The sequence below is a fragment of the Streptomyces capparidis genome, from assembly GCF_054782095.1.
Map to the genome: position 1 here is coordinate 1 of NZ_BAAGTD010000032.1, position 57,671 is coordinate 57,671.

The 57,671-nt window shown below is 76.1% G+C and carries 40 protein-coding genes and 2 pseudogenes (1 of these 42 running past the window's edge); 23 read left to right on the forward strand and 19 right to left on the reverse strand.

The genetic code is table 11. The annotated features are described in order from the left end of the window. The coding region (locus tag ACYVO2_RS23950) for a beta-ketoacyl synthase N-terminal-like domain-containing protein (RefSeq protein WP_461010018.1) at positions 1 to 2,943 on the reverse strand (2,943 nt) is incomplete at its 3' end. A gap of 389 nt (positions 2,944 to 3,332) precedes the next feature. Here ACYVO2_RS23950 and ACYVO2_RS23955 point away from each other — a divergent pair. Beyond that, positions 3,333 to 4,142 (forward strand): AfsR/SARP family transcriptional regulator, encoded by an 810-nt coding sequence (locus ACYVO2_RS23955; RefSeq protein ID WP_461010019.1) that lies wholly within the window; start codon positions 3,333 to 3,335, stop codon positions 4,140 to 4,142. A 37-nt stretch (positions 4,143 to 4,179) separates the two neighbouring features. Here the strand turns inward: ACYVO2_RS23955 and ACYVO2_RS23960 are convergent, their stop codons facing one another. Further along, on the reverse strand, positions 4,180 to 5,193 hold the full coding sequence (locus ACYVO2_RS23960; RefSeq protein WP_461010020.1) for an RluA family pseudouridine synthase: 1,014 nt from the start codon (positions 5,191 to 5,193) through the stop codon (positions 4,180 to 4,182). A 224-nt stretch (positions 5,194 to 5,417) separates the two neighbouring features. Here ACYVO2_RS23960 and ACYVO2_RS23965 point away from each other — a divergent pair, with 224 nt between their 5' ends. Continuing rightward, positions 5,418 to 7,316 carry a CASTOR/POLLUX-related putative ion channel gene (locus tag ACYVO2_RS23965; RefSeq protein ID WP_461010021.1) on the forward strand — a complete coding sequence of 633 codons (1,899 nt, stop codon included), beginning with the start codon at positions 5,418 to 5,420 and terminating at the stop codon, positions 7,314 to 7,316. 77 nt (positions 7,317 to 7,393) lie between these two features. Here the strand turns inward: ACYVO2_RS23965 and ACYVO2_RS23970 are convergent, their stop codons facing one another. After that, the gene (locus tag ACYVO2_RS23970) at positions 7,394 to 9,190 is read right to left on the reverse strand and encodes a flavin monoamine oxidase family protein (RefSeq protein WP_461010022.1); all 1,797 of its coding nucleotides are present in this window, start codon (positions 9,188 to 9,190) and stop codon (positions 7,394 to 7,396) included. Positions 9,191 to 9,409: 219 nt separating this feature from the next. Continuing rightward, the gene (locus ACYVO2_RS23975; RefSeq protein ID WP_461010023.1) at positions 9,410 to 10,063 is read right to left on the reverse strand and encodes a pentapeptide repeat-containing protein; all 654 of its coding nucleotides are present in this window, start codon (positions 10,061 to 10,063) and stop codon (positions 9,410 to 9,412) included. Positions 10,064 to 10,257: 194 nt separating this feature from the next. Between ACYVO2_RS23975 and ACYVO2_RS23980 the strand changes: the two genes are divergently transcribed. Further along, positions 10,258 to 10,878 carry a VanZ family protein gene (locus tag ACYVO2_RS23980; RefSeq protein WP_461010024.1) on the forward strand — a complete coding sequence of 207 codons (621 nt, stop codon included), beginning with the start codon at positions 10,258 to 10,260 and terminating at the stop codon, positions 10,876 to 10,878. A 121-nt stretch (positions 10,879 to 10,999) separates the two neighbouring features. Then, the gene (locus ACYVO2_RS23985) at positions 11,000 to 11,254 is read left to right on the forward strand and encodes a hypothetical protein (protein WP_461010025.1); all 255 of its coding nucleotides are present in this window, start codon (positions 11,000 to 11,002) and stop codon (positions 11,252 to 11,254) included. 13 nt (positions 11,255 to 11,267) lie between these two features. On the opposite strand, the gene ACYVO2_RS23990 is transcribed toward ACYVO2_RS23985, so the two are convergent. Beyond that, positions 11,268 to 12,176 (reverse strand): NAD(P)-dependent oxidoreductase, encoded by a 909-nt coding sequence (locus ACYVO2_RS23990; RefSeq protein ID WP_461010026.1) that lies wholly within the window; start codon positions 12,174 to 12,176, stop codon positions 11,268 to 11,270. 70 nt (positions 12,177 to 12,246) lie between these two features. Between ACYVO2_RS23990 and ACYVO2_RS23995 the strand changes: the two genes are divergently transcribed. The 5 genes from ACYVO2_RS23995 to ACYVO2_RS24015 all read left to right on the forward strand — a co-directional run bounded on the left by ACYVO2_RS23995 (position 12,247) and on the right by ACYVO2_RS24015 (position 18,829). Next, positions 12,247 to 12,618, forward strand: coding sequence for a MerR family transcriptional regulator (locus ACYVO2_RS23995; RefSeq protein ID WP_461010027.1), 372 nt, complete (start codon positions 12,247 to 12,249; stop codon positions 12,616 to 12,618). A gap of 463 nt (positions 12,619 to 13,081) precedes the next feature. Beyond that, positions 13,082 to 13,195, forward strand: coding sequence for a putative leader peptide (locus ACYVO2_RS24000; RefSeq protein ID WP_461010028.1), 114 nt, complete (start codon positions 13,082 to 13,084; stop codon positions 13,193 to 13,195). A gap of 113 nt (positions 13,196 to 13,308) precedes the next feature. Continuing rightward, entirely contained in the window at positions 13,309 to 14,193 is an 885-nt protein-coding gene (locus tag ACYVO2_RS24005; protein WP_461010029.1) for a glutathione S-transferase C-terminal domain-containing protein, read from the forward strand. 418 nt (positions 14,194 to 14,611) lie between these two features. After that, entirely contained in the window at positions 14,612 to 16,765 is a 2,154-nt protein-coding gene (locus tag ACYVO2_RS24010) for a glycosyltransferase family 4 protein (protein WP_461010030.1), read from the forward strand. A gap of 354 nt (positions 16,766 to 17,119) precedes the next feature. Next, complete coding sequence (locus tag ACYVO2_RS24015; RefSeq protein ID WP_461010031.1) at positions 17,120 to 18,829, forward strand: hypothetical protein; 1,710 nt, start codon at positions 17,120 to 17,122, stop codon at positions 18,827 to 18,829. A 97-nt stretch (positions 18,830 to 18,926) separates the two neighbouring features. On the opposite strand, the gene ACYVO2_RS24020 is transcribed toward ACYVO2_RS24015, so the two are convergent. From ACYVO2_RS24020 to ACYVO2_RS24050, 7 genes are all read right to left on the reverse strand, one after another. Beyond that, positions 18,927 to 20,195: a pyroglutamyl-peptidase I gene (locus tag ACYVO2_RS24020; protein WP_461010032.1), complete on the reverse strand. Its 1,269-nt coding sequence runs from the start codon at positions 20,193 to 20,195 to the stop codon at positions 18,927 to 18,929. Positions 20,196 to 20,366: 171 nt separating this feature from the next. Continuing rightward, positions 20,367 to 20,801 (reverse strand): hypothetical protein, encoded by a 435-nt coding sequence (locus ACYVO2_RS24025; protein ID WP_461010033.1) that lies wholly within the window; start codon positions 20,799 to 20,801, stop codon positions 20,367 to 20,369. 63 nt (positions 20,802 to 20,864) lie between these two features. Continuing rightward, positions 20,865 to 21,566, reverse strand: coding sequence for a restriction endonuclease (locus ACYVO2_RS24030; protein ID WP_461010034.1), 702 nt, complete (start codon positions 21,564 to 21,566; stop codon positions 20,865 to 20,867). Positions 21,567 to 21,702: 136 nt separating this feature from the next. After that, positions 21,703 to 22,470 carry a thioesterase II family protein gene (locus tag ACYVO2_RS24035; RefSeq protein ID WP_461010035.1) on the reverse strand — a complete coding sequence of 256 codons (768 nt, stop codon included), beginning with the start codon at positions 22,468 to 22,470 and terminating at the stop codon, positions 21,703 to 21,705. After that, positions 22,467 to 29,975 carry an SDR family NAD(P)-dependent oxidoreductase gene (locus ACYVO2_RS24040; RefSeq protein WP_461010036.1) on the reverse strand — a complete coding sequence of 2,503 codons (7,509 nt, stop codon included), beginning with the start codon at positions 29,973 to 29,975 and terminating at the stop codon, positions 22,467 to 22,469. Before ACYVO2_RS24040 ends, ACYVO2_RS24035 begins: the two co-directional genes overlap by 4 nt. A 732-nt stretch (positions 29,976 to 30,707) precedes the next feature. Continuing rightward, positions 30,708 to 31,970 (reverse strand): YncE family protein, encoded by a 1,263-nt coding sequence (locus ACYVO2_RS24045; RefSeq protein WP_461010037.1) that lies wholly within the window; start codon positions 31,968 to 31,970, stop codon positions 30,708 to 30,710. Between the two features lie 238 nt (positions 31,971 to 32,208). Next, complete coding sequence (locus tag ACYVO2_RS24050) at positions 32,209 to 32,568, reverse strand: hypothetical protein (protein ID WP_461010038.1); 360 nt, start codon at positions 32,566 to 32,568, stop codon at positions 32,209 to 32,211. A gap of 233 nt (positions 32,569 to 32,801) precedes the next feature. On the opposite strand from ACYVO2_RS24050, the gene ACYVO2_RS24055 reads away from it, so the two are divergent. Both ACYVO2_RS24055 and ACYVO2_RS24060 read left to right on the forward strand, forming a co-directional pair. Further along, positions 32,802 to 34,277 carry a DUF6882 domain-containing protein gene (locus tag ACYVO2_RS24055; protein ID WP_461010039.1) on the forward strand — a complete coding sequence of 492 codons (1,476 nt, stop codon included), beginning with the start codon at positions 32,802 to 32,804 and terminating at the stop codon, positions 34,275 to 34,277. 98 nt (positions 34,278 to 34,375) lie between these two features. Then, the gene (locus ACYVO2_RS24060; protein WP_461010040.1) at positions 34,376 to 35,236 is read left to right on the forward strand and encodes an SDR family NAD(P)-dependent oxidoreductase; all 861 of its coding nucleotides are present in this window, start codon (positions 34,376 to 34,378) and stop codon (positions 35,234 to 35,236) included. A 169-nt stretch (positions 35,237 to 35,405) separates the two neighbouring features. Here ACYVO2_RS24060 and ACYVO2_RS24065 read toward each other — a convergent pair. Continuing rightward, positions 35,406 to 36,044 (reverse strand): annotated as a pseudogene (locus tag ACYVO2_RS24065) (lytic polysaccharide monooxygenase auxiliary activity family 9 protein); the annotation flags it as partial. A 500-nt stretch (positions 36,045 to 36,544) separates the two neighbouring features. On the opposite strand from ACYVO2_RS24065, the gene ACYVO2_RS24070 reads away from it, so the two are divergent. The 5 genes from ACYVO2_RS24070 (at position 36,545) to ACYVO2_RS24090 (ending at position 40,720) form a co-directional block, all read left to right on the forward strand. Then, positions 36,545 to 37,087, forward strand: coding sequence for an SRPBCC family protein (locus ACYVO2_RS24070; protein WP_461010041.1), 543 nt, complete (start codon positions 36,545 to 36,547; stop codon positions 37,085 to 37,087). Further along, positions 37,084 to 37,407 carry a YciI family protein gene (locus ACYVO2_RS24075; protein ID WP_461010042.1) on the forward strand — a complete coding sequence of 108 codons (324 nt, stop codon included), beginning with the start codon at positions 37,084 to 37,086 and terminating at the stop codon, positions 37,405 to 37,407. The genes ACYVO2_RS24070 and ACYVO2_RS24075 overlap by 4 nt, the downstream gene beginning before the upstream one ends. Positions 37,408 to 37,418: 11 nt before the next feature. Then, positions 37,419 to 38,702: an RNA polymerase sigma factor gene (locus tag ACYVO2_RS24080; RefSeq protein WP_461010043.1), complete on the forward strand. Its 1,284-nt coding sequence runs from the start codon at positions 37,419 to 37,421 to the stop codon at positions 38,700 to 38,702. Between the two features lie 171 nt (positions 38,703 to 38,873). Continuing rightward, the gene (locus ACYVO2_RS24085; protein WP_461010044.1) at positions 38,874 to 40,340 is read left to right on the forward strand and encodes a PP2C family protein-serine/threonine phosphatase; all 1,467 of its coding nucleotides are present in this window, start codon (positions 38,874 to 38,876) and stop codon (positions 40,338 to 40,340) included. A 5-nt stretch (positions 40,341 to 40,345) separates the two neighbouring features. Next, complete coding sequence (locus ACYVO2_RS24090) at positions 40,346 to 40,720, forward strand: STAS domain-containing protein (RefSeq protein ID WP_461010045.1); 375 nt, start codon at positions 40,346 to 40,348, stop codon at positions 40,718 to 40,720. 40 nt (positions 40,721 to 40,760) lie between these two features. Here the strand turns inward: ACYVO2_RS24090 and ACYVO2_RS24095 are convergent. Further along, a pseudogene (locus ACYVO2_RS24095) lies at positions 40,761 to 41,456 on the reverse strand (ThuA domain-containing protein); the annotation flags it as partial. Between the two features lie 1,289 nt (positions 41,457 to 42,745). Here ACYVO2_RS24095 and ACYVO2_RS24100 point away from each other — a divergent pair. From ACYVO2_RS24100 to ACYVO2_RS24115, 4 genes are all read left to right on the forward strand, one after another. Then, positions 42,746 to 44,707, forward strand: coding sequence for a glycoside hydrolase family 6 protein (locus ACYVO2_RS24100; RefSeq protein ID WP_461010046.1), 1,962 nt, complete (start codon positions 42,746 to 42,748; stop codon positions 44,705 to 44,707). A 93-nt stretch (positions 44,708 to 44,800) separates the two neighbouring features. After that, positions 44,801 to 47,434 (forward strand): glycoside hydrolase family 48 protein, encoded by a 2,634-nt coding sequence (locus tag ACYVO2_RS24105; protein ID WP_461010047.1) that lies wholly within the window; start codon positions 44,801 to 44,803, stop codon positions 47,432 to 47,434. Between the two features lie 118 nt (positions 47,435 to 47,552). Further along, entirely contained in the window at positions 47,553 to 48,290 is a 738-nt protein-coding gene (locus ACYVO2_RS24110) for a nucleoside/nucleotide kinase family protein (RefSeq protein WP_461010048.1), read from the forward strand. Positions 48,291 to 48,352: 62 nt separating this feature from the next. Further along, a complete protein-coding gene (locus ACYVO2_RS24115) occupies positions 48,353 to 48,733 on the forward strand; it encodes a VOC family protein (RefSeq protein ID WP_461010049.1) in 381 nt (126 codons plus the stop codon). Here ACYVO2_RS24115 and ACYVO2_RS24120 read toward each other — a convergent pair. Continuing rightward, positions 48,711 to 49,016, reverse strand: coding sequence for a DUF1330 domain-containing protein (locus ACYVO2_RS24120; protein WP_461010050.1), 306 nt, complete (start codon positions 49,014 to 49,016; stop codon positions 48,711 to 48,713). The two genes, ACYVO2_RS24115 and ACYVO2_RS24120, sit on opposite strands and share 23 nt — an antisense overlap. A 1,222-nt stretch (positions 49,017 to 50,238) precedes the next feature. Between ACYVO2_RS24120 and ACYVO2_RS24125 the strand changes: the two genes are divergently transcribed. The 3 genes from ACYVO2_RS24125 to ACYVO2_RS24135 all read left to right on the forward strand — a co-directional run bounded on the left by ACYVO2_RS24125 (position 50,239) and on the right by ACYVO2_RS24135 (position 53,885). After that, positions 50,239 to 51,348: a pectate lyase family protein gene (locus ACYVO2_RS24125; RefSeq protein WP_461010051.1), complete on the forward strand. Its 1,110-nt coding sequence runs from the start codon at positions 50,239 to 50,241 to the stop codon at positions 51,346 to 51,348. Positions 51,349 to 51,350: 2 nt separating this feature from the next. Continuing rightward, positions 51,351 to 52,442: a pectate lyase family protein gene (locus ACYVO2_RS24130; RefSeq protein ID WP_461010052.1), complete on the forward strand. Its 1,092-nt coding sequence runs from the start codon at positions 51,351 to 51,353 to the stop codon at positions 52,440 to 52,442. A gap of 306 nt (positions 52,443 to 52,748) precedes the next feature. Further along, positions 52,749 to 53,885 (forward strand): site-2 protease family protein, encoded by a 1,137-nt coding sequence (locus ACYVO2_RS24135; RefSeq protein WP_461010053.1) that lies wholly within the window; start codon positions 52,749 to 52,751, stop codon positions 53,883 to 53,885. Positions 53,886 to 53,937: 52 nt separating this feature from the next. Here the strand turns inward: ACYVO2_RS24135 and ACYVO2_RS24140 are convergent, their stop codons facing one another. From ACYVO2_RS24140 to ACYVO2_RS24155, 4 genes are all read right to left on the reverse strand, one after another. Further along, the gene (locus ACYVO2_RS24140; protein WP_461010054.1) at positions 53,938 to 55,209 is read right to left on the reverse strand and encodes a cation:proton antiporter; all 1,272 of its coding nucleotides are present in this window, start codon (positions 55,207 to 55,209) and stop codon (positions 53,938 to 53,940) included. 4 nt (positions 55,210 to 55,213) lie between these two features. Beyond that, entirely contained in the window at positions 55,214 to 55,699 is a 486-nt protein-coding gene (locus tag ACYVO2_RS24145; RefSeq protein ID WP_461010055.1) for a cation:proton antiporter regulatory subunit, read from the reverse strand. Between the two features lie 206 nt (positions 55,700 to 55,905). Then, a complete protein-coding gene (locus ACYVO2_RS24150) occupies positions 55,906 to 56,712 on the reverse strand; it encodes an inositol monophosphatase family protein (RefSeq protein ID WP_461010056.1) in 807 nt (268 codons plus the stop codon). Next, positions 56,709 to 57,671 carry the 3' portion of a glycosyltransferase family 2 protein gene (locus ACYVO2_RS24155; protein WP_461010057.1) on the reverse strand. The gene runs 198 nt beyond the window's last position, so the window shows 963 of its 1,161 coding nt (coding positions 199–1,161); its start codon lies off the right edge, out of view; its stop codon occupies positions 56,709 to 56,711. Before ACYVO2_RS24155 ends, ACYVO2_RS24150 begins: the two co-directional genes overlap by 4 nt.

Genomic DNA, 57,671 nt, shown 5'->3' on the forward strand with positions numbered 1-57,671 from the left:
CTTGATCACACCCGCCACACCCGCAGCGGCCTGCGCATGACCGATGTTCGACTTCAACGACCCCAACCACAAAGGACCGCCGTCCCCACGCCCCCGCCCATACGTGGCCAACAACGCCTGCGCCTCGATCGGATCACCCAGCCTCGTCCCCGTCCCATGCGCCTCCACCGCATCCACATCCCCCGGCCCCAACCCCGCACTCGCCAACGCCTGCCGGATCAGCCGGCGTTGGGAGGGTCCGCTGGGCGCGGTGAGGCCGTTGCTCGCGCCGTCCTGGTTCACGGCGGAGCCGCGGACGACGGCGAGGACCGGGTGGCCGTTCCTGCGGGCGTCGGACAGCCGCTCCAGCAGCAGCACGCCCACGCCCTCGCTCCACGCCGTGCCGTCCGCGGACGCCGAGAACGCCTTGCACCGCCCGTCCGGCGCCAGCCCCCGCTGGCGGCTGAACTCGATGAACATGCCGGGGGTGGCCAGCACCGCGACCCCGCAGGCGAGCGCGAGCGCGCACTCGCCCTGCCGGAGCGACTGGCCGGCCAGGTGCAGGGCCGTCAGCGAAGAGGAGCAGGCGGTGTCCACCGTCACCGCGGGGCCTTCGAGGCCGTACACGTAGGACAGCCGCCCGGAGAGCACGCTGACCGTGCTGCCGGTGAGGACGTGGCCCTCCACGCCCGGGGCGGGTTCGTGCATGCGCGGGCCGTAGTCCTGGGCCATCGCGCCGACGAACACGCCGGTCCTGGTGCCGCGCAGTGCCGCCGGGTCGATGCCGGCGCGTTCGAACGCCTCCCAGGAGGTCTCCAGCAGCAGCCGCTGCTGCGGGTCCATCGCCAGGGCCTCGCGGGGGCTGATGCCGAAGAACGCGGCGTCGAACCCGGCCGCGTCGTCGAGGAACCCGCCCTCGCGGACATAGCTCTTCCCCGGCGCCTCCGGGTCGGGGTCGTGGACGGCGGCCAGGTCCCAGCCGCGGTCGGCCGGGAAACCGGTGATGGCGTCGCGGCCTTCGGCGACCAGTTGCCACAGGTCCTCGGGTGAGCGGACGCCGCCGGGATAGCGGCAGGCCATGCCGACGACGGCGAGGGGTTCGCCGTCGTCGGCGGGGATGTGGGGCGCGGCGGTGTCCTCCTCGTCGAGTCCGAGCAGCGCCGCCCTGAGGTGCCCGGCGACCGCGCCCGGGGTGGGGTGGTCGTACACCAGGGTGGCGGGCAGGGCGAGGCCGGTGGCCCTGGCGAGCCGGTCGCGCAGCTCCACCGCGGTCACGGAGTCGAAGCCCAGGTCCTTGAACGGCCGGTCGGCGGCGAGCACGGCCGGGGCGGCGGGGCCGAGCAGGTGCCCGAGGTGGCGCGCGGTCAGGTCGAGCAGGACGCGGCGCTGTTCTGGCTCGGGCATGCCCGGGGTGATCAACGGGTCCGCCGGGCGGGCGTGGTCGGCGTGGAGCTCCGCCAGGCCGGCCAGGAAGCGGTCGGCGCCGCCCTGGTCGCGCCGCAGCGAGCCCACGACGACGGCCCCGTCGCCCGCGCCCGCGTCGTCGAGGGTCTCGCGCACCCCGACGGTCAGCAGGGGGTGCGGGCTGATCTCCACGAAGGCGCGGTGCCCGCGGGCGGCGAGGGCGCGGACGGCGTCCTCGAATCGGACTTCACTGGTGATGTTGCGGCACCAGTAGTCCGCGTCGAGCCCCGTGGTGTCGAACAGGCCACCGGTGAGGGAGGAGTAGAAGGGGATGCCCGAGGGTCGGGGCTCGATGTCGGCGAGTCCGGTGTGCAGCGCCTCGCGGTCGATGGCCAGATCCGGGGAGTGCGCGGCCAGGCCGTTGCTGAGCTTCCTGGCCCGCACCCCGCGCGCCGCCAGGTCCGCGAGGAGTTCACCGACCGCCTCCCGGTCGCCGGCGGCCAGCACCCAGCGGGGCCCGTTGGACCCGGCGAAGTGCAGGCGGCCCGGCCACCGGGCGAGCAGCGGCTCGGCCTCGCGCCGCGACAGCACCAGGGACGCCAGGTCACCGCGGCCCGCCTGCTCGGCCTGGGCCGCGCTCCACAGCGCCACCGCCTTGGCGGCGTCCCGCAGCGAAAGCGCTCCGGCGACGTGGGCGGCGGCCAGCTCGCCCATGCTGTGGCCGACCACGGCGGCGGGTTCCACCCCGCAGGAACGCCAAAGGGCGGACAGCGACACCATCACCGCGAAAAGCGCGGGTTGCACCACGTCCGCGGACTCCAGCGGCGGCGCCCCGGGAACGCCGCGCAGGACGTCCTGCAATTCCCATCCAGTAAACGCTTTCAGTGCCTCGGAACACTCGTGCAGGCTCTCGCGGAACACGGCCGAGGATTCCATGAGATCCAGCGCCATGCCGGGCCACTGGGAGCCCTGTCCGGAAAACACGAAGACGATCCCCGCATCGGCCGGGGCGCATTCCAGGGAGATTCCCCGGCGGCCGCGGCGCAGCAGCCCCGGGATTCGGTTTCCGGAACGCAGGGCGTCGTGTGTCCGGCGGAGCAGGAAAAAGCAGCCGGGATGGGAATCCGCGGGTGCGGTGCCGGTGAGCGCGATATCGCACTCGCCGGCGAGCAGGCTGTCCACGGCCCGTTCCACCGCGGTGAGCGGCGCGGAGTCCGCGGGGGCGAAGGTTGCGGCGGGGCCGCTCAGCCCCAGGGCCTCGGCCAGCTTCTCGGCGGTCCCCGACGGCCCTTCGGCCTGGACGAAGACCCCTGTTCGCCGGTGGCTGACCTGCCCGGAGGCAATTCCCCCGCTTTCCAGGGCCGCCCGTCCGAGTTCCGCGGGCGGGCGGCCCCGGCCGGACGCCTGGGCAATATCGCCGGCGGACGCGCCTTCCGACAGCAGCCGCCACAGCTCCTCGGCAGTGGCCGCCCACGGCAGCCAACAGGCCGTCCCGACGATCGCGACGGAGTCGTTCGTGTTTTCCTGCCGATCGGATGCAATGCATTCGAATTTGCTCAACGAGTGCTCCTTGCACGACTTCCGGAACCGTAGCACGAAGATCTTGGTGAGGGCTTGGAGGCAACTTGGAGGTAACTTGGCGGAGGCGTGGTAAAAATTCACGGAAAGAAATCCGGGGGTTCGCGGGCATTGACGGTGCCCGACCTAAGCGCGGCGGACGCGAAAGCCGTGGCGGGGAGCGTGCGGGCCCGCGCCGAGGCGGGCGCACGCGTACGCCGGGGCGGCGGAACCGCCGAGTGACTCGGCGGGCCCCCTCGGGGCACACTGGCCGTCTTGGCCGGGTAACCGATTCGCGCTTTGATCGGTGCGATGCAGTGCGCCGGCGATGGGTGGTGCGAAATTTCGTGCGCCCATGATCGTCACGTCTTGTGACGGAAGGGTGGCTATCGGTGACTCTCTTCTTCGGTTTACACGTCAGCGTCCTCGGCCCGTTGCAGGTGTGGTCACGGGAGCACCCGGTGAACCTGGGTCCGGCCCGTCAGCGGGCCGTGTTGGCGGCACTGCTGCTGACACCGGGGCGGGCGATGGAACCGGACCGGCTGAAGGAAGCCGTGTGGCCGCGCAAGCCACCACAGGCGGCGATGGCGAACCTCCAGAGCTATGTCTCCAACCTCCGGCGCACCCTGGAGCCCAACAGCCCACCCTGGTACCGCAACCGGATACTGCGGCGGGACCCGGCCGGCTATGTGCTGGACGTGGAGGCGGAGGTGGTCGACGCCTACCGCTTCGAGCGGCTGCTGCGTGAGGGGCGGGGCCTGCTGCATCAGGGGCAGCACCAGTTGGCGAGCCGCACCCTGGGCGAGGCGCTGGCGCTGTGGCGCGGCTCCCCGTACCCGGAGGTGCGCGAGTGCGAGGCGGGCGCCCAGGCGGTGACCCGGCTGGAGGAGCTGCGCCTGCTGGCCCTGGAGAGCCGCTGGGAGGCCGAGCTGGTGCTGGGCAGGGACGCCTCGGTGATCGCCGCGGACGTGGCCAGCCTCAGGCAGCGGTTCCCCACCAGGGAGCGGCTGAGCTGGCTGCTGATGCAGGCCCTGTACCGGGCCGGGCGGCAGGCGGAGGCGCTGCGGGTCTACCACCAGACCCGGACGATGCTGGCCGACGAGTACGGCGTGGACCCCGGGCCCGAGCTCCAGGAGCTGTTCGGCTCGATACTGCGCGGATGCGCGCGGCTGAGCAGCCCCCCGCCGGGGCTGGCCGGGTAGGGCGGGCGGCCGGGCCCCGGAGACGCCGGGGTCCGGTTCAGCCCGCCGGTGCCGCGGCCGCTCCGGGGGTGCCGGACGCGGGGGTGCCGGACGCCGCGGAGGCGCCGTCGCCGGCGCCGTCCTCGTGGCTGCCGTCGGGCCAGGCGGACAGGGTTCTGCGGCTGGTGAAGCGGCGCGGGCGGCCGGTGACCGGGTCGGTGAAGGCCAGCACCCGGGACAGCAGTTGCAGCGGGCGGCTGAAGTCGTCCGGGGCGGGGTCGGTCACACGCGGGTAGACGGGGTCGTTCAGCACGGGCACGCCAAGCCGGTTCATGTGCACCCGCAGTTGGTGGGTGCGCCCGGTGGCGGGCAGCAGCCGGTAGCGGCCGAGCCCGCCGCGCCGTTCGACGAGCTCGACACGGCTGGCGCTGTTGGGCGGTCCCGGCACCTCCCGGGCGGCGATGACCCCGCGCTCCTTGACGATGCGGCTGCGCACCGTGCACGGCAGGGCGAGGTCCGGGTCGTAGGGGGCGACGGCCTCGTACTCCTTGTGCACCGAGCGCTCCTGGAAGAGCGTCTGGTAGGCCCTGCGGTGCTCGGGCCGCACCACGAACATGGCGAGCCCCGCGGTGAGCCGGTCCAGGCGGTGGGCGGGGCTGAGGGCGGGCAGGCCCAGGTCGCGGCGGAGCCGGGCGAGCGCGGTCTCGGTGACGTGCCTGCCGCGCGGCGTGGTGGCCAGGAAGTGCGGCTTGTCCACCACCACGAGCAGCTCGTCGTGGTGGAGGACGTCGAGGCGGAACGGGACCGGCACCTCGTCGGGCGGGTCGCGGTGGAACCACACGAACGCGCCGGGAGTGAACGGGGCGTCGGGGGCGAGCGGCCCGCCGGTGCCGAACACGGCGCCGTCGCGCAGCATGGCGTCGATCCGCGCCGGATCCACCGCGGGGAGCCTGGCCACCAGGTAGTCCCGCAGCGACGTCCACGGGCCGCGGGCGGGCAGCCTCAGCCGGACGGGGTCGATCCCGTCGCGCTGCGGCAGGGGCGCCGGCGGCACCACGGGCTTGCGTCTCACCGGACCAGAGTAGACGGCGGCGCGGCGGCCCCGGCCGGCGGCGCGGGGCCGGTCCGCGGGCGGCGCGGGGGGCGGATCGTGGCGGGGCGGGGGTGCGCGGTGGGGCGGCGGGTGTGCGGGGCCGCGCGGGTGGGCAGGGCTGAGCGTGGCCCGCGGCGGCGAGGCGGTTCCCGGGGTGGGTGCCGCCGCGGGGCGGTGACCGGTTCCATGGGGGGAGCTTCACCATGGCGCAGCGCACGAGCCCGGCCTGGCCGCGGGCGCGGTACTGGTTCGACAAGGCGGTGGCCCGCGGCACCCCGGCGCTGCTCGGCTGGCTGACCCTGGTCTGCCTGGCCGTGGTGACCCCGGCGAGCGTGGTCCTGGTGTGGGCCGACGAGCAGACTCCGGCCTCGCTCTCCGGGCGCGCCGCCGCGGTGTGGCGGAGCGTCGGCGGGACGCTGCGCATCGGCGGCGCGGTCGGCACTCCGGTGTACGTGGCGATGTCGGTGCTGCTCGCCCTGGTGGCGCTGATCTTCGTCTCGACGCTGGTCAGCCTGATCACCACGGGCATCGGCGAGCGTCTGGTGGCGCTGCGGCTGGGCCGCTCGATGGTGCTCGAGGAGCGGCACACCGTGCTGCTGGGCTGGTCCGAGCAGGTCCTGCCGATCGTGTCCGAGCTGGTGGCGGCCAACGCCAACCGGCGCGGTGCGGCCGTCGCGGTCCTGGCGCCGAAGGACAAGGTGGAGATGGAGGACGAGATCGGCACCGCCGTCGGCGACACCGGCGGCACCCGGGTGATCTGCCGCACGGGCTCCACCACCGACCCGGCCGTGCTGACCCGGGTGAGCCCGCGCACCGCCGACGCCGTGCTGGTCCTGCCGCACCCGGGCGAGGACGGGGACACCCAGGTGATCAAGACGCTGCTGGCGCTGGACGCCGCCGTGCCCGACCGCGGCGGGACCGTGGTGGTCGCGGCGGTGCGCGACGCGCGCCACCACGAGGCGGCCGCGCTGGCGGCGGGGCCGGGCGGCCGGGTCCTGAACGTGGACGACATCACCGCCCGGCTGATCGTGCAGACCTCGCGCCAGCCCGGCCTGTCCCTGGTCTACCAGGAGCTGCTCGACTTCGCGGGCGACGAGTTCTACGTCGTCCCGGCGCCGTCCCTGGCCGGCCGCACCTTCGGCGAGGCCCTGCTGGGCTACGCCACCTCCTCGGTGGTGGGCCTGGTGCGCGGGGGCGGCGCCGTCGTCCTCAACCCGCCGCCGTGGACGGTGATCGCGGCGGACGACCTGCTGGTGGTGATCTCCCGGGACGACGACACGGCGGTGCCCGCCGGGCGGCCGCTGCCGGTGGACCACGGTGCCGTCGTCACCGGCGCCCCGCGGACCCCCGGCGCCGAGCGGATCCTGCTGCTCGGCTGGAACCGCCGCGCGCCGCTGATCATCGAGCAGCTCGACCAGTACGTGCGGCACGGATCCACCCTGGACGTCGTGGCCGACGGCGACGACGCCGCGGTCCGGCGCACCGTCGCCGCGGCGGGCGCGGCGGCGGACCGGCTCGCCGTGGCGTTCCACGGCGGGGACACCACGCAGCCGAGGGTGCTGGCCGCCCTGGACGTCCCGTCGTACGACAGCGTGATCGTCCTGGGGGACGACGGCCCGGACGGCGCGGACCCGTCCCGAGCCGACGACCGGACGCTGGTGACGCTGCTGCACCTGCGGGCCCTCCAGACGGCCACGGGCCGGGAGCTGCCGGTGGTCACCGAGCTGCGCGACGACCGCAACCGGCTGCTGGCCCCGGTGCGGGAGGGCGCCGACTTCATCGTCAGCGGGCGGCTGGTCAGCCTGCTGATGACGCAGATCTCCCAGAACCGGCACCTGGCCGACCTGTTCGCGCAGCTCTTCGACGCGGCGGGCAGCGAGATCCACCTCAAGCCCGCCGCCGACTACGTGCCGGTGGGACGGGACGTCGCCTTCGCGACGGTGGTGGAGTCCGCCCGCCGCCGCGGGCAGTGCGCCATCGGCTACCGGCTGCACGCCGCGGCGGGGACCGGCCCGGCGTTCGGGGTGCGGCTCAACCCGGACAAGCGGAGGACGGTGCGGTTCGCGGCCGGGGACAGCGTGATCGTGGTGGCGCCGCAGTAGCGCACGCGCGGGCCGCCGGCCGTGCGCCCGTTCCGCACACGGCCGGCGGCCCGCCGGTCGGCCCCGCCCCGCGGGCGCTACGGCTGCCGGACGACCTCCAGGCAGGTGCGCACCGCGCTCTCCAGCGCCCCCTCGATCCAGGCGGGCTTCAGGCTGGTGTGCTCCCCGGCGAAGTGCACCCGGCCCTCCACGGTCCTGGTCGCCTGGTGGTGCTCGTGCAACTGCCCGGGCGTGAAGATCACCGCCTCGCCCAGCGCGTAGCGGGCGCGGGTCCACGACTGGGTGGCGCCCACGCCCGTGTACTGCTCGTACACCTGGTCGCCGAACATCCGGGCCATGTTGTCCAGCGCGAACGCGTACCGCTCCCCCGGGGTGAGCGAGTCCCAGCGCATCGCGTCGTCCGACCAGGTGTAGGACGCCAGCACCACGCCGCCGTCCGACCCCGGCACGTGGGAGGGGAAGTAGGTGAACCGGTTGGGGCTGTCGGACACGCAGCCGCCGCCGGTGAAGCCGCCGTCGCCCTTCTCCCAGAAGCGGGTCCTGAACTCCAGCAGCACCTTGGTGGCCGAGTCGTAGTGCAGCTCGGTGACGGCCCGCCGCTTCGGGTAGGACAGCAGCGGCTCGAACTCGCAGAACCGCAGCGCGCTGAACGGCACGGTGACGATGGCGCAGTCCCCGTGGAAGGTCTCCTCGGGCGCGGTGGGGGCGCCGTCGCAGGACTCCTCGGTGCCCGACTCGGCGGTGGTGTCGATCCGCACGCCCCGTGCGGTCTGCACCAGCCGGGTCATCCGCCGGCCCATCCTGATGACGTCCTTCAGCGGGGCGGCCAGGGCGTCGGTCATGGCGGCCGTGCCGCCCTCCAGCTCCCAGTAGCGGGAGCCGGGGTTGATCAGGGAGTGGTCCATGAGGGTGGGGAACAGCGAGTAGTGCAGCCGCGAGGTCATGTTCTCCAGCGTCCCGGCCGCCTGGATGCGGGCCAGGTCCCATCCGGCGTGCTCCACCAGGAACCGGTGCGTGGACCAGTCGTCGAAGTCGCGGATGAGCTTCGCCCAGGCTTCGACGCGGCGGGCGACCGGGTCGCCGGCCGGGACGGTGACGTCCGCCAGGGCGCGGTCCACGGCCTGGGCCATCGTGGTGTCCACGGCGGCGCCGAACGTGCGGTTGACCGGGCCGGGGTTGGCCGCGTACTGGGCCCTGGTGACGCGCTTGCCGTTGACCTGGACCAAGGTGCGCCGGACCGCCTGCGGGGCCTGGAAGTCGGTGCCGGGCCCGTTGCGCCAGGTCTCCCCGGTGAACGCCTTGTACACGACCGGGGGCCGCTTGCCGCTGGGGCCGTCGCCGGGCTTGATGTCGGCGTTGTAGAACAGCCGCCGCTTCAGGCCGAGTTTGTCGGTGAGGGCGAGCACCATGGGGTGGACGTCGGGCAGGCGCATCGCGCCGGCCTCCGCGTACAGGCTCCGGTCCTCGAAGACGCCGCGGAAGGTCTTGATCCGTCCGCCGACCCGGTTGCCGTTGGCCTCGATGACGGTGACGTGGTGCCCGGCCCGGCGCAGCAGCGTGGCGGCGACGAGCCCGGCGACGCCCGCGCCGACCACGAGGACCTTCTTGGGGCTGGTGGTCTTCGGCAGGCCCTCGTCGATGAGGACGCGCAGGTACTCCAGGGTGAGGTCCTGGTCCTTGTCCCCGACCATGCAGATCTCGCGGGCCAGCTCGCGGCTGTTGTCGGCGGCGCGGGCCCCGGCGGCCAGGTTGACCTGGGGGGCGACGGGCGCGGCGGCGGACCTGCCGGCGGGCAGCAGGGCTCCGGTGGCGGTGAGGGCGGTGGCGCCCAGGAACCCGCGACGCCCGATGGCGTGAGAGGAGTGCGATGTCATGCCGCAGGACGCTAGGAACCACCCAACCGGGGCAATGATCGTAATAGCGTATGGATCGTTGGATAAGGGCCCCGGAAAGTCCCCCGGACGAGTTAACAGTGATGCGGCCAAACCCACTCATCAGAGTGAAAACGTCGGGTGAAGGGCGCTGGCGCCGCGCCGTTCAGGGGGTTCGTGGTTCAACGCGCCGCGCCGCGGCTTGCGGGGGCATCGCCGGGTTCAGCGGTCCGACACCGTGATGCCGAGGGCGCGGGCCAGCTCAGGGGCGAGGCCGATCAGTTGGGCGCCGGTGATCGTCGCGCCCTTCAGGGCGTCGTGGCCCGAGGTGAGGGCGAGCCGGGTGGCGTCGCGCAGATCGACGTCCTTCAGGCGCGCCCGGTCCAGCCGCACCCCGTCCAGGGCGGAGCCGGGGAACGCCACGCCGGTGAGGGCGGCCCCGCCGAGGTCCACGTCGCGCAGCAGGCAGTCCACGAAGGTGACGTCCCTCAGCTCGGCGCCCCGGGCGTTGACCGACTGGAACTTGCACTGGTGGAAGACCACGCGGCGCATGGTGGCGCCGAAGACCTCCGTCCCGGCGAACGCCCCCGCGGCGACCTCGGCGTCCAGCCAGTCGGTCTCGGCCAGGTCCGTGCCCACCCAGCGCACCCCGTGCTGCCACACGTCGTTGAACCGGGCCCGCCGCAGGCGCCCGCCGGAGAACAGCACCGAGGAGAACGCGCACTCAAGGAAGCGGGCGCTGCCGCCGTCGGCCTCCTCGAACACGGCTCCTTCGACATGCACGGCGTCGTAGCTCCCCTCCCGCTCCAGCGGGCCGCGCAGCGGCCTCAGATGACGGGCGTACGGCAGGTCGGCGAGGTCACGGGGCGTCGGCACGGCGGCTCTTCCTGACGGGGACGGCTTCCGTGCGCACTGTAGGGGCGGCCACCGACATTCGCCGGGCGGAGCCAGGGGTGCCGGGCCGGGCGCCGGGTAGCCGCGTCAGTGACCGGCCGGGGCGGCGGCGCGGCGAGGGCCGGCACCCGCCCCGCGAACCGCCGGCGGCACCGGAACACCGGAAGGAGGGGCGCGTGGTGTCCTACGGATCCGCCCGCGCATGGCCGTACCGCTCCCGAGGACGACACGCCGCCGATCCCGCGGCGAAGGCGGGACCCGACGGCGGGCCCGGCACCGAGGAGGCGGCCGGGCCGCCCCGGTTGCAGCGCGCCACCCTCGGCTCCCGGGTGGCGCGGGCGCTGGTGATGCTGGTGGCGTTCGTGTCCATGGTGGCCTTCGCGGTGGTGCTCGCCCGGGCCACCCTGGTGCCCTCGCCCGGCTCCTCGGACCTGGTGCACACCAACCTGCACCCCGGCGCGTCGCTGCGCGCCTATCTGGACCAGCCCGACCGGGCCGACACCGTCAAGCAGGTCGGCGGCAACATCCTGCTCGGCGTGCCGTTCGGGATCCTGCTGCCGGTGCTCATGCCCAGGGCGCGCGGCGCGCTGCGGGTGGTGGCGGTCGTCGCGCTGGTGATGGTGTGCGTGGAGCTGGCGCAGGGGCTGCTCGTCGAGGGCCGCGCGTTCGACATCGACGACGTCATCCTCAACACCACCGGCGCCCTCCTCGGCTACGTCCTGGCCGGCCGCCGCCTCGGCCGGGCGGTGCACCCGCGCCGCCGGCACTGGTGGCACCGTCTGCGGCGTCCGGCATGATGGCGCCATGACGCCCGCAAACGCCGAGTGGATCACCATCGCCTCCTACGAGAACCTGCCGGGCCGCCCGGACCCCCTGGCGGCGGCGCGCGCTTGACTGCGTGACCGCGGCGTCGACTGGATGCCGTTCCGCGACGACGAGCTGCGCTGGGACCTGGCCTGCGGGATCGGGCCCGACGGGCACTGGCACGGCTGGTTCGGCGTCCGGGTGCGCGCCGACGCGCTGCGGCGGCTCGGGCTGCACCCCGCCCAGCCGTCCTCCCGGGTCGCCGGGCCCCCGCCGCCCGGCTGGTGGCACGCCGCGGCGGAGCTGCGGTTCCGGCGGGGCGGCCGGGCCGGGCCGGGTGGTGCGGGCCACGGGCACGGCGCCGGCTGACGGGCGCCCGGGCTCAGCGGGCGCCGGCCTCCCGGCCCAGGACCTCCGTCAGGCGGGCGAGCCCGTCGTCGCCGTGCCCGGCGTCGATCGCCCGCCGGGCCATGGCCAGGGCGGCGTCGAGCGTGCCGGTGTCCAGGCCGCGCGCCCGCGCGGTGTGCACGATGTGCTCCATGCCCGCCGCGGCCGACCGCAGGTTGGCCTCGTCGCCCGGGTACCGCCCGGCGTCGAGGTCCCCGGCGATCTCGGTGATGGTGTCGGGCAGCAGGTCGCCGATGCCCCGGGCGAACGCGGCGAACTCCTTCGCCCCGATGCCCTCGGCCGCGGCCAGCGCGTAGCCGTGCGCGATGCCCGCGACGGCGGTCCACCAGATGTCGAGCAGCGCCACGTCGTGGGCGGCGGCGCGGCCCGGGTCGGCGCCCAGGTGGGTGGCCGTGCCGCCGAGGCTCGCCAGGGTCGGCCGGTGCGCCTCGTAGACGTCCTCCGGGCCGCTGTAGAGGAAGACCGCGGAGGGCCCGCCGATGGTGGTGGTCGGCGTCATGATCGATCCGTCGAGGTAGTCGACGCCGTGCCCGGCGGCCCACTCCGCCATCGCCCGGGCCCGGTCCGGGGAGTCCGCGGTGAGGTTCACCAGCGTCCGCCCTTTCAGCGCCGCGGCGGCGGGCGAGACGATCGCCTCGACCGCGGTGTAGTCCATGACGCACACCACGGTCAGCGGCGAGGCCGCGACCGCGGCGGCCGCGGAGTCCGCCAGGACAGCGCCCCGTTCGACCAGGGCGGCGGCCTTGGACGCCGTGCGGTTCCACACGGTCGTGGGGTGGCCGCTGCTCAGGAAGGCGCGGGCGAGCGCCTGCCCCATCGGGCCGAGGCCGAGGACCGTCACCGGGGCAGCGTTCGTGCTCGTGTTCGAAGTAGGGGTCGTCATGCGGGTTAAGCTAAAGCCTCACGTCGACGTGAGAGTCAAGCCGACTCGGCCTGGTGGGACGGGGGTTGGAGTGCGGATCGGGGAACTGGCGCGGCGGACGGGCGTAAGCGTGCGGGCCCTGCGCTACTACGAGGAGCAGGGGCTGCTGCGGCCGCGGCGCGGGCCCAGCGGATACCGCGAGTACACCGAGGCGGACGTGCGCACCGTGCGGCATGTGCGCATCCTGCTCGCCGCCGGGCTTGGCACCGCCGTCATCGCCGATGTGCTGCCCTGCATGGTGGAGGACGGCGGCATCCTGGCGCCCGCCTGCGCGGAGCTGACGCCGGCCCTGGAGAAGGAGCGGGACCGCATCGCCGGCGCCATCGCGGAGCTGGAGTCCGCCCGCGCCCTGCTGGAGACCATCATCGCCGCCCCGCCCGCCACCGCCGCCTGCGCGGGTTAGGGCGCGCCCGGGGCCCTCGCGTGCGCCGGTCCCCTGCGGGCGCCGCCGGGCGGCCGGGGTCCGCCGGGTGCGGCCGGGCCAGGGCGTGTGACTGCCGCAGCCGGAACCCGGGCGGGCCCGAGGCGAGGCGGGCCGTCCGCCACGGCCGTGGACACCTCCGGCCTGCCGCTGCCCGAGCAGATCGAGCAGTTGCGCCGCTTCGCCGAGGGAGGTCGCCCCCGTCCTCCGCCGGGAGGCGCCCACCACGCTGTGGGCGCCGCCGGGGACCGCGTCCTGACGGCGGGGCCGGGCGCGCACCGGCCGGCGTGCGCCGCGGGTCGGCGGCGCCGTTCCCGGTCGCCGCCCGGGGCCGGACTCCCCCGCACCGCCCACCATGCGAGAACACCCGCCAGCCGCCCTTGACTGGGTGTCGGGCCCGCTCGACACTCCGAGGTGGGGAACCCTCGCGAACAGGTGGGACGTCATGGCGCGCAACGCACTCGGCACCGGCCGTGCGGCTCGTTCCCCGCTGCTGCTGACCTCCCGCCGGCACATCGACCTGCTGCGCGTGTGCAGCGCGGGCAGCCGCGCCCGCTGACAGCCGCGGCCCCGTCCGCCGCCCCGCGGGCAGCCTCCGCCCGCACCCGCGCCCTTCGCGCGCCCGCGCCCTCGCGCCTTCAGTGACCAGCCGCCCAGGTCCCAGGGAGACACATGTCCGCCACACCCTCCGCCGTGCCGTCCACGCCGTGTCCGCCGCCGTTCCGGGGGCGGATCGGGCCGGACGCGCGCAGCGGCCACTACGCCGTGCCGCGCCGCTACCGCCTCCACCTGTCCCCGTCGGGCCCCGACTGCCTGCGGATCGCCGTCACCCACGACCTGCTCGGGCTCGACGGCGCGGTCCCGGTGACGACGCTGCCCGCCGTGCCCGACGCGCCCGGGGGCGGGTACCTGGCGCTGCGCCCGCTGTACGAGGCCAGCGCCCACCGCTACCAGGGGCCGACCGCCGCGCCCGTGCTCGCCGACGACTGGACCGGCCGGATCGTCAGCACCTGCGCCCCCGACATCCTGCGCGACCTCGCCCGCAGGTTCGCCGCACCCGGCGCCCCCGAGCTGCACCCGCACGACGACGAGCCGCGGATCCGGGCGGTCGAGCTGCTGTGCGCGCAGGGCGTCAACGAGGCCGCGCAGCAGGCCGGGCGGCCCGGCGCGGACCCCGAGGCGCGCGAGGCCGCCCTGGGCACCGTCCTGCACTCCCTGGACGTGCTGAACCGCGCGCTCGCCCAGCGGGAGTACGTCCTCGGGGACCGGCTGACCGCCGCCGACGTGGCGGTGTGGGTGGCCCTGGTGCGGCTGGACACCGTGCACCGCTGGCACCTGGACGCCGCCGCCGTGCACCACCTCGCCGCGTACTCCCACGTGTGGGCCCATGCCCGGCGGCTGGCCGCCCGTCCGGCCTTCGGCGCCCATCTCGACCTGGACGGCATCGCCCGCAGGCACCACGCCCACTGCCGCGGCCTGGAGGCGGCCGGCGCCGCGGTGCGCATCGTCGAGTGGCCCGAGCCCGCCCCGCCCCGGGTGGCGGCCGGGACGGGGTGAGCCGCCGGCCCGGCCCCGGGCGCCCTCCCCCGGCCGACGGCGGCCACGGGGGCGGGCGGCACCCGTTCGGGCTCGGCCGGACGGGCGATTTTCGGCCGACCTTTTCCGACGGCGGGCGGCGGCCGCCCGGGTGAGCCGCCGTCAGCCCGCGGGTCCGCGCCTCCTCCGCCGGTGGGCACGGGCCCGCCACCGCGTCGGGTGCGGCGGATCCGCGCCCCGCCGCACCCGACATGCCGGACCGATGGAAGTCGGCCAGACTTCACACGACGGCAACCTCTTCGCCGCCTGGCCGTCTTACCTGCCGGGACGACCGGCCCGCCACGGCGCCGTCGCAGCTCCCCGAGCACAGCCACCCGACACCCGGAACACCCGAGGGGAGGCCGTCGCGGCAGGCAGCGGACGCCGCGCGCGGACCGCCATGAAGATTTCCTTCCTTCTGCACAACGCCTACGGCATCGGCGGCACCATACGGTCGACGTTCAACGTCGCCGGCGCCCTGGCCGCGCACCACTCGGTGCGGATCGTGACGCTGATGCGCACCGCGGACGCTCCCGCGCTGCCGCTGGACCCGGCCGTCCGGCTGACACCGCTGATCGACCTGCGCGCGGGCGCCAAGCCGAACGACGTCGGCGACCCGCTGCTCGACCAGCCGTCCGCCCTCGTCCCCGCGGCCGAGAGCAACGGCACCAAGACCTTCAACGCCCTCACCGACCAGCGGCTCGCCGCGCACCTCGCCGCCAGCGACGCCGACGTGGTGATCGCCACCCGCCCCGGCCTGGTGCTCTGCCTGGCCGAGTACGGGCAGGGCCGCGGCTACCTGCGCATCGGCCAGGAGCACCGGCTCTACACCACCCACGCCCCCGAGCTGCGCGCCGCCTGCGACGCGGCCATCGCCCGCCTGGACGCCCACACCGCCGTCTCGGAGGCCGACGCGGCCACGCACCGCGCCCACCTGCCCGGCCTCACCACCCGTCTGGCCGCGCTGCCCAACGCCGTCCCGGCCACCGACGTCGAACCCTCCGACGGCTCCGCCAAGCTCGTGGTGGCCGCGGGCCGGCTGATCCCCGTCAAGCGGTACGACCTGCTGGTCGGCGCGTGGGCCACCGTCGCGGCCAAGCACCCCGACTGGCGCCTGCGCATCTACGGCCGCGGCCCCCAGCAGTCCGTGCTGCGGGCCCGCATCGACGAGCTGGGGCTCGCCGACCACATCACCCTCATGGGCGCCCACGCCCCCATCGAGACCGAGTGGGCCAAGGGGTCGATCGCCGCCGTGACCTCCAACGAGGAGTCGTTCGGCATGACGATCGTGGAGGCCATGCACTGCGGCGTCCCCGTGGTCGCCACCGACTGCCCGCACGGGCCCGGCGAGATCATCACCGACGGCAAGGACGGCCTGCTCGTCCCCGTCGGCGACCCGGACGGCATCGCGGCGGGGCTGCTGTCGCTCATCGAGGACCCGCAGTTGCGCCGCTCCATGGGCGCCGCCGCCCGGGTGTCGGCCCAGCGGTACGCGCCGCGGCGGGTGGCCGCCGCCTACGAGCGGCTCATCGGCGAACTGCGGCCCGAACTGCTCCGGCAGGAGCCGTCCGCCCCGCCCGAGCAGGGCGGACAGGGCGGACGGAGCGACCGGGGGGCGAGCGGCGGCCACGGGCCGCGCGGGCTGCGCGCGGCCTCCCGGGGCGCCCTCGAGGCGCTGCTGCGCGGCCCGCTGGGGCGGCGCGGCCCGGCGAAGGCACCGGCCCCGGCGCGCCCGGCGAGGAAGCCGTCCGCGCGTCCCGCCGCCTCCTGCCGCGTCGACGCCGACGGCCGCCTGCTGGTCCTGGTGGACCCGGCGGGCCCGCACGGCGAGGAGCCCGCCCTGATCCTCACCCGCCGTCACCACGACGACGCCGTGCGGCTGCCGCTGCACCCCCCGGGCGAAGCGGACGGGCGGACGCCGTGGCGGGCAGTGCTGGACCGCGACACCCTCACCCTCGCCGAGGGCCGCTGGGACCTGCACGTCACCGGCCCGCGCGACACCCGCCGCCGCCTGGTGTGCCGCTACGCCGAGGGCCGGGGGCTGCTCGGCCGCACACCGGCGCACCAAGCGCCCTTCTCCTGGTGGATCCCCTACCCGACGGTGCACGGCCACCTGTCGCTGCGCACCTGGCACCGCCCGGCCCACGCCGAGGCCGAGCGCATCCACACCGACACCGTCGCGCTCAGCGTGGCGGGCACCGTGTACGGCGCCGCGCTCGACCCCGCGGTCCCCGCCACCGTCCGGGCCACGCCGCGGCTGGCGGCGGACCGCCCCTTCGAGGCCGCCGTCTCCGCGCTCGGGGACAACCGGTTCCGCTTCACGGTCCCCCTGGAGCTGGTGCGCGCCGCGCGCGGCGAGGGCGGGTCCGACGAGGCCCCGGTGTGGGACCTGGCGCTCGACCTGGGCGGGCGCGCGCCGGTGCGGGTCGGCCGGATCCTCGGCGACGTCGTGGACCGCAACAAGACCGACCTCCACCCCGCCGTCGCCGGGGTGCGCCCGTATCTGACGAAGGCCGCCAACCTGGCCGTCACCCTCCCGGTCGGCTCCGCCTGACCCGGTCACCTGGGCGCGGCCCGCGGCGCCCGCCGCGGGCCGCGCGCACGGTGCCGGTGGGCGCCGCCCGGAGGGCGAACCGGGTGCGTGACCGCGCCGCGGCGCCGATGTCGCCGCGATCACCGGTGATCCGGTCCGCTACTATCCGCACCCGGAAGCGGTGACCGCACCGCCTCCTCGACCTGACGCTCGACGGCGTACGCGCCCGGTGAGCGAAGCCCCATATCGTGTGCGTTCGCGCGGCACGGTGAAGTCCGCCGGGGCGCTCCGTTCGGCGGGGCCGTCCGGCGGCGGCCCGGCCGTCGCGCGCGTCCAGTCGCCGCAGTAGCCGTCCCCGCAGGAACTGAGCCTGATATGACCGCACCTTCATCACCGCCCATCACCGCCGACGTCCCGTCCCCCTCCTCCGAGCCCACGCCCGCCGACGGCGCCCGCCCGGACGTCCGGGAGGATCTGCGCAGCTACGCGGACCTCGGCGGTTTCACCCTGACGGCACAGAGCCACGCCTGGCACGCCGCCGTCGAGACCATCGGCACCCCCGAGGAGGCCCGATCCGCCGCGACCGTCCTCGCCGAGTCCCGCGCCGCCCTGCCCGCCGTCCGGGAGGAGGCCGCCCGCCTGGCCGAGGGGACGCCGCTGACCGCGCCCGGCACCGTCGAGCGGACCCGTTCGGCCGTGGCGCTGCTGCGCAGCGTGCGCGACACGCTGGCCGTGCTGAAACCCGAGGTGTACGACGAGGAGGACCTCGACACGCTCACCGCGGCGACCGCGGACCGCGCCTGGCGGCGTGAGCACGCCGTGGAGCTGTCCTGGGGCCGCCGGTTCTCGCTGCGCCTGCGCGCCCGGCGGCTGGCCGTCTCGCCGTGGACCCGCCCCGCCGCCCTGCGCTCCGCGCTGGCGTCGGCCGCCGCGGAGCGCGCGGACTGGACGGAGCTGGGCGCCGAGGGCCGGCCCGCCGCGCCCGGCGAGGAGCTGGTCGACGGGGCGGCCCGCGCCGTCGAGGCCGCGGGAGCGGCGCTGCACGAGCTGAGCGCGCTGCTCCGCCCCGACCACGACCTGGAGACGGTGCCCTTCGAGGAGCTGTCCGAGCTGCTGGACCGGCTCGCCGCCGAGGAGGGCGACCTGTTCCGCCTGCCGAGGCTGCGCGCGCTGCGCGACCGCCTGGAGCGGGAGGGAATCGGGCCGCTGCTGGACGAGCTGAGCGAGCGCCGCGCCAACGGCGCGGAGGCCGTCGCGGCGTACGACGCACGGCACGGCGAGCCGGAGCGGGACGCGGCGGAGGGCGCCGCGGAGAGCGGGGATGCCGCGGGGGCCGGGACGGAGACGGCCGCGGAGGAGCCGGTCAACGAGGAGCCTCCCGCCGTGGTGGAGGAGCCGGCGGCCGAGGAGGCGGTCGAGGCGCAGCGGGAGGACAAGGCGGAGGAGGCCGCCGGGGAGCCGGAGGCCGCCGGGGACGGTGCCGCTGAGAGCGCCACCACCGAGAACCCCGCCGCCGATGACGTCGCGGCCGAGGATGTCGTCGCCGACGAGGTGCTCGCCGTGGAGCCCGCCGCCGAAACCGTCACGGAACCTGACGCGGAACCGGTTACCGAGGAGCCGGTCACCGAGGAGCCGGTTGCCGAGGAGCCGGCAACCGAAGCGCCGCAGGCGGACGCGCAGCAGGCGGACGCGCAGCAGGCAGAGACCCCGCGGGCGGACGCACCGCAGGCGGAGGCCCCGCGCACCGAGGAACCCGCCCCCGCGCAGGAGTCCGCCGCGGACACCGCGTCCGGTGGCGGTGCGGCGGAGGAACGGGCCGGTGAGCCCGAGGCCCCCGCCGCCGCGACCATCCCCAAGCCCCGCAGGGCCCGGCGCCCCCGCAAGCCGTCGCTCACTCCGGGACGGCCCGTCACCGCCTACTCCGCCGACGAGCTGGTGGCGCTGGTGCGGTGGATCGACAGCGACTCGGTCGAGCGGACCGAGGAGGAGCTGCTGCGGGCGGCGATGAAGGAGCTCGGCTTCGCCCGGCTCGGCCCGCGCATCAAGGAGGCCCTGGGCGCGGCCATCACCGAGGCGAGGAGCTGAGCTCCTCCGAAGCACGTGCGAAGGGCCCGGGGAGCGGCGGCAGGCCGCTCCCCGGGCCCTTTCCCGCACCCCGGCGCCCCCACGGGGCGCCGGGGCGTCAGTTCTCCACGGCGACCCGCAGGATCTCCCGCACCTGGTCGATGATGTCGAGCCGGTTCCGCACGAACTCCGGGTCGGTGACGGCCCCGGTCGCGGGGTCGGTGTTCCCGGCGCCGAACTGGAGCACCGGCGTGTGCACGTGCCCGCCCGGCAGGCCGCCGAGGCCGAGGCGGTCGCGCAGCAGCGTGGCGCGGTAGGCGATCTCGTTGGACAGGTAGTTCCCGCCGCTCCCGCCGCGGGCGAGCGAGCCGGGGGTGGGCCCCTCCGGGCGGACGACCGGGGTGTCCGAGCCCGCCGGGACCTCGGTGACCTGCGTGTTGTCGTACACGGGGAAGCGGCCGGTGGGCGCCGCGGCGATCGCCGCGTGGGGCAGGGTGGTGGCCGTCCACTGGGGCTGGGACGAGGGGTCGCCGACCGGTACGGTCCCGGTCTCGGAGACGTTCTCGTTGTCGGGGAACCCGCCGCGCCAGGCGCCGTTGTACCGCTCGATGTCGAAGCGGCCGGGCCGTCCCTGGCTGACGGTGGCGAACAGGTCGGCGCCCGGCAGGGCGGGGCGCAGGGTCCGCTCGACGGTGCCGTCGGCGAAGTCGCCCCAGCGGACGGGGAAGACGGCCGCCTCGACGCGGACCGGTCCCGCGCCGGTCTCGATCACCGTGCCGTCCAGGGCGAGCGCGGCGGCGCCCGAGGGGTTGCTGATGCGGATGTCCCGGTCCAGGGTGAACGGGTCGAAGCCCGTGACGAGGACGCGTCCCGGGGTCCGGCCCTGCCCCGTGCGGGGCGGCGGCGCGAGCGCATCCCGGCCGCGGGAGGCGCTCTCCAGGCGGGCCAGCAGCGCGGCGCGTTCCGTGCCGGTGAGCGGGAAGGACGGCTGCCACTGCCGCAGGCCGAGCGTCATCCCGAGCCGGGCCCAGTACAGCGGCCGGTCGTCGTCGCGGCTCAGGTCGCCGCCCGCGGGCCCGCGGCCCTGCGCCCTGGCCACGGCCCGCTCCCACAGGTTCCGGGCGTGGCGGCGCACGGTGTGCTCGGCCTCGCGGTGGGAGTCGGCGCGGCACAGCGCGCGGGTGAACTCGGACGCCAGCGTGTCGAAGCCGGCGCGCCGCAGGATCTCCCGCGGCACCGCCCCGGCGAGCCGCCGCTCCTCGACGGTGGGCTCCGCCGGCGCGCCGCCGCAGCCGGCGGGTGCGGCGTGCGCGGGCGTCGCGGGGAGAGCCGCGACCACCGACGCCGACACGATCAGTACAGCCAGCCTTGCGCGCAGCCCTCGCACCCGTGTTCCTCCCTCCGGACGGCGGACGTCGTCGGCGTAAGTATCGACGCCCCGTCATGCCGTGGCGAGAGCCGATCGGTGGGCCGGGTGGTGCGGGTCGGGCGGTGCGGGTCGGGCGGAGGGCGGTCCGCGTGGTGCCGCGGGGCCGCCCTCCGCCCGTGCCGCCGTGCGTTACAGGCGCCCCGAGGTGAGCCGGGACAGGGGGCCCCGCCGGCGCTGCCCGGAGCGGCGGCCCAGGGCGTAGGAGCCGGCGGCGACGGCCGCGACACCCGCGCCCGCACCGGCCGCGACGGCCTTCCTGGCCTTGAGGGCGGTGAGCGCGACACCCGCCTTGCCGACGGTCTGGCCGGCGGCGGAGGCCACGGTGCCCTGCACCGCCTTCGCCGTCCCCTTGGCCTTCTCCGCCGTGGCCCCGCCGAGCTCCGTCAGCGTCTGACGGCCGCCGCGGCCCGCTTCCCCGGCCGCGTCCCGCGCGCTGTCCGCGGTCTTCGCGGCCCCGTCCCGTGCGTCCCGCGCGGACGCCTTGGCGCCCTCGGGGACGGACTGCTTGGCCGACCGCGCGGCAGAGCCCGCGGCTTGTCCGTTCGTCTTGTTCGTTCCAGCCATGCTCTGCGGGTTTCCCGTCACGGGGGCGGCAAACGGCCGGACGGGCAAGCCGTGCCGATGTGTTCAGCGGGCGGCCGCCCAGGGCGCGGGCGCGGTGCCCGCGGCCCACCCGGCGAGGCCGTCGTGGTCGAAGCACACGATCCCGCACTGCTCGGCGTACTCGGCGGCGGGCTCGGTGAACTCACCGGTCGTCACCACGGCGGCGACGTGCGCGTCGTGGACGGCGTAGCAGGTGCCGCCGAAGCGCTGCACGTCCTGGGAGCCGACCTTGTTGGGGTCGTGGTAGCACTTGCACTGGATGACGACGCGCCGCCCGTCGGGCGTGGTGGCGACGACGTCGGCCCCGAGGTCGCCGGCCCCGCCGACGACCTCCACGTCCGCGCACCCGTCGCGCTCGCACAGCGCCGCCACGGCGTACTCGAACTCCCGCGGCTCCAGGGCGGCGAAGTCGGCACCGTCCGGGGTCCGCCGGGCGCCCGGCCCCCGGCGCGCCGCGGCGGGCCGCGCGGGGCGCCCGCGGCGCGCCCCGGCCACCAGCACCAGCAGCACCAGGCCGCAGAGCAGTGTGGCGACGGGGTGTTCGCGGGCCACCCCGCCCGCCACCCCGGCGCCGATCCCGAGCGCGCAGACGGCCACGGCGGCGGCCCCGCACCACAGGGCGGTGCGCCGCACGCTGAACGGTTGCCGGGCGGACGCGGCGGACGAAGGACGGGCGGACAGGGCCATGGCATCCTCCTGCGGCGCGACAGCAAGATCATCGGACATCTGCCCGTTGTGTCGCGGTGCACACGTTTCGCCCGGCGCGCACGGCGAGTCGGGCACGCCGCCCGGTGCCGCCGCGTCGGGGCGCCCGCTCCCGGGCCGGCCCCGCCCGCCGGGCGCCGGGCGCCGGGCGCCGGGCTCAGCCGGGAGCCGGGCGGCGCGCGGCGGGCAGGTGCCGGGCGAGGCCGCGGGCGACGTCCGCCCAATGGGCCGTCAGATAGAAGTGGCGGCCCGGGTACACGCGCACGACGGTCCGCCCGCCGGTCTCCTGTGACCACTGCTCCAGGTCCTCGGGGGCGACGAAGGTGTCGTCGCGCCCGCCGAAGACCGCGACGGGGCAGTCGAGCGCGGCCCGCGGGGCGTAGCGGTAGTCCAGGTAGGTGAACGACTCCTGCTTGGCGAGGGCGGTGACGGTCGCCCGGTGCAGCCGCCGGTCCCCGGCCAGTTCGGCCAGCAGCGGCAGCACCGCGGTGAGGGGCCGGCCGCGCACCGCCCCGATCCGCCGCGCCCACAGCCTGGGCGGCGGCGCCGCGGAGACGGCCAGCAGGGCCGGGTGCGGCGCCGTGAGGAGCCGGGCGACCTCGAAGGCGAGCAGGCCGCCGGAGCAGTGGCCGAACAGGGCCAAGGGGCGGCCCGCGGCGTCCCGGAGGATCACCTCGGCCAGCAGGTGGGCGAGTTCGGGCAGGTCGGTGAGGGCGGGCTCGTGCAGGCGGTCGCCGTGGCCGGGGATCTCCAGCGGGCACAGGTCCACGCCGGACGGCAGCGCGCGGGCCAGCGGCAGGTAGAACTCGGCGGGCGAGCCGAGGAACGGCAGGCAGTACAGCACCGCCCCCGCCCCTGGCCGCCGCACCGCCGCCCGGGTCCACGGGGCGTGGGCGGCCGCGGCGTCCTCGGGTGCCCCGGTCACGGGCGCTCCCGGGCGGGCCCGGCCCCGGGCGGGAGCGCCGCGGCGGTGTCCCGCCGTGGCGGCGCGGACCGTTGGCGCACCCGCCGCAGGACGATGCCCGCGACGTCGTCCACGGTGGGCTGCGACGCCGCCTCGATGGCCTGGATCTCGCAGTCGAAGTGCCGGCTGACCGACGCCGCGAACTCCGCGGCCATCAGGGAGTCCATGCCCAGCTCGTCGAGCCGCCGGTCGGCCGGCACCCGCTCCGGGGTGGTTTGCAGCACCCGCGCGGTCAGCTCGGTCAGGGCGGCGGTGACCAGGGCGCGGGCCTCCTCCTCCGGGGCCGTGGCCAGCAGGCGGCGGAGCTCTCCGGGGCGGTGCCCGGTGACGTCCCCGACGGGCGGCACCAGCAGCGCCAGGCGCGGGGCGTCCGCGGTGGCGCAGAAGGAGCGCAGCCCCTCCCAGGCGGTCCGGCCGACGTGGGCGACGACCTCGCCCTCGGTGAGCAGCCGGTCCAGGCTCTCCAGCGCCTCCCGCGGGCTCATCAGCCGCCAGCTCCGCCGCTCCATGAGCCCGGCCAGGTCGGTGCGCGCCACGTGCCCGACCTCGGCGACGGCGCCCCAGCCGACGGCGAGGGCCGCCTCGCCGTGGACGCGGCGCGCCCTGGCCAGCGCCTCGAGGGCGACGTTGGCGCCGACGTACGGGGCCTGGTGGGGGTTGCCGAAGAGCGCCGCCATGGAGGAGTACAGGACGAACAGGTCCAGGTCGCGGCCCCGGGTCAGCGCGTCGAGCACCAGGGCGCCGCCCACCTTGGGGCCGAGGACGGCCGCGAGGCGGTCCTCGTCGAGGTCGCGCAGCGGGGCGTCGTCCAGGTGCATGGCGGCGTGCACGACCCCGCGCACGGGGTGGCCCGCGGTGTCGGCGGCGCCGAGCACCGCGCGCATGGCCTCGGCGTCGGCGGCGTCGGCGGAGTGCACGGTGACGTGCGCGCCCCGGTCGCGCAGCGCGGCCAGCAGCGCGGGGGCTCCGGGGGTGGCCGCGCCGCGGCGGCCGACCAGGGCGAGGCGGCGCGCCCCGCGCTCGACGAGCCAGTGCGCGGTGGCCGCGCCGAGGCCGGTGAGGCCGCCGGTGACCAGGTAGGTGCCGTCGGGGCCGAACCGCGGCCGCGCGCCCGGCCGGTGCGGGGGCGGCGGCTGGTCGTGGCGCAGGACGACCTTGCCGATGTGCCGGGAGTGCCGCAGCAGCCGGTACGCCTCGTCCGCCCGCTCCACCGGGCGCGTCCAGTGCGGCAAGGGGCGAAGGTCGCCCGCGGTGACGCGCCGCACGACCTCGCGGAACTGCCGCTCCGCGTGCCGCGGGTGGTCGATGAGGAGTTCCTTGACGTCCACGGCGAAGTAGCTCAGGCCGCGCAGGAACGGGCGGAGCAGCATGCGCTCGTTGCCGGCGAAGTCCCGCTTGCCGAGCTCCACGAACCGCCCGCCGGGCGCGAGCAGTTCCAGGCTGCGGGCGGCGGCCTCCCCGGTGAGGGAGTTAAGCACCACGTCGACCCCGCGGCCCGCGGTGGCGTCCATCACCTGCTCGGCGAAGTCGAGCCCGCGGGAGTCCGCGACGTGCTCGACGCCCAGCAGGCGCAGCAGGTTCCGCTTGTGGGCGGTGCCCGCGGTGGCGATCACGCGGGCGCCGCGGAGCCCGGCGTACCGCACGGCGGCCAGGCCCACGCCGCCCGCGGCCGCGTGGACGAGCACGGTCTCGCCCGGGGCCAGCCCGGCCAGGTGGCCGAGGCCGTGGCTGACGGTCAGGTAGGCGATGGGCAGGGTGGCGGCGGCGGCGAGGTCCATCCCGTCGGGGACCGGCCCGGTCAGGGCGCTGTGCGCGGTGACGTGGGAGCGGGCGGCGCCGGGGACGAGGGCGTACACCCGGTCGCCGGGCGAGAAGGCGGTCACCCGGTCGCCGACGGCGGTGACGATGCCGGAGCACTCGAAGCCGGTGGGGTGCTCGTCGCCGCCGTCCGGTCCCGGCTGGGGCGGCAGCAGGCCCTGCGCCTGCATGACGTCGCGGTAGTTGAGCCCGGTGGCGCGCACCTCGACGGTCACCTCGTCCGGGCCGGGGGCGGGCGGCGGCGCCTCCGGGCGGCGGACCAGGGCGTGGCCGGGTCCCGGCGCCCGGACCCGCAGCGCGTAGGGGCGGGGGGCGCCCGGGGGCGGGGGCGGCTGCGGCCGGTCGGTCACGCGGGTCACGAAGCGGCCCGCGCGGGTGGCGACGACCTCGTCCTCGTCGCCGGGGGCGAGGAGTTCGCCGGCCGCGCGGCGGGCGGTGGCGCGGGCGTCCGCGGAGTGCTCCACGGCCAGGCGCCGCACGGTCAGCCGGGGGCACTCGTTGGCGAGGGCGCGGGTCATGCCCCAGGCCACCGCGGCGGGCACGGTCGCGGGTTCGGGCGCCGCGGCGCCCGGCGCGGCGGGGACGGTGAGCCACAGCTCGGGGGCGGCGGACGGCGGCAGGTCCGCGTACGCGGCGGCGAGGGCGCGCAGGCAGGCGGCGTGGCGCAGGCAGTCCGCGGCGGGATCCGCGGCACCCGGTTCGGCGGCGCCCGGTTCCGCGGCGGTGAGCAGCACGACCGCGGGCGGCGGGGTGCGGTCGGTCAGGAGGGCCGTCCAGTCCTCGGCGGTGGTGTCCCAGCCGGTGGTTCGCACCTCTGCGGCGCCGGACGCGGACAGCGCCGCGGCCAGCTCGGGGGCGAGCGGGCAGCCGGGTTCCGCGGCGATCACCCAGGAGGCGCCGGGGGCGGCGGCGGGCGGCGGCCCGGGGAGGGGCGCGGCCCGGTCCCGGCGCTGGGTGAGGAACACCGACGCCAGGTCGTCCGGCCCGCCCGGGGCGCCGCCGCGGACGGTGCCGGTGAAGCCGCTGTCCTCCAGCAGCCGTTGCCACCGCCGCGGCGTCAGCAGCGGGCCGGCCGGGCGCTCGTGGCGGTCGGTGTTCGCCCAGAAGCTGTCCAGCAGGCCGAAGACCAGGGCGACGGGACGGCTGTCGTGGATCTCCTGGATCAGCAGGTGTCCGCCGTCGGCCAGCAGGTACGCGACGTGCCGCAGGCACTGCCGCAGGTCCGCGGTGGCGTGCAGCACGTTGGCGGCGACGACGAGGTCGAACGAGCCCTCCCGCAGTCCCTGCCCCGCCGGGTGAGCGTTCAGGTCCAGCGTCCGGTACTCGACGAAGTCGTGGGCGGCGAAGCGGGCCATGGCCCGGGGCAGGAAGGCCGGGGACACGTCGGTGAACAGGTACCGGGTGCGCTGCCGGGGCAGGGCGGGCAGCACGGCCGCGGTGGTGCCGCCGGTGCCCGCGCCGACCTCCAGGATCCGCAGCGGCCGGTCGGCGGGCCCGTGGGCGGCCAGCGCGCGCACCCAGTCCGCGGTGACCCGGTTGGCCGCCCGGGTGAACGGCGAGGAGTGGTACAGCTCCTCGGTGAGGTACCGGCCCGACTCGGAGAACAGCAGCTCCACGGGGTCGCACCGGCCGGTGAGGACGTCGGCGAGGGCGCGGCCGCACATGCCGTACAGGGCGAGTTCCGGCGCGGCCCGCGGGGTGTCGTCCAGCAGGGCGCGGAACACCTCCTCGGGGCGGGCCCGCCCGGTCAGCAGGCAGCGGCCGCCGGTGAGGAAGTCGCCGGCGCCGTCCGCCAGGCCGTGCTCCTCGGCCGTGCGCAGCAGCAGGCCCACCAGGCGGCGCCGGCCCGGGGGCACCCCGGCGGCGGTCAGGGCGTCCCAGGTGACCGGCGCGCCCCCGGGCAGCAGGCGGGCCAGGGCGTGGGCGGCGAAGTGCGCGGTCAGCCGCCGCAGCCCGGCGGCGGGGTCGCCCGGGGCGGACGCGGGCCGCGGCGGGGCGCCGGCCGCTCGGGTGACCTCGCGGGGCCGCGGCAGGGCGGCGCGGGCCGCCGGGGCGTGCGCCGCGGGGGCGTGGGACAGCGGGGCGGCCCGCAGCTCGGTGACGTAGGTGCGCAGGGGCGTGTGCGCCCGGGTCTCGAACGGCCGCAGGCGGCAGCCGGTGAGCTGCACGCTGACCGCGCCGTCGTCGTCGGTGACCGTGCAGTCCCACACGCTCTGGCCCGCCTCGTCCCTGCGGCGCCGCACGTGCACATGGCCGGTCGCGGCCGGGGGCTGCCAGGCCCGCACCGCGTCCACGGCCACCGGGAGGTGGGTGCGGCCGTCGCCGAGCAGCGCGGCGACCGCCTGGAGGGCGCCGTCCAGCAGGGCGGGGTGGACGGTCCAGCCCTCGGCGGCCAGGTGCCCCGCGGCGTAGCGGGCCTGCGCCTCGCCCTCGCCGGTGCGCACGTCCTCCAACACCCGGAAGGCGGGGCCGTAGTCCAGGCCGGCGCGGCGGGCGCGGGCGTACAGGTCGGCGGCGTCGCCGCGGCCGGCCAGGCGCGCGCGGGTGGCGGCGGGGTCGAGCGGGGCCGGGCGCCCGCGCAGCAGACGGCGGACCCGGCCGCGGGCGTGCTGCCGCCAGGGCTGCCCGGGGCCGCCGGTGCGGCAGCCGACGCGGACCACGCCGTCCTCGTCCGACACCGAGGTCTGGAGCCACACCTCCGCCTCGGCGTCGTCCCAGGGCAGGGCGAGCGCCTGGAAGACCAGGTCGGTGACCTCCACGGGCGCGTCGTGGATCCGCTGCCCGGCGGCCAGGGCCATCTCCGCGTAGCCGGTGGCGGGCATCAGCACCGTCCCGTCCACCTTGTGGTCGGCGAGCCACGGGACGCGGGCGTGGTCCAGGCGGTGGTGCCAGGTGGGTTCCAGGGCGGCCGCGCGCTCACCCAGCAGGGGGTGCTCCAGGGCGCCGTCGCCGCAGGTGCGGGTCCACCAGTGGGGCGGGGGCAGACCGTCGTGGCGCTCACGCTGCCACGGGTAGGCGGGCAGGTCGGTCACCCGGCCGGGGACGGGGAAGAACGCCGTCCAGTCCACCGCTCCGGCGGCGATCGCGCCCGCGGCCGCCTCGTCGGCGGCGTCCGGTCCCGGGCGGTCGCGGACGAGGGTGGGCACGACGGCGGGCGGGCGCCGCGCCGCCTCGGCGGCGCGCCGCAGACAGGCGCGGAGCACCGGGTGCGGCCCGATCTCCACCAGCGCCTCGCAGCCGCGCCCGACGAGCCGGTCCACCGCCTGCGCGAACAGCACCGGGCGGCGGACGTTGCGCCACCAGTACTCGGCGTCCAGGGGCTCCCCGGTGCCCTCGTGGTGCAGCTCGCCGGTGACGGTGGAGGCGAACGGCAGCCGGGGGGCGGCCGGCCGCAGCCCGGCCAGGGCCTCGCGCAGCGGCCCGGCCAGCGGGTCCATCAGCCTGCTGTGGAACGGGTGGCCGACGTCCAGCCTGCGGAAGAACACCTCCCGCCCGGCCAGGCGGCGCGCCAGGTCGTCGAGCGCCCCCTCCTCGCCGCTGACGGTGGTGTCCCGGGCGCTGTTGACCGCGGCGACCTCGAGCCGCCCGCCGTAGGGTTCGAGCAGCTCCGAGACGTCGGTCGCGCCCAGTCCCACCGCCGCCATCCCGCCCGTGCCCGCGGTGCCCGCCTGGAGGCGGCTGCGGGCGGCCACGACGCGGGCGGCGGCGGGCAGGTCGAGCGCGCCGGCGACGCAGGCGGCGGCGATCTCCCCGACGCTGTGCCCGCACACCGCGTCCGGGCGCACCCCGCGGTCGGCGAGCAGCGCGACCAGGCCGAGCTGGACGGCGAACAGGGCGGGCTGCGCCACCTCGGTGCAGGCCATGCGCGAGCGCTCCGGCGGCGCGGCCAGCTCCTCCGCGACGGACCAGCCGAGCAGCGGGGCCAGCGCCGCGTCGGCCTCCTCGACGGCCGCCCGGAACACCGGCTCCGCGGCCCGCAGGTCCGCCCCCATGCCCGGCCACTGGGAGCCGTTGCCGCTGAAGACGAACACGGCCCTGCCGGCGCCGGACCCGGCCGCGGCCGGGGGTCGCGCGGGCCCGGGGGACGCCGCCCACCGCCGCAGCCGGTCGGCGGCCTGCCCGGGGGTCGCGGCGAGCACGGCGACGCGGTGGGGGTGCTGGGCGCGGCGGCGGCAGGCGGTGAAGGCGGTGTCGTGGAAGTCGTCCCGCGCGATGGCGTCGAGGTGGTCAGCCATGCGCTGCGCCGCTGCCGTCAGGGCCTCCTCGGAGCGGGCGGTGACCAGGACCGGCAGCACCGCCGGCCGCGGCGGCGGGGCGGGCCGCGGCGGCAGCGCGGGCGGCGGGCCGACGATCACATGGGCGTTGGCGCCGCCGAACCCGAACGAGCTGACCCCCACCACCCGGCGGCCCGAGGTCCGCGGCACCGGGCGGGCCCGCACCGCGGGCGCCAGGCCGTACCCGGCGAAGTCGATGTCCGGGGAGAGGGGCTCGGCGTGCAGCGTGGCCGGGATGTGCCCGTGCCGCAGCACCAGGCACGCCTTGAGCAGGCCCGGCATGCCGGAGGCCGCCTCCAGGTGGCCCAGGTTGCTCTTCACGGTGCCGATGGGCAGCGGCCCGCGGGTCCGCGCGGCGCCCAGGGCGCGGCCGACGGCCCGGCACTCGGCGGGGTCGCCGGCGCGGGTGCCGGTGCCGTGCGCCTCGAAGTACACCAGCTCGTCGGCCGCGACCCCGGCGCGCGCGTACAGGTCGCGCAGCAGCTCCTCCTGGGCCCGGGCGCTGGGCAGCGCAAGGCCCTGGGTGCGCCCGTCGGCGCCGGTGGCGCCGGCCAGGATCACGGCGTGCACCCGGTCACCTTCGGCCAGCGCGTCCGCCAGCGGCCTGAGCACCACCAGGCCGCCGCCCTCGGCGCGGACGAACCCGTCGGCGTCCGCGGAGAAGGCGCGGCAGCGGCCGGTCGGGGAGAGCATCGACGCCTTGGCGAACCCCACGTACGCCTCGGGGTTGAGCAGCAGGCCGATGCCCGCGGCCAGGGCGAGTCGGCTGCGCCCGCCGCGCAGGGCCTCGCACGCCTGGTGCAGGGCCGTCAGCGCCGAGGAGCAGGCGGTGTCCACCATCGCGCTGGGGCCGCGCAGGTCGAAGAAGTGCGACAGGCGGTTGGCGGTGTTGGAGCCCGCCGCGCCGGTCATCGTGTGGGCGTCGATGTCCTCGGGCGGGAGCCGGTTCATCAGCGCGAGGTAGGGGGAGCCCGAGCAGCCGACGAACACCGCGGTGTCCGAGCCGGCGATCCGGGCGGGATCGACCCCCGCGTCGTCCAGGGCCTCCACGGCCATCTCCAGCAGCAGGCGCTGCTGGGGGTCCATGCGGGCGGCCTCGCGGGGCGAGATGCCGAAGTACTGGGCGTCGAAGCCGTGGACGTCGTCGAGGAACCCGCCCTCCAGGCTGTAGGTCTTGCCGGGGCGCCGCGGGTCGGGGTCGAGGAACCGGGAGGCGTCGAAGCGGTCCGGCGGCAGCGGGGTGACCAGGTCCCGGCCCTCGTGCAGCGCCGTCCACAGCGCGTCCAGGGAGTTGATGCCGCCGGGCAGCCGGCAGGCGGCGCCCACCAGGGCGACGGGCATGGCGCCGGGCCCGGGGGGAGGTGGTGCTGTCATCGGGTGCTCCTGTCGCTCCTGGGGCGCTTTCGCTCCTGGGACGCCCGGGCGCCGGGTGGCCGGCGGCCGGGTTCTGCGGGTCGGGGCGGGGTGCGGGGGACGGTGCGCTCCGCGGGCGGGCGCGGCGGGCGGCGGGGGCGGGGCCGTGGTGCTGCGCGGCGCCGTCGGACGCCGGGCGGTCGCCGCCGCCGTGCCGTGCGGTGCCGGTCTGCCGTGCGGTGCCGGTTTGCCGTGCGGCGGGGGGCGGTCCCGTGCCGCGGACGCCGGGCACGCCGGGAGAGGGTCGGCGCCGCGGCGCGGTGGGGCGATGCGCCGGCGTGCTTACGGGCGCCCACCGCGGTGCCGGGGCCGCGGGCCGGTCCCGGATATCCGGCGCGCGGACCCGGGCCGCGGGTACGCGGGCCGCTCCGACGGCGGGCGGCCGGGGCGCGCGGGCCTCCCCCGGTGCCCCAGCGGGGCACGGGACGAGCGGAGCCGCGGGGCACCCGCGGCGCCAAGGACAGCCACCACCATCAGCCGCTCCCGGGAAGGAAAGGCGGGACCCCGCCGGCACCGCGACAGCCGGTGGGGAGCGCGGTCATCTGGAGCATGCCCTCCGTCCCGCCGTCCGGCTCCGCCCGGAGCCCAAACCGCCCGTTCGAGCGACCCGGGGCCGCCGGGCCCGGTCCCGGGCCGGGCGCGCGAAGGCCGCGCCCACCGCGGAGGCGGCGGGCGCGGCCCGGTGATGCGGGGTCAGCCGGTGGACGGGCTGGTCCAGTCGGCGGGGACGTTGCCGACGCGCACCCGCTGCGGGTGGTCGCCGACCGCCACGGAGACGATCTTCCGTCCGGTGGCGAAGTCGATCGCGGTCACCTGGTCGGAGCCGCTCTCGGAGATCACGCACGCCTTCCCGTCGCCGCTGACCGTCGCCCAGTACGGCTTGGACGCCGTCACCAGCGGGCCCTCCTGGAGGGTGGCGCGGTCCACGACGGTGGCGTAGTCGTCCATGGTCCCGGCGACGCACAGCTTGGTGCCGGCCGGGTTCATCGACATGCCGTGGTGGCGGGAGTCGTTCACCCAGGTGGTGCGGTCCTCGCTGGTGGCGGAGTTCTTCGGCAGCGTCTTGAGGCGGGTGATCCGGTCCGCGGCGACGTCGTACTCCAGGAAGCCGTTGAAGAACGACACCTGGAAGTAGAGGGTGGACTCGTCGGGCGTGAACGCGACCGGCCGGACCGCGTCGGACAGGTCCTTGCGGCCGAAGGCGTCCAGCCGCTGGCGCATGTCGATCACCTTGACCTGCTTGAAGGTGCCGGTGTCGACCACGGTGATCCTGCGGTCGCCCTTCGTCCAGTCCATCGACGGGTCGTCCAGCGCCGTGGTGACCTCGCCGATCGACATGTTCCACAGGTGCCTGCCGCCGTCGGTGAAGACGTTCTCGTGGGGCTTGTCGCCGGTGGCGAACGACCCCAGCTCCCGGCCGGTCTCGATGTCCAGCACGTGCACGGTGTTCGAGGTGGAGGCCGACACGGCGACGCGGGTGCCGTCCGGGGAGACCGCCATGTGGTCGGCGCGGAAGCCGGAGACCGGGAAGCGCCACTTGAGCGCGCCCGTGTCCAGGTCGATCGAGACCACGTCGGCGAAGCTCGGGCGCGACACCACCAGGGCCGAGCCGTCCGGGGTGGAGTACATGTCGTCCACGAACTGGTCGTGGCCCTCGCCCGGCCCGTACCGCACGCCGAGGAAGAACGCGAGCTTGATCGGGTTGAGGTAGATCTCCGTCAGCCGCTCGTCCTTGTCCGGGATGACGTTGACCCGGCCCATCCTCGCGAAGTCACCGGTGGACTTGATGACGTCCGCGGTGCCCTCCCAGTTGTTGCCCACGAACATGACCTCGCGCAGCTCCGCGGCGCTCGCGGGCGCGGCGGTGGCCGCCGTGGTGCCTGTGGCGGCCAAGGCGAGGGCGGCGGCGATGCCGCCGAGGGCTCGCAGGGGCGGGCGCGTTCCGGACACAGACATCGCCGTTCCTTCCCTGGGCGGATCGGGCGTCGTGGTGCGGGTCTCGGCCGCCGGGCCGGCGACCGCACGCGTCTGTACAGGGCATGACAACCAGCCGGGCCACCGCACCGGCCCACCGGCCGAGCGCGTCCGGGTTCCGACCGGGCTACTGGAAGGTAACCGGGGGTAACCCGGCTTCACAAGACTCCACCGTCGGGAAAATGCGCCACTTCCCGGCGGCGCGGCCCCGGGTTCCCCGTCAGCCGGAACCGCCGCCCAGCTCCCCCACCCGCGCCACCGCGACCCCCGCCCGCTCGCACACCCAGTGCGGGTCCGGCCCCAGCTCGGGCTCCACCTGGAGGGCGTGGGGCTCGTGGTCGGCACCGCACACCGGGCACAGCGGCCACCGCCCGTGCCGCTCGAGCAGCGCGTCCTGCACGTCCTGCGCCACGAGGCCGGCGACGAAGCCGACGCCCTCCGGCCACTGCCGCACCCACCACCTGCGGTGCGCCACCGCGTCCTCGACCAGCGAGACGATGTCGGCCTGGTCCACCCCGCCCGAGGCGAGGTCGGCGAGGACCAGCGCGCGTGCCGCGTGCAGTGCCTGTTCCAGATCCATCCCCCGATCTTCGCAGGCGGGCGCCCGACCCGGCGCGGACCCGGCCCGGGGCCGGGCGACGACCCGGCGGGCGTGACCGCCGGGGCGGGACCCCGTCGGGTCGGCGGCGCGGAGGCTCGGGCCCGGGGCGGGAACCACGCGGCGTCCCGGCGAAGTCATGAGGGCGTACACACGTGCGGTCCGGGTGCGCCGGGACCGCGGGACCGACGACCGGAAGACGACCGAGAACCCTCATGACCGCCTCCTTCAGCGACCCGTTCCTCGCCCTCGCCCGGCCGACGCTCGCCTGGGTGTGCGAGCAGGTCGACCTGTTCGACTCGCTCGTGCCCAACGGCGTCGTCTCCTTCGACCTCGACGAGCCGTCCGTGACCCGCTCCGGGATCACCCTGCGCGCCCATGTGCTGGGCACCTACGCCCTGGACGGCACCTGGATGTGGGCCTGGGCCAACGAGCGGTTCCGGGACACGCCCGCCGCGGCCCGCTCCCGGCGACTGCGCGAGCTGGGCGAGCGCGAGGGCGTGCCGGAGCTGACCGAGCCCATGCCGGACCTGGGCCACTTCCCCGACCCGAGGCTGGCCGCCGACCACCTGCTGCTGGCCTGCCTGGGGCTGCTCGACGCCCGGGGCGGGGTGATCTGCGCCGTCAGCGAGCGCGGCCGGCTGTTCCTGGCGGTGGACGACCCCGCGGTGCCGCGCGCCCGTCCCCGCGCCTCCGCCTCCCCCGCGGCGCTGCGCAACGGCGCCGCCCTGCTGCCTGGGCCGGCGCTCAAGCCCGTCCAGGGCTGGTTCGCCCGGCACGGCGTCGAACCGGCCTACGGGCCCGGCCGGGTGACGGGCACGCTGGAGTGCGGCGACCGCGTGGTGGTGGAGCTGGACGGGGAGCGAGTGGCCCGCGTCGGGATCAGCGGCCCGGACGGCGGGGCGCCCGCGTCGGACGCCGAGCCGCCGCAGCGGCTGACGGGGGCGCGGCTGTCCCCCCACGCCCCGCACCGCGTGTTCCCCCGGCCGCTGCTCGCGGTGGCCGCGCGGGAGATCGCGTACTCGATCCTGCGGACCCGGGCCATGGTCGCCCACGCGGAGGAGCACCTGGGCCTGGACGGCCGGCCGCCGGTGTGGGACGAGGCCGCGGGCGAACTGCGTTTCCCCGGCGGCGGGCTGAAGGCGCGGCGCCTCGGCTCGTACGACACCCGGGAGGGCTGGTTCGCCTGGGCGCCGGGCACCGACGACATCCGGGACCGGTTCCGGGAGGCCGCCGGGCCGGCCGGGGGCGAGGGCGACTGGCCGGAGCTGTCCGGCGAGCGGCTCGACCTGACCGCGTACGGGCAGCGGGAGCCGGTCGCGGTCGCCCTGGCCCGCACCGCGGCGACCGTGGCGGGGTACACGTTCACCTCGCTGGGCAGCGAGTTCTGGGCCGTCACCGACGAACGCCTCACCGACCCGGGCATCGTGGACCTCGACGGGGCGGTGACCGACATCAGGGGCGGCGCGGGCTGGCTCCACGGCCTCGCGGAGCAGCACACCCGCGAGGACACCATGCGCACCCTGGCCCGGTCGTACTTCGAGCGGCTCGGGCTCCAGGTGTGGCACTACGGGCAGCCGGACTTCCTCAGCGGCGTGCTGGGCGTGTACGAGGTGCGTGTGTACTTCGCGCCGGACGGCACCATCACCGAGGTGGCGCCCGGCATGCTCATGGGCATGCCCACCGGGTGACGCCGGGCGCCGCCGGGCGCGCGTCCCCCGCGCGGCGGAGCATGGCGTCCGCCGCCGCGGGGTATCCCGCAAGGCCCGGCTGGAGACGTGGAGGTGCCATGGGCTGGGACACGCCCCCGGCGACGGCGGTGGTGACCGGGGCGTCGTCGGGCATCGGCGCCGCCTACGCCGAACGGCTCGCCGGACGCGGCTGGGACGTGGTGCTGGTGGCCCGCCGGGAGGACCGGCTCGCGGCGCTGGCCCGCGGGCTGCGCGAGGGCGCGGGCGTGCGGGCCGAGGCGCTGCCCGCCGACCTCGCGCGGCCGGACGACGTGGCCCGGGTGGCGGAGCGGGTGGCCGCCGACGACGTGGGGCTGCTCGTGAACAACGCCGGCATCAACGGCTACGGCCCGTTCCCGGAGACCGGGGCCGGGCTGCTCGGCAAGGTCGTCGACGTCAACGCGGCGGCCCTCACCGCCCTCACCCACGCGGCGGTGCGGGGCATGCTCGGCCGGGGCGGGGGCGCCGTGGTGAACGTGGCCTCCCTGCTGGCGTTCGCCGGCGCCGAGCCCCCGGGGGCACTGCCGCACCGCGCGGTGTACGGGGGCACCAAGGCGTACGTGGTGGCGTTCACCCGGACCCTGGCGGCGGAGCTGGCCGGGCGCGGGCCCCGGCTCCAGGCCCTGTGCCCGGGGCTGACCGCCACCGAGTTCCACCTGTCCACGGGCGAGGGGTCGGTGCCGGACGGCGCGCCACCGGTCCACGGGGAGGGCGGCATGCCGGCCGAGGACGTCGTCACCGCCTCGCTCGCCGCCCTGGACGCGGGCGAGGTGGTGTGCGTCCCCGGTCTGGCCGACCCCGCGGCCGTGGCGCGGCTGACCGAGGCGGAGGCGGCCCTGCGCCTGGCGTCCGGCGCACCGCTGGCGCCCCGCTACCGCGACCGGGAGGCGAGGCGGGACCCGGCGCCCGGACGCGGGTAGGCGCGGACGGGCCCGGGGCGCGCCGGACGGCCGGGACGGCCCGCCCGAAGCGGACGGCGCGTCACCCGGCCGGCACGGCCACCGCCGGGCACCCGCCCGGCGCGGGGCGGGACGGGCCCTCGCGCCGCGCGGAGCGGCCGCCGGTGCCCGTCCCGCCGGACGGTCAGTACGTCACCTGGCCGTTGCCGCCGTCGAAGACGATGTCCGAGCAGGAGTAGAAGTTCTCCTGGCTGTCGGAGCGGACCCAGTGGATGAACAGGATGTGGTTCCCGCTCTTGCCCTGCGGCAGGTTCAGGTTCCAGTAGTAGTGGCCGCCGTCGGAGCCCACGCTGCCGGCCTGCGGCGGGTTCACCACGGTCTGGATCAGCGACAGGTCGCTCCAGGCCAGGCTCTTGGTGGGGCTGTACCCGTCCTTGGTGATGTACACGTTGAACGTGCCGGGGTGGTGCGCCCAGTTGCTGTGCCGGATCTGGACGCTCGAACCCGCGGTGAGGTGGGTCTTCGGCCAGTCGCTGCGCGCCGCGCTGTACGGCGAGAAGTTGTACGGGCCGCGGTTGCCGCCGCTGCATATCGTGCCGTCGGGGATGTAGCCGACGGTCCGCCCCTGGCCGTTGGAGTCCAGGTTGCCGAACCAGTTGTACAGCGGCGTGGTGCCGGCGGCCCGGACCGCGGCGGCGCAGGCCGGGTTCGAGGGCATCTGGGTGCTGCTGTTGTTGAGCAGGTCCTTGTAGCACAGGAACGTGCGCGAGCCGGGGACCATGGTGGCGCCGTGCGCGGACGCCGGGGACGGCAGCGCGGCCATCACCATGGCCAGCGACGCGGCCGCCCCGAGGCTGAGCAGGCGGGGCGCGCGGAGCGAGGTCTTCTTGTTCCGTGCGGTGGTCCGAAGAGCCATGTGGGGGGTCTCCTCTTTACTTTGTCGTCCTCGACGGGTCGTCGCCGGTGCCGGTCGGGACAACCGGCCGGCCGCGCCCGTCGTGCGGGTGCCGCTGCCGTACGTGGATCGATCCGCTCCCGTCCCCGTCGAGCGGGGCCGGCTGGGGGCCCGGCCGCACAAACCGGAGTGGGAACGCTCCCACACGGTAACTCCGCGCGCCCGGAAGGTAAACGCCCCGGGACCGCACTCAAGTCCGGGACGAGCGCGGGAACGGCCCGCACGGCCGCCCGCCGCGGCGGAGCGCCGCCGCGCGCGGGCCCGGCGGCGGGTCCGGGGGGCGGGCGGTGAAGACCCGCCGAGGAATTTCCCGGCCGGATGTAGGGATCGGCGGTTCCCGTTCGTCGTACCGACGAGGACGAAGGGAGACAGCCATGGACGACATCGTCACGGGCGCCCGCGCGGAGGTGGCGCTGACCGTGGACCTGCCGCCGGAGGAGATGTGGGAGCTGGTCACCGACGTGTCCGGGTTCGGCAGGTGGAGCCCGGAGTGCACCCACGCGGAGTGGCTGGACACCGCCGCCCCGGGGCCGCGCGCCGGTGCCCGGTTCGAGGGGCGCAGCCGGTACCGGGACGGGTGCGTCAGCTCGGTGGTCTGCGTGGTCACCGAGGCGGTGCGGCCGGTCACCTTCGCCTGGGCGGTCCTGGACGAGCGGGACGACCCGGCGCGCCCCGCCTCCATCTGGCGGTACGAGCTGTCGCCCGCGACGGCCGGGCGGACCCTCGTACGGCACACCTTCCTGCACGGCCCCGGCGCCAGCGGCACCCGCGACGGGGCGCTGCGCGACCCCGCCGCGCTCCCCGCGCGCCTGGCCCGGATGCGCGGCAACATGACCGCCACCCTCGCCGCGATGGTGCGGGACCGCGCCGCGGCGGGCGCCACCGGCGGGCACACCACCACCGAGGAGGACAAGTGAAGTACCTTCTGCTGATCTGCACGGACGGCCCGATCGAGGCCGACGGGGCGGACCTCGACCCCACGGCGTGGGTGGAGGAGACCACCCGGCGGGGCGTACGGCTGTTCGGCCATCAGGTGCGGCCCGCGGCGGACGCCACCACCGTGCGGGTGCGGGACGGCGAGCTGCTCGTCACCGACGGGCCGTTCGCGGAGACCAAGGAGCAGATGGCGGGCTTCGACGTGATCGAGTGCGCCGACCTGGACGAGGCGGTCGAGGTCGCGTCCCGGCACCCGATGGCCCGCTACGGGATGGTCGAGGTGCGGCCGTTCTGGATGTAGGAGGGCGAGGCGTGGTGGAGCCGGGAGCGGAGCGACCGGGCCCGCGGGGGCAGGCGGCCGTCAGGGAGGCCGTCGCCGCGGTGTACGCCGAGGAGTGGGGGCGGATCGTGGCCGCGCTGATCCGGACGACGGGCGACTGGGACCTCGCCGAGGAGTGCGCCCAGGACGCCTTCGCGCGGGCGTTGGAGCGCTGGCCGCGCGACGGCGTGCCGCACCGCCCCGGGGCCTGGCTCACCACGACCGCGCGCAACCGGGCCCTGGACCGGCTGCGCCGCACCGCGACCGAGGCCGCCAAGCTGCGGGAGGCGGCCTCGCTCGCGGCGCCCGCCGACGCCGCCGCGGACCCGCAGGACCCGGTGCCGGACGACCGGCTGCGGCTGATCTTCACCTGCTGCCACCCGGCGCTGCCCCTGCCCGCCCGGGTGGCGCTGACGCTGCGGACCCTCGCGGGGCTCAGCACCGCCGAGATCGCCCGCGCCTTCCTGGTGTCCGAGGGCACCATGGGGCAGCGCCTGACCCGGGCCAAGAACAAGATCCGCCACGCCGCCATCCCGTTCCGGGTGCCGCCCGCGCATCTGCTGCCGGAGCGCACCGCCGGGGTGCTCGGCGTGCTGTACCTGCTGTTCAACGAGGGGTACACGGCGGCGGGCGGCGACCCCGCGCGGCGGGGCCTGGCCGCCGAGGCGGTCCGGCTGGCCCGCGTCCTGGCCGCGCTGCTGCCGGACGCCCCGGAGGCGCGGGGGCTGCTGGCCCTGATGCTGCTGCACGACGCGCGGCGGGCCGCCCGCACCGGCCCGGACGGGGACCTGGTGCCGCTGGAGGAGCAGGACCGCTCCCGGTGGGACCGGGAGCGAATCGCCGAGGGCCTCGCCGTCCTGGACGACGCGCTGCTGCGCCGCCGGCCGGGCCCATACCAGATCCAGGCGGCCGTCGCCGCCTGCCACGCCGGCGCGGACGACGCGGCCGGCACCGACTGGGCGCAGATCGCCCTGCTGTACGGGGAGCTGGCCCGGGTGGCGCCGAGCCCGGTGGTCGAGCTGAACCGGGCGGTCGCCGTGGCCATGGCCGAAGGGCCCGCCGCGGGCCTGGCCCTGCTCGCCCCGCTCACCGAGGGCGGCGCGCTGGCCTCCTACCACCTGCTGCCCGCCACCCGGGCCGACCTGCTGCGCCGCCTCGGCCGCCGGGCGGAGGCGGCCGAGGCGTACCGCGCGGCGCTGGCCCTGGCCCCGACGGAGGCGGAGCGCCGCTTCCTGGCCCGCCGCCTGGCCGCCCTCCCACCGCCCGGCTCCGGCTGAGGCGCGACGGACCTCCGGGCGCCCGCGGGCCTCCCCGTCCGCGCCCGCCCCGGTCCGCCGGGCCCCGCCCGCGGGCCTGCCGGGTGGGCGGGTTCGCGGCGGCGCGCGCGGTGCGCTTAGGCTTCCCCGGTCCGTGCCGCACGGGGCGGCGGGCGGGAAGGAGGTCGGCCGGTGGCTCAGTGGACCACGGCCGCTGACCAGGGCGCCGGACGGCGGACCGGCGGCGCGCCCAGCGCGGCGGACAGGGCGGGGGCGGACGACGCGGAGGCGGCGCGGCTCGCCGCGGTGCGCCGTTACGACATCCTGGACACGCCTCCCGACGGCGCCTTCGACCGGGTGGCCTCGCTGGCCGCCCGCCTGTTCGACGTGCCGGTGGCGACCGTCACGATCGTGGACGAGAGCCGGATCTGGTTCAAGGCCGCCCGGGGCCTGGACGGCGTCAGGGAGCTGAGCCGCGACCCGGGCCTGTGCGCCTCGGCCGTGCTCCGCGACGAGGCGCTGGTGATACCCGACACGCTCCGCGACCCCGTCGCGGCGTCCAACCCGCTGGTCGCCGGGCCGCTGGGGGTGCGCTTCTACGCGGCGGCGCCGCTGATCACCTCCGACGGGCACCGCCTGGGCACGGTCAACATCCTCGACACCCGGCCCCGGTCGATCAGCGAGGAGGAGACCGCCGTCCTCGAGGACCTCGCCGGCATCGTGATGGACCAGTTGGAGCTGCGCCTGTCCGCGCTGCGCGCGGTGCGGCACGAGCAGCGGCGGCGCGCGGCCGAGAAACGGCACGCGGAGACGGAGCGGGAGCGGGCCGAGACCGAGCGGGCGGCGCGCGAGCGGGCCGAGCGGGACCAGGCCGCGATCGCCGCGTTCGCCTCCACCCTCCAGCGCACCCTGCTGCCCCCGGCGCTGCCCGCCATCCCCGGCCTGGAGCTGGCCTGCCACTACCGCACCGCGTCCGTGCACGACGTGGGCGGCGACTTCTACGACGTGTTCCCGCTGGACGGCGGGAGATGGGCGTTCTTCCTCGGCGACGTGTGCGGCAAGGGCGCCGAGGCGGCGACCGTCACCTCGCTGGTCCGCTACACGCTGCGCGCGGCGGCGCTGCTGCACTCGGACCCGCAGGCCGTGCTCGCCGCGCTGAACACGGCCCTGCTGGCGGACGTGTCGGCGGGCAGCCGGTTCTGCACGCTGGTCTTCGGCGTCCTGCACCCCAGGCCCTCGGGCGGCTTCGAGGTGACCGCGGCCTCCGGCGGCCACCCCCCGGCCTACCACCTGCGCCCAGAGGACGGGCGGGAGGAAGGACCGCCGCGCGTGGAGCCGGTGCGCGCCGACGGGGGCATGCTGGTGGGGGCGTTTCCCGAGGCGCACTTCGCCCGCGTGACGTGCACACTGGAGCCGGGCGACGCGCTGCTGCTGTACACGGACGGGCTGACCGAGGCCCGCACCGGGGACGGCGCCAGATTCGGCGACGAGGGCCTGACGGAGTTCCTCCGCGCCCGCCCGCCGGGCCCGGTGAGCGCCGACGCCCTGGTGGAGGACGGCGCCGCGCTGCTCGGCTCGCTGTGCGACGGCGCCGGAGACGACGTCGCGCTGCTGGCCATGTCCGTGCCCCCACTCCCTTCGACCGGTCAGGAGCGGTGAACCCGGTGTCCGACGAACTGCACCTCTCCGTGGGCCACACCCGCGGTTCCCTCGCCGTGGCCGCCGTGGCCGGCGACGTCACCCTGCACACCGCCCCCGCGCTGCGCTCCCGCGCCCTGGAGCTGATCGAGGAGGGGCGTGCCCACCTGGTGCTGGACCTGGGCGGCGTGGAGTTCTGCGACTCGGCCGGGCTGAGCGCCCTGATCGGCGTCTGGCACGCGGCCAGGAACGCGGGCGGCTCCCTGGTGCTGGCCGCGGTCCCGCAGCGGCTGTCCCGCATGCTGGCCCTGACCGGGGTGGACACCCTGCTGCCCGTCCACCCCACCGCGTCCCAGGCCCTGGCCGCGCACGGCGGGCCGGGGGACGCCGGGGACGGGTGAGGCGGCCCGCGGCGCCGGGCCCGGCGGGGCGTCAGCGGGCGGCTGCCGCCGCGCCCGTGGCGTAGGTGATGCCGCCGAGGAGGTGCTGCCGGAAGGCGGGCTCGGCGTAGGACTCCCTGGTGTGGCCCAGGCCGGTGTAGAACGCCCGGCCGCCCGCGTACCGCTGGTACCAGGCGATGGGGTGGTCCCCCATGGTGCCGCCGGTGTACGAGGACTCGTCCAGGGAGGCCAGCACGCGGACGCCGCCGGTGCCCCTGGGGTTGGCGCGGTAGTTGTACCACTCGTCGGTGCGGACCCAGGTGGCGCCGAGGTGCGCGGTGGCCGGGTGGCCGCGGTCCTCGACCCGCACCGTGGCCTGCTGGATCGCCGGGTGGGAGTGGAACCGGGCGCCGCACAGGCCGCCGTAGAACGGCCAGTCGTACTCGGTGTCCGCGGCGGCGTGCACCCCGACGTAGCCGCCGCCCGCCGCGATGTAGCCCTCGAAGGCGCGCTGCCGGCGCGCGTCGAGGACGTCGCCCGTGGTGGACAGGAACACCACGGCGGCGTAGCGGGCGAGGTTGCCGGGGGTGAAGGCGGCGGCGTCCTCGGTGGCGTCCACGGCGAAGCCGGCCCCGGCGCCGAGCTGCCGGACGGCGGCGATGCCGTCGGGGATGGAGTCGTGGCGGAAGCCCGCCGTCTTGGAGAAGACCAGCACCCGGCGGGCCCGCGGGGCGGCCGACGCGGGCACCGCCGCCATCGCGGCGAGGGGCAGGGCCCCGGCCGCCGCCTTGATCACGGAGCGGCGCGCGGGCGGAGCGGGACGTTTCCTGTGCACGGGAACCTCCGCGGAGTAACGGGTGTCCGACAGGGGCACAGGCACGCGCCACCGCGCCCGGGTTCGCCGCAGGGACACGGACGACACCGACAGGAGCCACCGCGTCCGGATGCGCAAATCGACCGTACCCACCCCACCCCGTCTTTGCCCAGCCCCCGACGTCGGGCCCCGGCCCGCCACTCCGGAACCCGGCGCCCACCCACCGCCCTCACCGGGTACGCGGGCACGGCGACCGGCCGCACCCTCCCGGGCCCCGGCGCACGCCCCGTACGGTGGCGTGGGCGACAGGGTCCCCGCCGGTCGGGGGCGTGCCACGCCACCTCGCCTGGGAGCGCTCCCAGGCGCGTCGCCCAACCCACCGGGGTATCGCCCCGAACCGCCACGAACCGCCCATACCACCGGCACCCCCGGCCGGACCGACCGTATCCAGCCGCCCCCTTCGCCCACGCTCCGTCAAGGCCGGGAAACGTCTCGGCCAGGCATCGTCGGCGGGTGCCGTCGCGATTGCCCGGATAGGCGAGCCATGAGCACCGCGCGATCTCCGCGGTTTCGAGGTTTGGCGATGGTCCCTGTTCATGTTGTTGCGGCTGCACTGTTGCCTGATGTCGGTTCGCGTGCGACTCGTGAAGTGACGGATCGACAGATTCCTTGATTCGCCAGCGCGTTGCCGTCCGGAAGCAGTCGCCCCGCTCCCCCGCCCCGAGCTGGCGGAACGCGCAGGTGAGGAAGTGGAGGAGGAGGCTCCGCACGGCGGTGGAGCCGTCCGCACGGCCGTCCCCGGCCCCCTCCGCCGCACTCCGCGCCCAGCCCCCGGCGGCCCTCCGGTCTCCGTCTGTCGAAGGCGCTGTTACGAATATGTGAATGAAGTCTTCCCGCCGCCCGGATGACCTGTTAGCGTCCATCGATGCATGGGAGCGCTCCCAAACGCCCGGTCATCGGCGGGCGTTTGGGAGCCGCAACGAAGAACGACCCGCAGGACTCCGTACTTCGCACCGCACCAGGCACCACCCCCCACAATCCGCGCACGGCGGCCCGCCGGCGACGGCGTCCCCTGCCGGGGCGCGCCGTCCGGGCTCGGCGCCGCCGTGTCCGGTCGCACCCCGGGGCGCCCCGCAGCGGGCCGCCTCCGAACGCTTCTTCCTCGGCGCTGCGCGCAGTGCGCACGGCGCCCGACTTCGGCCCGCACGGCCGGAAGATCGAAAGGGGTACCGATGCACCTCAAGAGACGGTGGCAGTCCGTGGTCGCCGCCTCGGCGCTGGTCGCCGGGTCCGCCATCACCGCGCTGGCGGGGCCGGCGGCTGCGCCCGCCGGCGCGGCCGGCAGTCTGGACAACCCGTATGTCGGCGCCAAGGCCTACGTGAACCCGGACTGGTCCGCCAAGGCCGCCGCCGAACCCGGCGGCTCCGCCATCGCCAACCAGCCGACGTTCGTGTGGATGGACCGCATCGCCGCGATCAACGGCGTGAACGGGGCCAAGGGCCTCAAGGCGCACCTGGACACGGCCAAGGCGCAGGGCGCCAACATGATCCAGGTCGTCATCTACGACCTGCCGGGCCGCGACTGCGCCGCGCTCGCGTCCGCCGGCGAGCTCAAGGCCCACGAGATCGACCGCTACAAGACCGAGTACATCGACCCGATCGTCAAGATCATGTCCGATCCGGCCTACGCGGACCTGCGCATCGTCAACCTCATCGAGCCGGACTCGCTGCCGAACCTGGTGACCAACGCGGGCAGCGAGGCCGGATCCACCGAGGCCTGCCGGACGATGAAGGCGAACGGCAACTACGTCAAGGGCGTCGGCTACGCGCTGAACAAGCTGGGCGACCTGCCGAACACCTACAACTACATCGACGCGGCCCACCACGGCTGGCTCGGCTGGGACACCAACTTCTCGCCGTTCGCGCAGCAGGCGAAGGAGGCGGCCACCGCCGAGGGCGCCACCGTGGACGACGTCACCGGGTTCATCACCAACACGGCGAACTACAGCGCGCTGCGCGAGCCGCACTTCTCGGTGACCGACTCGATCAACGGCACCACCGTGCGCCAGTCGAAGTGGCTGGACTGGAACATGTACGCGGACGAGCTGTCGTTCGCCCAGGCGCTGCGCAACGAGATGGTCAAGGCGGGCTTCCGCTCGAACATCGGCATGCTCATCGACACGGCCCGCAACGGCTGGGGCGGCCCGGACCGCCCGTCCGGCCCCGCGGCCAAGACCACCGTCGACGCGTACATCGACGGCAGCCGCGTCGACCGCCGCCTCCACCCCGGCAACTGGTGCAACCAGGTCGGCGCGGGCATCGGCGAGCGTCCCACCACGGCTCCCGAGCCGGGCATCGACGCCTATGTGTGGGCCAAGCCCCCGGGTGAGTCCGACGGCAGCAGCAAGCCCATCGACAACGATGAGGGCAAGGGCTTCGACCGGATGTGCGACCCCACCTACGAGGGCAACGCGCGCAACGGCTTCAACAAGCCCGGGGCGATGGACAACTCCCCGCTGGCCGGCCACTGGTTCTCCGCGCACTTCCGCATGCTGCTCGCCAACGCCTACCCGCCCATCGACGGCGGCGGCGGCCCCGGTGACGACACCACCGCCCCCAGCATCCCGTCCTCGCTGCGGGTGAGCGGGACCACGGCCTCCAGCGTCTCCCTGTCGTGGGGCGCGGCCACCGACAACGTCGGCGTGACCGGCTACGTCGTCTACCGCAACGGCACCCAGGTGGGCACCAGCACCACCACCTCGTTCACCGACAGCGGCCTGACCGCCTCGACGGCGTACACCTACACGGTCCGGGCCCGCGACGCCGCGGGGAACACCTCGGCCGCGTCGGCCGCCGTCACCGGCACCACCACCGCGGGCAACGGCGGGGGCAACGGGTGCACCGCCACCTACAAGGTGGACAACGACTGGGGCAGCGGCTTCACCGCCACCGTCACGGTCAGCAACACCGGCACCGCCAGGACCTCCGGCTGGACGGTCACCTGGACCTGGGCCGGCAACCAGCAGGTGAGCAACTCCTGGAACGGCACGGCCACCCAGTCCGGGAAGGTCGTGACCGCGAAGAACGCCGGTCACAACGGCGCGCTGAACACGGGCTCCAGCACCTCGTTCGGCTTCCAGGGCACCTACAGCGGCAGCAACGCCGCGCCGACGCCGACCTGCACCACGAGCTGATCGGCCGACCCCCCACCGCGGCGCCCGGTCCGCACGGGCCGGGCGCCGTGCACCACTCCCCCACGCCCCCCACGGCTCCAGAAGGAGTGCTCCATGTCCTCCGTCTCCCGCAGGCGGTTCGTCGCAGGGGTGGCCGGCGCGGCGACCGCGGTCACCGTCGGCACCCAACTGGCCCAGGCCGCGCCGGGCGCAGGCCGCGCGGCGACGCTGGCAGCGGACGATCCGTACGTCCAGCTCTTCCTGACCCAGTACAACAAGATCAAGGCCCCGGCGAACGGGTACTTCAGCCCGCAGGGCGTCCCCTACCACTCGGTGGAGACCCTGCTCGTCGAGGCGCCCGACCACGGGCACCAGACCACCTCCGAGGCGTTCAGCTACTGGCTGTGGCTGGAGGCCGTGTACGGCAGGGTGACCGGCGACTGGAAGCCGTTCAACGACGCGTGGGCGGCGACCGAGAAGTACATCATCCCCACCCGCGCCGACCAGCCCACGAACGACTCGTACAACCCGGCCAAGCCGGCGACGTACGCGCCGGAGTGGCCGGAGGTCAACAAGTACCCGAGCGCGCTCGACCCCGCGGTGGCGGTGGGCCAGGACCCGATCGCGAACGAGCTGAAGAACACCTACGGCACGTCCGACATCTACGGCATGCACTGGCTGCTGGACGTGGACAACGTCTACGGCTACGGCTGCACCCCGGGCACCGGCGGCCAGAACGGGCCGACCGCGCCCGGCCCGTCGTACATCAACACCTACCAGCGCGGCTCCGAGGAGTCGGTCTGGGAGACGGTGCCCCAGCCGAGCATCGACCTGTTCAAGCACGGCGGTCCCAACGGCTACCTGGACCTGTTCGTCAAGGACTCCTCGTACGCCCGGCAGTGGAAGTACACCAACGCGCCGGACGCGGACGCCCGCGCGGTGCAGGCGGCGTACTGGGCGTACCGGTGGGCGCAGGCGCAGGGCAAGCAGGCCGACATCTCCGCGACCGTGGCCAAGGCCGCGAAGATGGGCGACTACCTGCGCTACGCGCTGTTCGACAAGTACTTCAAGCGGGCCGGCGACTGCACCGACCCGCAGAGCTGCCCCGCCGGTTCGGGCCGCTCCTCCGCGCACTACCTGCTGAGCTGGTACTACGCGTGGGGCGGCGCGGCCGGGGGCAGCGGCGGCGGCTGGGCGTGGCGCATCGGCGGCAGCGCCTCGCACCAGGGCTACCAGAACGTGATGGCGGCGTGGGCGCTGTCCACGGTGCCCGCGCTGACGCCGAAGAGCCCGACGGCGCAGAGCGACTGGGCGACCAGCCTCAACCGGCAACTGGAGTTCACCCGGTGGCTCCAGTCGGCCGAGGGCGGGATCGCGGGCGGCGCGACCAACAGTTGGGACGGCCAGTACGGCAAGCCGCCCGCGGGCACGCCGACCTTCTACGGGATGGCCTACGACTGGCAGCCCGTCTACCACGACCCGCCGAGCAACAACTGGTTCGGCATGCAGGCGTGGGGCGTGGAGCGGGTCGCCGAGTACTACTACCTGACCGGCAATGCCACCGCGAAGGCGGTGCTGGACAAGTGGGTGCCGTGGGCCGCCAAGCACACCACGGCCGGGCCGAACGGCGAGTTCCGGGTCCCGTCCACCCTCAACTGGACCGGCCAGCCCGACACCTGGAACGCGAGCAGCCCGGGCGGCAACGCCAACCTGCACGTGACCGTCACCGAGTACGGGCAGGACGTCGGCGTGGGCTCCGCCCTGGCCAAGACGTTCCTGTACTACGCGGCGAAGGCGGAGAACACCGAGATCGCCACCCTGGCGAAGAACCTGCTGGACGCCATGGCGACGCACGCCGACGCCAAGGGCATCTCGGTGCCGGAGACCCGCGCGGACTACCGCCGGTTCAACGACCCGGTGTACATCCCGAGCGGCTGGACGGGGACGATGCCCAACGGCGACCGGGTCGCCTCGGGTTCCACCTTCTCCTCGATCCGCACCTTCTACCGCAGGGACCCGGCGTGGCCGCAGGTGCAGAGCTACCTGAGCGGCGGCTCCGCGCCCACGTTCACCTACCACCGGTTCTGGGCTCAGGCGGGCCTGGCGATCGCGTTCGGCGTGTACGCGGAGCTGTTCGGGGAGGACGGCGGGGGCGGTGACGACACCGAGGCGCCGACCGCGCCCGGCGGCCTGCGGGTCACCGCGACCACCGCGAACAGCGTGTCGCTGTCGTGGACGGCGTCCACCGACAACGTGGGCGTGGCCGGGTACCTGGTGTTCCGCGACGGCGCCCAGGTGGGCACGGCCACCGGCCTGACGTTCACCGACTCGGGCCTGACCGCGGAGACCCGGTACGCCTACACGGTGCGGGCGCGGGACGCGGCGGGGAACACCTCCGCGGACTCCGCGTCGGTGACGGCCACCACCTCCACCGGCGGCGGCACCGGCAGCCTCACCGCGGCGTACCGGGTGGACAACGACTGGGGCAGCGGCTTCACCGCCACGGTCACCGTCACCAACAACGGCACCCGGGCGGTGTCGGCGTGGACGGTCACCTGGGCGTGGGCGGGCAACCAGCGGGTCGCCAACGCGTGGAACGCCACGGTGACGCAGTCCGGCACGGCCGTCACCGCGCGGAACGCGGGCCACAACGGCACCATCGCCCCCGGCTCCAGCGTGTCGTTCGGCTTCCAGGGCACCTACAGCGGCACCAACGCCGCGCCCAGGCCGACCGTGACCGGCTCCTGACCCGACCGGCCGGCCACGGCGCCCGGGGGTCCGGCCCGCTCCCCACGGAGCGGGCCGGGCCCCCGCGGGCGTGTGCCCCCGCGGGGGCGCCGCCGCCGTCCACCGGGACACTGGCGGCATGGACATCGAGGAGCAGGACGCGCGCCGGCCGGGGACCGGGCGGGAGGTGCGGGACACCGGTGGCGCGGCGGGCGGCGGACCGTCCTTCGCGGAGCTGGTCGTGCGGGCGCGGCGGCTGGCCCGGGCGGCGGGGCGGCGGGCCGTCCTCGGGATCGCCGGGCCGCCGGGGGCGGGCAAGAGCACGCTGGCGCAGGCGTTGGTGCGAGCCCTGGACGACGGTGCGGGGCGGGTGGCGTACGTGCCCATGGACGGGTTCCACCTGGCGGACGCGGAGCTGGACCGGCTGGGGCGGCGGGACCGCAAGGGCGCCCCGGACACCTTCGACGCCGCCGGGTACGCGGCGCTGCTGGGGCGGCTGCGGGCGGGGCGGGACGAGGTGGTGTACGCGCCCGCGTTCGAGCGCGACCTGGAGCAGCCGGTCGCCGGGAGCATCCCGGTGCCCCGCTCGGTCCGGCTCGTCGTCACCGAGGGCAACTACCTGCTGCTGGAGGACGGCGACTGGGCGCGGGTGCGCGGGCAGTTGGACGAGGTGTGGTACTGCGACCTGCCGGAGGACGAGCGGGTCCGGCGCCTGGTGGCCCGGCACGAGCGGTTCGGCAAGGACCACGCCGCCGCGGTCGCCTGGACGCTGGGCCCAGACCGGCGCAACGCGGAGCTGATCGCCCGCACCCGCCACCGGGCCGACCTGGTGGTCACGGCCGACGGCCCGCCGGGGGCCGGGGCCGCGCGGGCTTGAGCGCCGGCCGCCTCGGGGCGCCCGGCCGCGGCGGGTCCGGGCGCGTGGTTCCATGAGCGCTCATGGGACCCGAGAACGCCGCCCCCGCCCGCTTCAAGGACCTCGCGCTCGACGCCCTCGACCACCAGGCCCTGGCCGACTGGTGGTGCGCGGCGATCGGCTACACCCGCAGGGCGGAGCCCGACGGCTCCCCGCGGCCACGGGAGTGGCCCGTCCCGATCGTCGACCCGGCCGGGGCGGGCCCGCTGATCTGGATCAACCCGGTGGCCGAGCCGAAGACCGTCAAGAACCGCATGCACCTGGACGTGTGGGGCGACCCCGACCGTCTGGTGGCCCTGGGCGCGAGGGTGGTCCGCCCCCGGGACGAGGACATCGACCGGCACGTCCTGGCCGACCCCGAGGGCAACGAGTTCTGCGTGTTCACCGGGCAGGGCGGGGAGTGACGAACTCGACCGGGTGGACGTCGGTGCGGGCGATCGCCGCGTCGCGCTCGTCGGCCAGGGCGGTCCTGCGCGGGTCGGCCATGAACCCGCCGTACCCGGCCCGGGAGGCGAACTCGATGAGCTGGATCTCGCTCGGGGCGCCCTCCGCGCCGTCGGTGCGGGCGCGCTGCACCACCCGGCCGCCGTGCTCACCCAGCAGGGCCAGCACCTTGTCCTCGTACGCGGCCAGCGCCCCGGCGGCCCCCGCCCTGGCCCACAGCAGCACACACAGTCGAACCGTCACGGCGCCCCACCCTACGGGGTCGTGGAGCGCGTGACGCTCCCCCGCGCGGTGACCCGGCACCACTGCCGCACCGGCGCGGCGGGACTTCCACCGGGAGCTCCGCCCCGGCGCGGGCCGCGGCGGATGCGGCCGGGAGAGGAGGGTGGCCGGGGAGGAGGAGTTGGCGGAAAGCCGGGGAGGGAGAGCCGGGGAAAGCGAGGGAGCGACGGGCCGGGGACGACGAACCGAAGGACACGCGGGTCGCGGCCCGGACACCGCCGGAAACGGGGCGGCCGGGGAGGGACGTTCGGGGTTGGCGAACCGGGGAACGGCGTGCCGAAGGGCAGGTGGGTCAGCCGCACGGCGGGCAGGATGCGCGGCAGCCGCGGGAAGGCGGCCCGCCCGGCTCCGCTCCCCCGCCGCCGGACGCCCCGCCGCACGGCGAGGACGGCCACGGCCGCCGCCGTCCCTCCGCCTCACACCTCGGGGCAGGGCCCCGGAGCCGGTCCGCCACCGGCACCGCCGCCCCCTGGCGGGCTCCGTGGGCGGCGGGCGCCGATGGCGGCGGACGTCGCCGGGCAGCGACAGGCGGCCGGCACCCGTAGGCGGGCAGCGAGCGGCCGGCGAGCGGTGGCGGACGGCCGCGGCAGGGATGGGCGGGTGGCACCCGCGGACGACTGGCGGCGGCAGACGGCCGGCGGCGGCGGACGGTGGACGCCGGTGGACGGCGGGCAGCGGGCGGCGATGGGCGCCGGTGGACGGTGAGCGTCGGCAGGTGGCGGGCGTCGGCAGGTGGCGGGCGGCGGCGGGCGTGGTCGGCGGCGATCGGTTGGTCGGCAGCGGGTGACAGTGGACCGTGGGCGACGCCGGATGGCAGGCGGCAGTGGGCGGCCGGTGGTGGGCGCGGGTGCCGGCAGGTGGGTGGTGGACGGAGGTGGCCCCCGCAGCGGGAGGGTGCGGCGGCCTGGTGCCCCTCCGCTCACCCACCACCCCTGATGGTGAATCAGTTCCCTGTCCGCCTGCGGTGGCGGTGGGCGACGACGGACGACCGCCGCCGCAGCGGCAGGGCGCGGCGCGCCCCAGCACCCTGACGGCCGATCACTTTCCCCTGTCCGCTTTGTTGACATGCTCAGGACCGCGCTTTACATTCGCGATACATAGAAAGCGCTTACTGTCACCACCGGCCGGTGGGTTCAGGCGTCAGTCAGCAGGTTCACCCGACATCAAGAAGGGGAAGACCGGCATGCGTTCGAACTCACCAGAACCTCGGCACACCCACAACACCCCCACCGCCCGAGCCGCCACGCGGCGGGTCGCCGCGGCGGGTGTCGCGCTGCTCGCCGCGTGCGCCGCCGCCGTCACCCCGGCGTCCGCCGGTTCGCCCTCGCCCGGCGCGGGCTCGCCCGTGGCCGCCGCGGCGTGCGCCGCGCCGGGGCAGCCCGCGGGGTTCGCGTCCGTCAACGCCTGGGGGCAGGCCGGGACCACCGGCGGCGCGGGCGGCCCCACCGTGGAGGTGGACACGGCCGCGGAGTTCCTCTCCGCGATCGCCACCCCGGGCCCGCTCAACATCTGCGTGCGGGGCATGCTCGCCCTGCCCGGCCCCATGCACGACGTCACCTCGGACAAGACCATCGTCGGGGTGGGCGCCGCCTCCGGCCTGACCGGCGGCGGGCTGAACATCGGCCTGCCGGTCAGCGACAGCGTCACCTCGCCGCCCGCGAACGCGGTCCACAACGTCATCGTCCGCAACCTGACGTTCAAGGGCTGGAAGGACGACGCGATCAACGTCCAGATGTTCTCCCACCACGTCTGGATCGACCACAACGACCTGTCGGGCGGCTACGACGGCGCCATCGACATCAAGCGCGGGTCCAGCTACGTGACGGTGTCCTGGAACCACACGCACAACCACACCAAGAACATGCTGCTCGGCCACAGCGACAACAACGGCGCCCAGGACATCGGGCGGCTGAAGGTGACGTACCACCACAACTGGTTCGACCGCACCCCGCAGCGCAACCCCAGGGTCCGCTTCGGCGAGCCGGTGCACGTGTACAACAACTACTACCTGCGCAACAGCGACACCGGCGTCGCCTGCCAGGCGAACTCCGGGTGCGTCGTCGAGGGCAACTACTTCGAGGACGTCGAGGAGCCGATCGTCAACAACTACTCCGGCCCGTCCGGGCGCTGCGTGGCCCGCAACAACGTGTTCGTCGGCGAGGAGGCGGGACAGCCGGTGTGCGGCGGGTCCGTGCAGGAGCCGCGTGACTACTACACCTACACCGTGGACGCGCCGAGCACGGTGAAGGCCGCCGTCACGGCGGGCGCGGGCGTCGGGAAACTGGGGGTCTGACGGTGGACGGGAGGCTTGCGACGAGGCGGGCGCGGAAGGCGGACCGGGCGGCGGGCGGCACCCCGCACCGGTGGCGGAGCAGGGCCGGGGTCTGCGCCGGTGCGGCGCTGCTGGCCGCCCTGCCGGGGCTCGGCGGCGGCGCGTACGCGGGGAGCCCGGCGGACGCCGCCCCCGGCGCCGCGGCCGCCGCGGCCGACACGCCGACGGGCTGGGCCGCCGTGCCCGGGCTCGGGCGGGACGGCACCACGGGCGGCGCGGCGGGGCCCACCGTCACGGTGACGACGGGCGCCGACCTGACGTACTACGCCGGCCGGAACACCCCGTACACGATCCTGGTGTCGGGCCGCGTCGAGGTCGACGGCATGGTCACGGTGGTGGCGGACAAGAGCGTCATCGGCGTGGGCTCCGGAGCGGAGATCACCGGGGGCGGGCTGCAACTCGGCTCCACCACCCGGCCGGGCAACAACGTGATCATCCGGAACCTGAGGTTCAGCGACGCCTCGGACGACTCGGTGAGCGTGACCAACTCGGCGCACCACGTCTGGATCGACCACAACGAGTTCCTCCCCGCCGCGGACGGCTCGCTGGACATCAAACGGCAGTCCACGCACGTCACCGTGTCGTGGAACCGCTTCCGCGGCACCGACAAGACCGCCCTGCTCGGGCACTCCGACGGCTACACCGCGGACGTCGGCCACCTGAGGGTCACCTACCACCACAACTTCTTCGACGGCTCGGCGCAGCGGAACCCGCGGGTGCGCTTCGGTGAGCCGGTGCACGTGTACAACAACTACTTCCGCGGCAACGCCCTGTACGGGGTGGCCTCCACCATGAACGCCGGGGTGGTCGTGGAGGGGAACTACTTCCAGGGCGTGCCCCACCCCTGCCACTCGGCGAGCGGCTACGCCGACTCCGACCCGGGGCGCCTGGTGCAGCGGAACAACGTGTTCGACGGCTCCGGCACCTGCGAGACCAACGGCACGGTCGCCGAGCCGCGCGCGTACTACCCGTACACCCCGGACCCGGCGGCGAACGTACCGGCGCTGGTGACGGCCGGGGCCGGGACGGGGAGGATCACCGTCCCGGCGCGGTAGGGCGGCTCCCGGCCACCGGGGCCGCCCGCCCGGGGACCGCACGCCGTCCGGGGTGGCCAGGACGCCGGGGCGCGAGCCCGCGAGCCGGGCGCGGACCAGCGTCTCCTCCCGGTGCGGCGCACCGGGCGCCACGCGTCGATCCGGCGCGGACCGTCCGGCGCCGCCCGGGGCACGCGGGAGCAGATATCCGCCTGATTGTTCGGGTTTGCCCGTATCATTCCGCGGTACGTCACCCCTGCGCCGGGTCGCGGCGCGCCCGCCCGTGCCCGTGCACCCGGTCGCTCGCCCTGTCAGGAGGTGAGGGGGATGGGCGGGAGCATCGGCCTGGGACGGTGGGCCGGGATCCGGGTGGGCGTGCACTGGAGTGTGCTGGTCGTCTTCGTGGTCATCGCGCTGGGGCTCGCCGGGGGGAGGCTGCCCGACGCGCACCCCGGCCGCCCGGAGTGGCTGTACTGGCTGTGGGGTCTGCTGGCCGCCGTGGTGTTCCTCGCCTCGGTGCTCGCCCACGAGCTGGCGCACGCCCTGGTGGCGCGCCGCCACGGCATGGGGGCCGACGCCATCACGCTGTGGCTGCTCGGCGGGGTCGCCCGGATGCGGGACGAGGCGCCCTCCCCCGGCGCCGAGCTGCGCGTCGCCGGGGTCGGGCCGCTGGTCAGCCTGCTCCTCGGGGCGGCCTTCGGCGCGGCGGCCTCCGGCCTCGACCTGGCGGGCGCCTCCCCGCTGGTGGTGGAGGCGGTGGCCTGGCTGGCCGGGATCAACGTCGTGCTGGCCGTGTTCAACGCGCTGCCGGCGGCTCCCCTGGACGGGGGGCGGATGCTGCGGGCGCTGGTGTGGTGGCGCACCGGGGACCGGCTGCGCGCCACCGCCACCGCCACGGCGTCCGGCCGGATCCTCGGCTGGGGACTGATCGGCTGGGGCGCCCTGCTGTTCTTCGTGGGCGGGGGGTTCGGCGGTCTGTGGCTGGCGCTGATCGGCTGGTTCATGATCGCGGCGGCGACGGCGGAGAGCCGCCGGGCGCGGACGCGGGAGGCGCTGCGCGGGCTGCGGGTCCGGCAGGCGATGACCTCCGCCCCGGTGACCGTCCCGGCCTCGCTGACGGCCGCCGCGCTGCTGGCCGCCCCGCCGTCCGGCCGGCGCCACTCGGCGTTCCCCGTGACCGGGGCGGACGGCGCCCCGGTCGGCCTGGTCACCGTGGACCGGGTGCTGCGCGTGCCCGCCGCCGACCGGGGCGCGGTGGCGCTGTCCGAGGTGATGCTGCCGCTGGACGAGGTGGCCACGGCGGCCCCGGACGACGCCCTGGCCGATCTGCTGACCGCCCTGGAGGGGGATCCGGGGCGCCGGGCGCTGGTGCTCGAGGAGGGCAGGCTGGTGGGGATCGTGTCCCCCTCCGACATCGACAGGACGCTGACCTGGTTGACCTCCTCGCCGTGGACCGGGCGCTGACCGGGCGGCCGGGGCCGCCCGGTCGGGGCCGGGGCCCGGGTGCGGGCGCCGCTCAGGAGCGGCCGACGGCGTCGGGGTCGTCCACCGCCTCCCGGGGCTCGGCGTACGGCTCGGCCGGCGCCTCCGCGCTCCCGGCGGCGGGGGCCGCCGCGGGTGCGGCGGCGCCGCGGCGCGCGGTCAGCCGGGTGGCCACGGGCTCGGTCCAGCGGGCGGTGAGCGGGCCGATCACCACCATGATCAGCACATACGCGGTGGCGAGTGGGCCGAGGGACGGCTCGATGCCCGCGGTGACCGCGAGCCCGGCGATGACGATGGAGAACTCGCCCCGCGCCACCAGGGTGCCGCCCGCGCGCCAGCGCCCCTTGGCGGAGATCCCGGCGCGCTTGGCCGCCCAGTAACCGGTGGCGATCTTCGTGCCCGCGGTGACGACGGCCAGCGCCAGCGCGGGCAGCAGCACCGGCGGGATGCTCGCCGGATCGGTGTGCAGGCCGAAGAAGACGAAGAACACCGCGGCGAACAGGTCCCGCAGCGGGCTGAGCAGGTTGTGGGCGCCCTCGGCCACCTCCCCCGACAGCGCGATGCCCACCAGGAACGCCCCCACCGCCGCGGACACCTGGAGCTGCTGGGCGATCCCCGCCACCAGCAGCGTCAGCCCCAGCACCACCAGCAGCAGCTTCTCCGGGTCGTCACTGGAGACGAACCGGGAGATCACCCGGCCGAACCGCACCGCGACGAACAGCACCGCGCCGGCCACCCCCAGCGCGATGGCCAGGGTGACGCTGCCCGTCGCGAGCCCGGCCCCGGCCAGCAGCGCGGTGACGATGGGCAGGTAGACGGCCATGGACAGGTCCTCGAGGACCAGGATGCTCAGCACCACGGGGGTCTCCCGGTTGCCCACGCGGCCCAGGTCGCCGAGCACCTTGGCGATCACCCCGGAGGAGGAGATCCAGGTCACCCCGCCCAGCACCACCGCCGCCACCGGGCCCCAGCCGAGCAGCAGGGCCATGCCCGCGCCGGGCAGCGCGTTGAGCAGGGCGTCCACGGCGCCGGCCGGGTACTGGGTGCGCAACTGGCCGACGAGGTCGGCCGCGGTGTACTCCAGGCCGAGCATCAGCAGCAACAGGATGACCCCGATCTCGGCGCCGATCGCGACGAACTCCTCGCTCGCGCCGAGCGGCAGCAGCCCGCCCTTGCCGAACGCCAGCCCGGCCAGCAGGTACAGCGGGATCGGCGAGAACTGGAAGCGCCCGGCGAGGCGGCCGAGCAGGCCGAGGCCGAGGATGACGGCGCCGAACTCGATCAGGAAGGTCGCGGAGGAGTGCACGCGCTCACTCCCGACCGAGTATCGCCGCGGCCGCCTCCACGCCCTCACGGGTGCCGATGACGATGAGGATGTCCCCTCCGGACAGCCGGAAGTCCGGCGTGGGGGACGGCACGGCGTCGGCGCGGCGCAGCACGGCCACGATGGAGGCGCCGGTCTCGGTCCGCATCCGGGTCTCGCCGAGCAACCGCCCGTTCCAGTGGGACGCCGAGGACAGCTCGATCCGCTCGGCGACCAGGCCCAGGTCCGTGGTGGACAGCAGGTTCGGGCTGTGGTGGGAGGGCATCAGCGCGTCGATGAGCGCCTCGGACTCGCCGGGGGTGAGCCGCACGGACAGGGCGCACTGGTCCGGGTCGTCGCCGCGGTACGCGCTGAGCGTCCGGCTTCCGTCACGGTGCGCCACCACCGACAGGCGCCGGTGGTCGCGCGTCCGTAGGTCGTACCGAACCCCGATGCCGGGCAGCGGTGTACTGCTGAGATGTGGAGCGCCCACGGAAGTCCCCTGTCCTGCGGTGTCTGCGTTGCTCTCGGGCAGTCTTTACCCAAAACTTACCGAATGGAGCGCCGGGACGGGGTGCACGGGGGCGGTGCGGAGGGTGACCAGGACCTCGCCGGGGCGCGGACGGCGCCGCCCCGGTGAGGGGTGCCGCCGGGCCCGGTGGCCCCGCCCTCGCGGGGATGGGGCCACCGGGCCCGGGTTCACACGGCGGAGCCGCCCACCAGCGGGGACAGGGCCGCGTGCAGAGCCGGGCCCGCGGCCAGGACCCCGGTGCCCAGCGGGGTCACCGCGGCGCCGGCCTCGGCCGCGATCAGGGAGCCGGCCGCCAGGTCCCACGGGGCGAGCTCGTCCTCGTAGTAGGCGTCCAGCCGGCCCGCCGCCACCCAGCACAGGTCCAGGGCCGCGCTGCCGCCGCTCCTGATGTCGCGGACGCGCGGCAGCAGGGCCGCGGCGACCGGCGCCTGGCGGGCGCGGGAGGCCGCGGCGTAGCCGAAGCCGGTGCCGACCAGCGCGGACGCCGGCGGGACGGGGTCGTTGACGGCCAGCCGCTCGCCGTTCAGCCGCGCCCCTTCGCCGGCCACGGCCGTGAACGTCTCGCCGCGCGCCGGATCGTGCACCACGCCGACGACGGGCCGCCAGTCGCCGGCCCCCGGCTCCGGGTGCCCTCCCGCGCCGGGGAACCGCTCCTCGCAGGCGACGCTGACCGCGGAGTGCGGGATGCCGTACAGGTAGTTGACGGTGCCGTCCAGCGGGTCGATCACCCAGCGCAGGCCGGAGCTGCCGGAGCGGCGGGCGCCCTCCTCGCCGAGCAGGCCGTCCCACGGGCGCTCGCCGGTCAGCAGGGCCACGACCGCCGACTCGCTCGCCCGGTCCGCGTCGCTGACCGGGTCGGTCGCGGTGGACTTGTACGCCACGCCGGTGGCCCGCCCGGCGCGGCGGGCCAGCTCCGCGCCGCCCAGGTGGGCGGCGCGGACGGCCAGGTCCAGCAGGGCGGCGAGGCCGGTCACTGCCGCTGCCCCGCGGCGCGGGCGACCCGCCCGGCCTCGGCGAGCACCGTCGCCCGGTGCCTGGGATCCAGGCGGGCGACGGGCGGCAGGACCCGGCAGGCGGCCACGGCCCCGTCGTCGTAGGGCAGCGCCAGGCCCGCGAGCGGGAGCACCTCCTCGGGGGCGCCGTCCAGCGGCGGCAGCTCACCGGTGAGCGCGCCGTCGCCGTCCACCACCGCGCCGAGGAACAGGGTGTCCTCGCCGCCCGACCGGCCGCGCACCACGGCGAGCCCGCGGTCCCCGCCGCCCGCGGCCGCCGCCAGTTGGGCGCGGAACCCGGCGGCGAGGCCGTTGGCCTCGAAGTCCCCGTAGGCGGCGGCGAGCTCCACGTCCGGGTCGGGCCACTTGCGCACGAAGTACCGGTAGTTGCGCAGCTCCGTCTCCCGGTTGGCGGCCACGTTCCGCAGGTGGGGCAGGTGCACGCCGTAGACGTCGGGCGCCATCACGATGGGCGTGCCGGTGCGGCAGATCCGGTACGCCCACTCCAGGTCCTCCACGCCGTACCCGGTGAACGCCGGGTCGAAGGTGAGGCCGTGCCGCTCGACCAGGGCGCGGGGCACCGCGACGAGCGCGGTCCAGGCGAACGCCCACGGCACCACGTGCTCGGTCTGCAACCGCGGGTCGGAGCGCACCTCGCCCGCGGCCTCGAGCTCGGCGAGGAGCTTGTGGTAGCGCTCCCACTTCTTGGTCTCGACGGCGGTGACGTCGTTGGTGTTGTTGTCGTAGTCGATCATCTGGCCGACGACGCACACGTTCTGCCCGTAGGCGTAATACCTGTCGTACAGGGTCCGCAGCCCGGACGGGGGCAGGCACATGTCGGCGTCCAGGCAGAGGACGACCTGGCCGGACGCCTGCGCGAACGCCAGGTTCCTGGCCCGGGCGACCTGCCAGTCCTCGGCGGAGAGCACCGAGGTGATGCG

Bases quoted from the DNA above. Each gene is read 5' to 3' on its own strand.
- ACYVO2_RS23965 (WP_461010021.1), top strand. From the start codon at position 5,418: ATGGCGCAGCGCACGAGCCCGGCCTGGCCGCGGGCGCGGTACTGGTTC.
- ACYVO2_RS23970 (WP_461010022.1), bottom strand. From the start codon at position 9,190: ATGACATCGCACTCCTCTCACGCCATCGGGCGTCGCGGGTTCCTGGGC.
- ACYVO2_RS23985 (WP_461010025.1), top strand. From the start codon at position 11,000: ATGCCGTTCCGCGACGACGAGCTGCGCTGGGACCTGGCCTGCGGGATC.
- ACYVO2_RS23990 (WP_461010026.1), bottom strand. From the start codon at position 12,176: ATGACGACCCCTACTTCGAACACGAGCACGAACGCTGCCCCGGTGACG.
- ACYVO2_RS24000 (WP_461010028.1), top strand. From the start codon at position 13,082: ATGGCGCGCAACGCACTCGGCACCGGCCGTGCGGCTCGTTCCCCGCTG.
- ACYVO2_RS24005 (WP_461010029.1), top strand. From the start codon at position 13,309: ATGTCCGCCACACCCTCCGCCGTGCCGTCCACGCCGTGTCCGCCGCCG.
- ACYVO2_RS24010 (WP_461010030.1), top strand. From the start codon at position 14,612: ATGAAGATTTCCTTCCTTCTGCACAACGCCTACGGCATCGGCGGCACC.
- ACYVO2_RS24015 (WP_461010031.1), top strand. From the start codon at position 17,120: ATGACCGCACCTTCATCACCGCCCATCACCGCCGACGTCCCGTCCCCC.
- ACYVO2_RS24025 (WP_461010033.1), bottom strand. From the start codon at position 20,801: ATGGCTGGAACGAACAAGACGAACGGACAAGCCGCGGGCTCTGCCGCG.
- ACYVO2_RS24030 (WP_461010034.1), bottom strand. From the start codon at position 21,566: ATGTCCGATGATCTTGCTGTCGCGCCGCAGGAGGATGCCATGGCCCTG.
- ACYVO2_RS24040 (WP_461010036.1), bottom strand. From the start codon at position 29,975: ATGACAGCACCACCTCCCCCCGGGCCCGGCGCCATGCCCGTCGCCCTG.
- ACYVO2_RS24045 (WP_461010037.1), bottom strand. From the start codon at position 31,970: ATGTCTGTGTCCGGAACGCGCCCGCCCCTGCGAGCCCTCGGCGGCATC.
- ACYVO2_RS24050 (WP_461010038.1), bottom strand. From the start codon at position 32,568: ATGGATCTGGAACAGGCACTGCACGCGGCACGCGCGCTGGTCCTCGCC.
- ACYVO2_RS24055 (WP_461010039.1), top strand. From the start codon at position 32,802: ATGACCGCCTCCTTCAGCGACCCGTTCCTCGCCCTCGCCCGGCCGACG.
- ACYVO2_RS24060 (WP_461010040.1), top strand. From the start codon at position 34,376: ATGGGCTGGGACACGCCCCCGGCGACGGCGGTGGTGACCGGGGCGTCG.
- ACYVO2_RS24070 (WP_461010041.1), top strand. From the start codon at position 36,545: ATGGACGACATCGTCACGGGCGCCCGCGCGGAGGTGGCGCTGACCGTG.
- ACYVO2_RS24100 (WP_461010046.1), top strand. From the start codon at position 42,746: ATGCACCTCAAGAGACGGTGGCAGTCCGTGGTCGCCGCCTCGGCGCTG.
- ACYVO2_RS24105 (WP_461010047.1), top strand. From the start codon at position 44,801: ATGTCCTCCGTCTCCCGCAGGCGGTTCGTCGCAGGGGTGGCCGGCGCG.
- ACYVO2_RS24110 (WP_461010048.1), top strand. From the start codon at position 47,553: ATGGACATCGAGGAGCAGGACGCGCGCCGGCCGGGGACCGGGCGGGAG.
- ACYVO2_RS24115 (WP_461010049.1), top strand. From the start codon at position 48,353: ATGGGACCCGAGAACGCCGCCCCCGCCCGCTTCAAGGACCTCGCGCTC.
- ACYVO2_RS24125 (WP_461010051.1), top strand. From the start codon at position 50,239: ATGCGTTCGAACTCACCAGAACCTCGGCACACCCACAACACCCCCACC.
- ACYVO2_RS24135 (WP_461010053.1), top strand. From the start codon at position 52,749: ATGGGCGGGAGCATCGGCCTGGGACGGTGGGCCGGGATCCGGGTGGGC.